This window comes from Mycoplana dimorpha (genome assembly GCF_003046475.1).
Classification (GTDB): Bacteria; Pseudomonadota; Alphaproteobacteria; order Rhizobiales; family Rhizobiaceae; genus Mycoplana; species Mycoplana dimorpha.
This window is the reverse complement of the sequence record NZ_PZZZ01000009.1, coordinates 55,344-113,014: the sequence shown is the minus strand read 5'-3', so window position 1 is coordinate 113,014 and position 57,671 is coordinate 55,344. Positions and strand designations below refer to the sequence as shown.

Annotated in this window: 40 protein-coding genes and 2 pseudogenes (2 of these 42 cut by a window edge); 23 read left to right on the top strand and 19 right to left on the bottom strand. The window is 64.0% G+C overall.

Annotated elements, in window-relative coordinates; all coding sequences use genetic code 11:
- The 5 genes from C7449_RS19365 to C7449_RS19345 form a co-directional block, all read right to left on the bottom strand.
- Positions 1-1,164, bottom strand: partial view of an ABC transporter permease gene (locus C7449_RS19365; protein ID WP_108004557.1) — the 5' portion only. The gene continues 15 nt to the left of window position 1, outside the view; the window shows 1,164 of its 1,179 coding nt (coding positions 1-1,164); its start codon is at positions 1,162-1,164; its stop codon lies off the left edge, out of view.
- The gene (locus tag C7449_RS19360; RefSeq protein ID WP_108004556.1) at positions 1,161-2,240 is read right to left on the bottom strand and encodes an ABC transporter ATP-binding protein; all 1,080 of its coding nucleotides are present in this window, start codon (positions 2,238-2,240) and stop codon (positions 1,161-1,163) included. Before C7449_RS19360 ends, C7449_RS19365 begins: the two co-directional genes overlap by 4 nt.
- 93 nt (positions 2,241-2,333) lie before the next feature.
- Complete coding sequence (locus C7449_RS19355) at positions 2,334-3,362, bottom strand: ABC transporter substrate-binding protein (protein WP_374828312.1); 1,029 nt, start codon at positions 3,360-3,362, stop codon at positions 2,334-2,336.
- A 228-nt stretch (positions 3,363-3,590) separates the two neighbouring features.
- The gene (locus C7449_RS19350; protein ID WP_170115953.1) at positions 3,591-4,331 is read right to left on the bottom strand and encodes an SDR family NAD(P)-dependent oxidoreductase; all 741 of its coding nucleotides are present in this window, start codon (positions 4,329-4,331) and stop codon (positions 3,591-3,593) included.
- Between the two features lie 170 nt (positions 4,332-4,501).
- A complete protein-coding gene (locus tag C7449_RS19345) occupies positions 4,502-5,182 on the bottom strand; it encodes a GntR family transcriptional regulator (protein ID WP_108004554.1) in 681 nt (226 codons plus the stop codon).
- 154 nt (positions 5,183-5,336) lie between these two features.
- Here C7449_RS19345 and C7449_RS19340 point away from each other — a divergent pair, with 154 nt between their 5' ends.
- From C7449_RS19340 to C7449_RS19320, 5 genes are all read left to right on the top strand, one after another.
- Positions 5,337-6,386 (top strand): phosphotransferase, encoded by a 1,050-nt coding sequence (locus C7449_RS19340; RefSeq protein ID WP_170115952.1) that lies wholly within the window; start codon positions 5,337-5,339, stop codon positions 6,384-6,386.
- A 2-nt stretch (positions 6,387-6,388) separates the two neighbouring features.
- Entirely contained in the window at positions 6,389-7,705 is a 1,317-nt protein-coding gene (locus tag C7449_RS19335) for an aspartate aminotransferase family protein (RefSeq protein ID WP_108004552.1), read from the top strand.
- Positions 7,706-8,149: 444 nt separating this feature from the next.
- On the top strand, positions 8,150-10,681 hold the full coding sequence (locus C7449_RS19330; RefSeq protein ID WP_245414455.1) for a bifunctional diguanylate cyclase/phosphodiesterase: 2,532 nt from the start codon (positions 8,150-8,152) through the stop codon (positions 10,679-10,681).
- Positions 10,682-10,837: 156 nt separating this feature from the next.
- The gene (locus tag C7449_RS19325) at positions 10,838-11,944 is read left to right on the top strand and encodes a type III PLP-dependent enzyme (protein WP_245414454.1); all 1,107 of its coding nucleotides are present in this window, start codon (positions 10,838-10,840) and stop codon (positions 11,942-11,944) included.
- A gap of 43 nt (positions 11,945-11,987) precedes the next feature.
- A complete protein-coding gene (locus C7449_RS19320) occupies positions 11,988-13,112 on the top strand; it encodes a DMT family transporter (protein WP_108004549.1) in 1,125 nt (374 codons plus the stop codon).
- A gap of 123 nt (positions 13,113-13,235) precedes the next feature.
- Here the strand turns inward: C7449_RS19320 and C7449_RS19315 are convergent, their stop codons facing one another.
- The 4 genes and pseudogenes from C7449_RS19315 to C7449_RS19300 form a co-directional block, all read right to left on the bottom strand.
- Positions 13,236-14,075 (bottom strand): alpha/beta hydrolase, encoded by an 840-nt coding sequence (locus C7449_RS19315; RefSeq protein WP_108004548.1) that lies wholly within the window; start codon positions 14,073-14,075, stop codon positions 13,236-13,238.
- Positions 14,076-14,093: 18 nt separating this feature from the next.
- Complete coding sequence (locus C7449_RS19310; RefSeq protein WP_108004547.1) at positions 14,094-15,557, bottom strand: NAD-dependent succinate-semialdehyde dehydrogenase; 1,464 nt, start codon at positions 15,555-15,557, stop codon at positions 14,094-14,096.
- Positions 15,558-15,574: 17 nt separating this feature from the next.
- A complete protein-coding gene (locus C7449_RS19305) occupies positions 15,575-16,774 on the bottom strand; it encodes an iron-containing alcohol dehydrogenase (protein WP_108004546.1) in 1,200 nt (399 codons plus the stop codon).
- Between the two features lie 20 nt (positions 16,775-16,794).
- Positions 16,795-17,798, bottom strand: a pseudogene (locus C7449_RS19300) (Ldh family oxidoreductase).
- A gap of 94 nt (positions 17,799-17,892) precedes the next feature.
- On the opposite strand from C7449_RS19300, the gene C7449_RS19295 reads away from it, so the two are divergent.
- The 6 genes and pseudogenes from C7449_RS19295 to C7449_RS22205 all read left to right on the top strand — a co-directional run.
- Positions 17,893-18,585, top strand: coding sequence for a GntR family transcriptional regulator (locus C7449_RS19295; protein WP_108004544.1), 693 nt, complete (start codon positions 17,893-17,895; stop codon positions 18,583-18,585).
- On the top strand, positions 18,582-20,177 hold the full coding sequence (locus tag C7449_RS19290; protein ID WP_108004543.1) for a sugar ABC transporter ATP-binding protein: 1,596 nt from the start codon (positions 18,582-18,584) through the stop codon (positions 20,175-20,177). Before C7449_RS19295 ends, C7449_RS19290 begins: the two co-directional genes overlap by 4 nt.
- A complete protein-coding gene (locus C7449_RS19285) occupies positions 20,134-21,138 on the top strand; it encodes an ABC transporter permease (protein WP_374828308.1) in 1,005 nt (334 codons plus the stop codon). The genes C7449_RS19290 and C7449_RS19285 overlap by 44 nt, the downstream gene beginning before the upstream one ends.
- A 29-nt stretch (positions 21,139-21,167) precedes the next feature.
- Positions 21,168-22,136 (top strand): substrate-binding domain-containing protein, encoded by a 969-nt coding sequence (locus tag C7449_RS19280; RefSeq protein ID WP_108004541.1) that lies wholly within the window; start codon positions 21,168-21,170, stop codon positions 22,134-22,136.
- A gap of 63 nt (positions 22,137-22,199) precedes the next feature.
- Positions 22,200-22,787, top strand: a complete 588-nt coding sequence (locus tag C7449_RS19275; RefSeq protein WP_108004540.1) for a DJ-1/PfpI family protein — start codon at positions 22,200-22,202, stop codon at positions 22,785-22,787.
- 199 nt (positions 22,788-22,986) lie between these two features.
- A pseudogene (locus tag C7449_RS22205) lies at positions 22,987-23,104 on the top strand (ribose ABC transporter substrate-binding protein); the annotation flags it as partial.
- Between the two features lie 398 nt (positions 23,105-23,502).
- On the opposite strand, the gene C7449_RS19265 reads toward C7449_RS22205, so the two are convergent.
- Positions 23,503-24,624 carry an NADH:flavin oxidoreductase/NADH oxidase gene (locus C7449_RS19265; protein ID WP_108004538.1) on the bottom strand — a complete coding sequence of 374 codons (1,122 nt, stop codon included), beginning with the start codon at positions 24,622-24,624 and terminating at the stop codon, positions 23,503-23,505.
- Positions 24,625-25,035: 411 nt separating this feature from the next.
- Between C7449_RS19265 and C7449_RS19260 the strand changes: the two genes are divergently transcribed.
- Entirely contained in the window at positions 25,036-32,391 is a 7,356-nt protein-coding gene (locus C7449_RS19260; protein ID WP_170115951.1) for a DUF5801 repeats-in-toxin domain-containing protein, read from the top strand.
- A 152-nt stretch (positions 32,392-32,543) separates the two neighbouring features.
- Here the strand turns inward: C7449_RS19260 and C7449_RS19255 are convergent, their stop codons facing one another.
- Positions 32,544-33,302 carry a GGDEF domain-containing protein gene (locus C7449_RS19255; RefSeq protein WP_108004536.1) on the bottom strand — a complete coding sequence of 253 codons (759 nt, stop codon included), beginning with the start codon at positions 33,300-33,302 and terminating at the stop codon, positions 32,544-32,546.
- Between the two features lie 313 nt (positions 33,303-33,615).
- On the opposite strand from C7449_RS19255, the gene C7449_RS19250 reads away from it, so the two are divergent.
- From C7449_RS19250 to C7449_RS19235, 4 genes are read left to right on the top strand one after another with little or no spacing between them, the layout of a single operon-like run.
- Positions 33,616-34,974 (top strand): TolC family outer membrane protein, encoded by a 1,359-nt coding sequence (locus C7449_RS19250; RefSeq protein ID WP_108004606.1) that lies wholly within the window; start codon positions 33,616-33,618, stop codon positions 34,972-34,974.
- A gap of 15 nt (positions 34,975-34,989) precedes the next feature.
- On the top strand, positions 34,990-37,149 hold the full coding sequence (locus C7449_RS19245; protein ID WP_108004535.1) for a type I secretion system permease/ATPase: 2,160 nt from the start codon (positions 34,990-34,992) through the stop codon (positions 37,147-37,149).
- Between the two features lie 29 nt (positions 37,150-37,178).
- Complete coding sequence (locus tag C7449_RS19240) at positions 37,179-38,438, top strand: HlyD family type I secretion periplasmic adaptor subunit (RefSeq protein ID WP_210204762.1); 1,260 nt, start codon at positions 37,179-37,181, stop codon at positions 38,436-38,438.
- A gap of 1 nt (position 38,439) precedes the next feature.
- Positions 38,440-39,096: a ribbon-helix-helix domain-containing protein gene (locus tag C7449_RS19235; protein WP_108004532.1), complete on the top strand. Its 657-nt coding sequence runs from the start codon at positions 38,440-38,442 to the stop codon at positions 39,094-39,096.
- Positions 39,097-39,237: 141 nt separating this feature from the next.
- Here the strand turns inward: C7449_RS19235 and C7449_RS19230 are convergent, their stop codons facing one another.
- Positions 39,238-40,206, bottom strand: a complete 969-nt coding sequence (locus tag C7449_RS19230) for a transglutaminase-like cysteine peptidase (RefSeq protein ID WP_245414453.1) — start codon at positions 40,204-40,206, stop codon at positions 39,238-39,240.
- A gap of 150 nt (positions 40,207-40,356) precedes the next feature.
- Here C7449_RS19230 and C7449_RS19225 point away from each other — a divergent pair, with 150 nt between their 5' ends.
- Positions 40,357-41,640 (top strand): type 1 periplasmic-binding domain-containing protein, encoded by a 1,284-nt coding sequence (locus tag C7449_RS19225; protein ID WP_245414452.1) that lies wholly within the window; start codon positions 40,357-40,359, stop codon positions 41,638-41,640.
- Between the two features lie 184 nt (positions 41,641-41,824).
- Here C7449_RS19225 and phnF read toward each other — a convergent pair whose 3' ends face one another.
- Entirely contained in the window at positions 41,825-42,610 is a 786-nt protein-coding gene (gene phnF, locus C7449_RS19220; protein ID WP_108004531.1) for a phosphonate metabolism transcriptional regulator PhnF, read from the bottom strand.
- Complete coding sequence (locus C7449_RS19215; protein WP_108004530.1) at positions 42,607-43,788, bottom strand: alpha-D-ribose 1-methylphosphonate 5-triphosphate diphosphatase; 1,182 nt, start codon at positions 43,786-43,788, stop codon at positions 42,607-42,609. Before C7449_RS19215 ends, phnF begins: the two co-directional genes overlap by 4 nt.
- Positions 43,789-43,900: 112 nt before the next feature.
- Here C7449_RS19215 and C7449_RS19210 point away from each other — a divergent pair, with 112 nt between their 5' ends.
- The 3 genes from C7449_RS19210 to phnE all read left to right on the top strand — a co-directional run bounded on the left by C7449_RS19210 (position 43,901) and on the right by phnE (position 46,382).
- On the top strand, positions 43,901-44,758 hold the full coding sequence (locus C7449_RS19210; protein WP_108004529.1) for a PhnD/SsuA/transferrin family substrate-binding protein: 858 nt from the start codon (positions 43,901-43,903) through the stop codon (positions 44,756-44,758).
- An 87-nt stretch (positions 44,759-44,845) separates the two neighbouring features.
- Positions 44,846-45,595, top strand: a complete 750-nt coding sequence (locus C7449_RS19205) for a phosphonate ABC transporter ATP-binding protein (protein WP_245414451.1) — start codon at positions 44,846-44,848, stop codon at positions 45,593-45,595.
- A complete protein-coding gene (phnE, locus tag C7449_RS19200) occupies positions 45,588-46,382 on the top strand; it encodes a phosphonate ABC transporter, permease protein PhnE (protein WP_108004528.1) in 795 nt (264 codons plus the stop codon). The genes C7449_RS19205 and phnE overlap by 8 nt, the downstream gene beginning before the upstream one ends.
- 144 nt (positions 46,383-46,526) lie before the next feature.
- Here phnE and C7449_RS19195 read toward each other — a convergent pair whose 3' ends face one another.
- Together C7449_RS19195 and C7449_RS19190 are read right to left on the bottom strand one after the other, a co-directional pair.
- Entirely contained in the window at positions 46,527-47,873 is a 1,347-nt protein-coding gene (locus C7449_RS19195) for a GAF domain-containing protein (protein WP_108004527.1), read from the bottom strand.
- On the bottom strand, positions 47,873-48,340 hold the full coding sequence (locus C7449_RS19190) for a hypothetical protein (protein WP_108004526.1): 468 nt from the start codon (positions 48,338-48,340) through the stop codon (positions 47,873-47,875). Before C7449_RS19190 ends, C7449_RS19195 begins: the two co-directional genes overlap by 1 nt.
- 135 nt (positions 48,341-48,475) lie before the next feature.
- Between C7449_RS19190 and C7449_RS19185 the strand changes: the two genes are divergently transcribed.
- Positions 48,476-50,020: a flavin-containing monooxygenase gene (locus tag C7449_RS19185; RefSeq protein ID WP_108004525.1), complete on the top strand. Its 1,545-nt coding sequence runs from the start codon at positions 48,476-48,478 to the stop codon at positions 50,018-50,020.
- A 139-nt stretch (positions 50,021-50,159) separates the two neighbouring features.
- Here the strand turns inward: C7449_RS19185 and C7449_RS19180 are convergent, their stop codons facing one another.
- The 3 genes from C7449_RS19180 to C7449_RS19170 all read right to left on the bottom strand — a co-directional run bounded on the left by C7449_RS19180 (position 50,160) and on the right by C7449_RS19170 (position 55,519).
- Positions 50,160-51,824 carry an OFA family MFS transporter gene (locus C7449_RS19180; protein ID WP_108004524.1) on the bottom strand — a complete coding sequence of 555 codons (1,665 nt, stop codon included), beginning with the start codon at positions 51,822-51,824 and terminating at the stop codon, positions 50,160-50,162.
- Positions 51,825-52,089: 265 nt separating this feature from the next.
- On the bottom strand, positions 52,090-54,126 hold the full coding sequence (locus C7449_RS19175) for a sensor histidine kinase (protein WP_108004523.1): 2,037 nt from the start codon (positions 54,124-54,126) through the stop codon (positions 52,090-52,092).
- Complete coding sequence (locus tag C7449_RS19170) at positions 54,119-55,519, bottom strand: sigma-54-dependent transcriptional regulator (protein ID WP_108004522.1); 1,401 nt, start codon at positions 55,517-55,519, stop codon at positions 54,119-54,121. The genes C7449_RS19175 and C7449_RS19170 overlap by 8 nt, the downstream gene beginning before the upstream one ends.
- Positions 55,520-55,843: 324 nt before the next feature.
- Between C7449_RS19170 and phnX the strand changes: the two genes are divergently transcribed.
- On the top strand, positions 55,844-56,683 hold the full coding sequence (gene phnX, locus C7449_RS19165) for a phosphonoacetaldehyde hydrolase (RefSeq protein WP_108004521.1): 840 nt from the start codon (positions 55,844-55,846) through the stop codon (positions 56,681-56,683).
- 537 nt (positions 56,684-57,220) lie between these two features.
- Positions 57,221-57,671: the 5' portion of a septum site-determining protein MinC gene (gene minC / locus C7449_RS19160; protein ID WP_108004520.1), read on the top strand. Its footprint extends 296 nt past the window's final position; only the first 451 of its 747 coding nucleotides appear in the window; the start codon lies at positions 57,221-57,223; its stop codon lies beyond the right edge, outside the window.

Here is a 57,671-nt window from a genome sequence, read left to right as displayed (position 1 = left end):
ATCATCGCTGGAGAGCCGCGCATAGACGCTGTAGAGCAGGAGCGTCGCGACGAGCAGCACGACGCCAAGCGCCCCGGCCATGCCCCAGTTCGCCGAGCCGAGAGCGTAGAAGGCGATGATCGAGGAGATCATCTGGTCCCCCGGCCCGCCGATCAGCGCCGGCGTGATGTAGTAGCCGATCGCCGAGATGAAGACGAGCAAGCCGCCGGAGGCAACGCCGCGCAGGCTCAATGGCAGGAGCACGCGCAAAAACGCGCGCCATGGCGGCGCGCCGAGCGAGGCGGCGGCCGGCATCAGGTTCTTGGGGATGGTGATCAGCACCGAGTAGATCGGCAGCACCATGAAGGGCAGCAGCACATGGGTCATGGCGATGATGACGCCGGTGCGGTTGAAGATCAGCGCCAGCGGCGCATCGATGAGACCGATCCAACGCAGGAAATCGTTGATGAGGCCCTGTTCCTGCAGGAGGATGAACCAGGCGGCGGTGCGCACCAGCAGCGACGTCCACAGCGGCAGCAGCACGGCGGCGAGCATTAGGTCCCGTTTCCAGCCTTCGAGCGACGCGGCGATGATGGCATAGGGAAAGCCGATGCAGGCACAGGCGAAGGTGACGAGTGCTGCGATCCAGAAGGTGCGCACGAGAATCACGCGGTTGACCGACTGGTCAGCGGGCAGGTGCTCGATATTCCCGGCGGAGTTCCGGCCGAGATCGACGGCGGCGAGCAGATTGCGATCGGTCAGCGGCGACAGCGCGTCGGCGATTGCCAGCCAGTATTCCGGATTTGCCCATCGCTTGTCGATGGAAACGAGATCGGCCGGCGGATTACCCGTGTCTGCAAGTGCGCTCGTCGTCTTGCCCATCAGCGTGCGGAAGCCCGAGCGGGCGCTGTTGAGGCGGCGCACCATGTCGCCGAGCGCCTGGTCGTCGTTGACGGCCTTCAGGTCTTCCATCAGCGCCGTCTGCATGGGCGTGGTCGGCGGCGACTTGCGGTCCCAGTCGGCCAGCACCTCAGCGGTGCGCGGCAGAAGGCGCAGCACGGCCGGATCGGACACGGCCTGCGACATCATGCTGAACAGCGGCCAGACGAAGAAGGCGATCAGGAACACGAGAAGGGGCGCCAGCAGAAGCAGCGACCGGCCGGTGCGGGACGAGGCCTTCCTCATGGCGCGATGACCCGGCAATCGCCGGCCGAAAAGGCCGCATAGACCTTGGTGCCCGGCAGAAATTCGCGTGACCTGCGGCCGAGCTTTGCGATCAGCGGGTGGGCCGCGGTCTGCAGTTGCACGCGGAGGTGATCGCCCTGGTAGACGGAATCGGTCACTTCCGTCTCAAGCACGTTGCGGGCCTCCCCGCGGGTTTCGCTGAGATCGACCCGCTCGGGACGAATGGAGAGGTAAACCGCCTGACCGGAGGCGACGTTGCCCGAAACCGCGGAAACGATCTGAGCGCCGGAAGGAAGGCGTACCGTCGCCTCCCGCCCCTGTACAGTCTCGACGACGCCCTCCACCAGGTTGGTCTCGCCGATGAACTCGGCGACGAAGCGTGTCGTCGGCTCGTCGTAGACCTGCCGCGGCGTGCCGATCTGCTCGATCTTGCCCTTGTTGAAGACGGCGACGCGATCCGACATGGTCAGCGCTTCGGACTGGTCGTGGGTGACGAAGACGATGGTCAGGCCGAGGCGGCGATGCAGGTCCCGGATGTCGAGTTGCATCTGTTCGCGCAGTTGCTTGTCGAGCGCGCCGAGCGGCTCGTCCATCAGCACGACGCGCGGCTCGAAGACGAGCGCCCGGGCGAGGGCGACGCGCTGCTGCTGGCCGCCGGAGAGCTGCGAGGGGCGGCGGTCGGAAAGGGCCGAAAGCTGCACCATGTCGAGCGCCCGCTTGACGCGCTCGCCGGTCTCGGCCTTGCCCATGCCGCGCATCTGCAGCGGAAAGGCGATGTTGTCGCCCACGGACATGTGCGGGAAAAGCGCATAGCTCTGGAAGACGACGCCCATGTCACGCCGGTGGGTCGGCACGGCATTGATGGCGGTGCCGTCGAGCAGGATGCTGCCGGAGGTCGGCTGCTCGAAACCGGCCAGCATCATCAGCAGCGTCGTCTTGCCCGAGCCGGAGGGGCCAAGCAGGCTGACGAACTCGCCCTTCTTAATGCCGAGGTCGAGATTTTCGACCACGCAGAGCGCGCCGTAGAATTTGGTGATGCGGTCAAATCGAATGAACTCGGCCACAGAAGACTCCATCGCTAGAGGCGAAGAATGCGCCGTCCGGAGAACCGCCGCATTCGGCCAGGCAGGAAGGACGCCCGGATGGGCGCCCTTCGCCGCGAATGTCCCTTACTGGGCCAGCCAGGCGTTGAAGCGCTGCGTCAGCGATTCCGCATTGTCGATCCAGAAGTCGACGTCGAGCGCAATCGAGTCCGTCATGTTCGCCGGGTCGGTCGGCAGATCCTTGGCGAATTCTGCCGGCACCTCTGCTGCCGCTTCCTTGACCGGCAGGCCGTAGGCTACGTATTGCGGCAATTTCGCCTGGTTCTGCGGCTGGCTCGCGAAGGCGATGAAATCCTGCGCCACGTCCTTGTTTTCCGCGCCCTTCAGCACGACCCAGCTGTCGACGGCGTAGATGCTGCCCGGGAAGACGACCTTGAAGTTCTTGCCTTCCGAGCGGTTGATGCCGGTGATGCGGCCGTTATAGGCGGAGGTCATGGCAACTTCGCCGGAGGCGAGGAACTGCAGCGGCTGGGCGCCGGATTCCCACCAGACGATGTTCGGCTTCAGTTCGTCGAGCTTCTTGAACGCGCGTTCGACGCCCTCTTCCGTGCCGAGCACGTCATAAAGCTCGTCCTTGGACACGCCGTCGGCGAGCAGCGCGAATTCGAGGGTATATTTCGGGCCCTTGCGCAGCGCGCGCTTGCCGGGGAACTTTTCGACGTTCCAGAAGTCCGCCCAGGAGGTCGGGCCTTCCTTCAACTTGTCGCCGTCATAGGCGATGGCCGTGGACCAGACGATGGCGCCGACGCCACAGTCGTTGACGGCGGAATCGAGGAACTTGTCCTTGCCGCCCATCTTGTCCCAGTCGATCTTCTCGTAAAGGCCGTCGGCGCAGCCGAGCGCCAGTTCTTCGGCCTCGACCTGCACGGCATCCCAGTTCGGCGCGCCGGCCTTGACCTTCGACTGGATGACGCCGATGCCGCCGTCCCAGGCCTCGTCGAGCACCGGCTTGCCGATCTTCTCGGAGAATGGCTTGAAATAGATGGTGCGCTGGGCGTCCTGGTAGTTGCCGCCCCACGAGACGACCGTGAGGTCGCGCGCCAGCGCCGGCAGGGCGAGGCTTGCCGACAGGACGACGGCAGCGGCCGCCAGGATTCCGGTTTTCGTGATTGTCTTCATGGCATTCCCCTTTTTCGTTTATGAAGGAACCGGCAGCCCGGCTCGGATTACGATCTTCTGCGTGACTGCCGGCCACCCTCGCCTTTGGCGTATCAGTGGTGTGGCAGCCTCCCAGCCGCCGCGCCCTTTCCCCTGGGCGTGTCGGCCGATTGATGCATTCCGGACATTACTGGTCAACAAGGATACGCTGTGATTTGACGACTGTCAGACGTGCTGCCCTCCATTGATGTGGATTTCCGCGCCGTTGATGTAGGACGACGGCTCGGTGCAGAGGAAATAAATGGTTTCCGCAACTTCGCGCGGATCTCCCAGCCTGCCCATCGGCACTTCCGCCGCCACCAGCTCATCGGTGCCCGGCGAGAGGATCGACGTTGCGATCTCGCCCGGCGCGATGGCATTCGCCCGGACGCCGCGACGGCCGAATTCATGGGCCATTTCCCGGGTCAGCGAGCCGAGCGCCGCCTTGGATGCCGCATAGGCAACACCGGCAAAGGGGTGCACACGCGTTCCGGCGATCGAGGTGACGTTGACGATCGACCCCTTCGCCGCTTCGAGCTCTGGCATGAGCGCGCGGGCGATCAGCGCCGTCGAGACGACATTGACGTTGAGCACCTGCGTCCAGACATCCGCGTCCGTGCTCATCACCCCGAGGCGGCTCTTGCCCGGGCCCTTCGGCGAAATGCCGGCATTGTTGACGAGCGCGTGCAGCCGGCCGTGCGGCAGCCTCTCGCGCACGGTCGCAGCAAGGCGGTCGATCTGCTTCAGGTCGGCAAGGTCGGCCTGGATATGGCTTTCGCGGGCGGAGGGCCAGGCGCATTCTTCAGAAAACGGCTGGCGCGAAACGGTGAGGATGCGCCAGCCCTTCGACTGGAAGAGCTTCACTGTCGCATGGCCGATGCCTCGGCTCGCCCCCGTCAGCAACATGTAGCGGCGTTCTTCGGTCATCGAGCGTTTCCTATTGATGCTTGATACATCGTAATTAGCGACTGTCGAATTTCAAGTCTCATGGATGAAAACAACCCAGGGACCTCATCAGGGTTCGAGCATTGCTTTCGATCAGAGCCCCTGATGCCGGGGATCCGAAGGGCTTGGGCGGGCCGGCGCAGAACAGGTCTCTAGGCGAGCCGCCTCGGCCGCTCGTCGCCCCGCTCCAGACGGTCCAGGATCGGTTTGCCGCCGAGCAGGATGTCGTCGACGATAGCCATGGAGGCTGCGGCAGGATCGTGCCGCTTCAGCGCCTCGACGACGGGATAATGATGATCGATCATCGCCCGCCCGCCCGCAAGGTATGCCCCGGAAATATGCGGTCCCATCTGAAGCCAGAGCCGTCTCAGAATGCCGGTCAGCACCGGAAGCCCTGCGATCTTCGGCAGCGTGAAGTGGAAAGCCTGGTTCAGTTGCGTGCCCTTCAGCCGATCGCCGGCTTCGATCGCTTCCTCGTTTTCCCGGAGGATCTGCTCCAGCGCCTGGATCTCCGCGCCGGTCGCCACCTGAGCGGCGGTTTCGGCCGCCAACCCTTCGAGCCGGATGCGGATCGCCCGGATTTCCAGGTAGCGGCGCTCGCTGAGGCCCGCAATCCGGATGTCGCGCGGCGAACGGAAAGTGATGGCCTCGTCATTGGCAAGGCGGAGGATGGCGTCGCGGATCGGCGTGACGCTGGTGCCGAACTGCTCCGCCAGATCGCGGATCTTCAATCGGTCGCCCGGCTGGAACCGCCCCTGCATCAAGGCATCGCACAGCGCGCCATAAACGACGCTGTTCAGGTTCTCATGTTCCAGCGTCGTGAATTCAGGCATGGAACTGGTCCGTAAAATCGAGTAACAAGATACTTGATGCATCTTTCTTGACGCGTTTCAAGTGCCGCCGGCTGCAGATCGCCTTCGAGGGCGCTGTTATCCGGTCGTTGGGACGGTCCGAAGAAACGCGGGAGACCGCGCCAACGGAGCAAGCATGACGGAGCCGTCGCCCACAGCCGAGATCCCCGTTTCCATGTCGGCGACATGGAGCGCGACATCGCTCGACGAAGCGGAATCGGCGGTGGCCGACGTCTATGGCCTTGCGGGCGCCGTCAAACGGCTTTCCAGCGAACGCGACGAGACCTTCCTCTTCACCCGCACGGACGGGACGGACTTCATCCTCAAGATCGCCAATCCCGCCGAGGATCCGGCCGCATTGGATTTCCAGGACGGCGCGCTGCTGCATCTCCAGGCTGTAGCACCTTCCGTGCCCGTGCCGCGGCTTATGCGAACGCGACGCGGCGGGTGGAGCCACACGCTCGCCAGCGCCGACGGCCCACGCATCATGCGCCTGCTCACCTTCCTGCCCGGCGAATTGCAGTACCGTACCCCCGGTACCGCAGCGCAGAGCCGCAATGTCGGCCGTGCGCTGGCGGCGTTGGGGCTCGGCCTGGCGAACTACGAGTGCCGCCCGCCCGCCGGGAAGCTGATGTGGGACATCTCCCATATGCTCGATCTTGCCGCCGTCGTCGGCCATGTCGCGCCGGAGCGCCGGGCACAGGCGGAAGGCGTCCTCCAGGAATTCGAGCGGGCGCTGCCCGCCATCGCCGCGCTCGAGCGGCGGCAGATCATCCACAACGACTTCAACCCGCACAACATCCTGCTCGACCCGGCAGCCCCCACCACCGTCGTCGGCATCATCGACTTCGGCGACATGGTTCACGCAGCGCTGATCAACGACCTCGCCGTTGCCCTCTCCTATCACCTCGGGACCGACAACTGGGCGGCGCGCACCGGCGCCTTCCTCGAAGGCTTCCTTTCGGCGCGGGCACTGGAACCGGCCGAGATCGAACTTCTGCCGCTTCTCGCCCGCTGCCGGCTGGCGATGTCCATCATCATTGCCGAGTGGCGCTCGGCGGTCTTTCCGGAAAACCGGGACTACATCATGCGCAACCACGCCACAGCCTGGCGCGGCCTGCAAAATATATCCGATCTCACACCGGCCGGGCTGAGACGCCTCGTGCCCAACCTTTCCGAGGCCTGATCATGTCGATGGTGAATGCTTTTTCGCGCGAGGATTTCGAACGGCTCAGCGAGGCCGAACGGGCGCTGATCGCCCGCCGGGAAAAGGTGCTCGGCCCCGCCTACCGCCTGTTCTACGAGAAGCCGCTGCATCTCGTTCGCGGCGAAGGCGTCTTCCTCTACGACACTGCCGGCGAACGATACCTCGACGCCTACAACAATGTCGCCTCGCTCGGCCATTGCCATCCGCGCGTGGTGGAGGCGATCACCAGGCAGGCGGCCGTGCTGAACACCCACACGCGGTACCTCCACGAAGGCATCGTTGACTATGCCGAGGCGCTGACCGCCACCTTCCCCGACGCGCTCAGCCAGGCGATGTTCACCTGCACCGGCAGCGAGGCGAACGACCTTGCCGTGCGCATCGCCCGCTTCGTCACCGGCGGCACCGGCATCATCGCGACGGAGCTTGCCTATCACGGCCTGACGAGCGCGGTCGCCGAATTCTCGCCCTCGCTCGGGGAATCGGTGACGCTTGGCCCGCATGTGCGCACCGTGCCCGCGCCGGACAGCTATCGCCATTCGCCTGAAGAGATGATGGAGAAGTTCGGGCGCGACGTGCGGGCCGCGATCGCCGACCTGACGCGCCATGGCATCAAGCCGGCCATGCTGATCACCGATACGATCTTCTCCAGCGACGGCATCTTTGACGGGCCGAAAGGCTTTCTGAAGCCGGCGGTGGATGCAATCCACGAGGCCGGCGGCCTGTTCATTGCCGATGAAGTGCAGCCTGGTTTCGGCCGCACGGGCGAAGCGATGTGGGGTTTCGAGCGCCACGGAGTGGCGCCCGACATGGTGACGATCGGCAAGCCGATGGGCAACGGCTACCCGATGGCCGGCATCGTGCTGCGGCCGGAAGTCATTGCCGACTTCGGCCCGCGGGCGCGCTACTTCAACACCTTCGGCGGCAATCCGGTCGCTGCCGCGGCCGGCAAGGCGGTGCTCGATACGATCCAGGCCGAAGGACTGCAGGAGAACGCGCTCGAAGTCGGCCGCTACCTGATGGACAGGCTCAAAGGCCTCTCCGACCGCTACCCCGCCGTCGGCGACGTGCGCGGTTCGGGCCTCTTCATCGGCGTCGAGATCGTCGCCGACTTGGCGGCCAAGAGCCCCGATGCAGCCCTGACGACCCGGATCGTCAACGGTCTGCGCGAGCGCCGGGTGCTCATCAGCGCCTCCGGTCCCAGGGCAAATGTCCTCAAAATCCGCCCACCCCTCGTTTTCTCCCATGAGAATGCCGATATGCTGGTGGATGCGCTGGTCGACGTATTGAAGGCGCTCTGATCAAAACGCCGACTTAACTGATTAAGCGAAGCGGAACGATTTCCGCTTCGCCAATCCGATTTGCCTGAGGATTTACAAGGCTCTGTGCAATCAGGCCCCCGCATCCAAAACCACCATTCAGAACCGCCTCACAAAAGCTCCTCCGCCGGCGCACCCGAGGATACCGATTAGCATGTAGCTCAGCCTATCCGCGCCATGAGGCCGTTGGTTGTCGGATAAGCAAAAAGTTCTCCGACTTACCCGCGCATATAACTGCAGTATCGACGGCGCATGATGATTTTCACTCATTGGTAATTATAAAAGCACATGCGAATCTGCATAAATACTTAAGTAATTTCTTCCACCCACTCTGACCAACACAGGGTGGGGGATGATATGGTTGCCATAGGTTCGAAGGCCGCTTCCTTTTCTGGCGAAACGTTTACACGTCGTGTCGTGATGCCCATGGCAGGCATGGTCATCCTGGCCATCTTGCTTGTTCTTGGCTTCGCGATCGTCAGCGCAGACGGGCAGAACAGGCTCGAGGTGGAGTCGTCGACCGCTCTGGCCGAAACGGCTCTCGCCGTGAAGAAACGTGAAATCGCCCGAAATCTCGAGGACTATGCCGTCTGGGAAGACGTCTTCAAGAACCTGCACCAGAGCCTCGATTTCGCATGGGCATCGACCAACGGCAATGTGGGCGCCAATCTTTACGAGGGACTGGGCTATGACATGGCCTTCGTCGTAAGGCCGGATGGCCAGACGGTCTACTCGGTCCTCGAAGGTGTTCCACAGAGCGCGGACGCGTACTCGATCATTCCGGCCGGCCTCGCAAGTCTGGTCAAGGCGGGCTCGACGGGAGAGCCCGCAGTGGGCTTCCTTCGCTCCGATCAGGAAGTGCTGCTCGTTGCGGCTGCGGCAATCCTGCCACCAACAATCGATGCCTCGACGATAGCGCCCGGCGAGCGCTCGAGCCTGATCTTCGCTAAGGCTCTCGATAAGAGTTTCGTCCAGCGCATCAGCAGCGATTATCTGCTGGACCAGCTCACGGTCGTCGAAAATGAAGATCAGGCCGGCGGCGCCCTGCTGCCGCTGCTCGACCCCTCTGGAGAGGTCCTGTCCTACATTACGTGGACCCCGGCAACGCCCGGCTACGAGCTCCTGAAATGGCTCTTGCCTCCCTTGGCAAGCGCCATGGTGTTCCTCGGCATGTTTGCCTACCAGGTCATCCGCAAGGTCCGCCGGACCACGGAGGATCTGGAGGAGTCCGCTCGCACCGTGGAGATCTACGCCCAAACGCTGGAAGAGAGCGAGGCGCGGTTCCGCGACGTTGCCGAGGCTTCCTCCGACTGGATCTGGGAGTGTGACGGCGAGATGCGGCTGGTCTACCTCTCGACCCGCTTTTCGGAAGTGACCGGCATTGCTGCGGCCAATGTGCTCGGCAAAAAGCTCGAACAGTTCTTTATGAAGGACAACGACACGGAGGGCTGGGAGCGCCTTCACGAAAGCGCGCAGGATCATGTCGCCTTCCGCGATGTGCGTTGCAGCTACCACGATGCAGAGGGCCGCATTCGGATATGCCGGCTGGCAAGCCGGCCGATCGTGAGCAGCGAGGGAGAGTTCTCCGGTTTCAGGGGCACGGCGACCGACATCTCGGAGGAGGTGGAGGCCCATGCACGCGCCAATCATCTGGCCCTGCACGATGTGCTGACGGAGCTGCCGAACCGCCTCCTGTTCCGTGAGAGGCTGATCTATGCCATGAGCGACAATCGGCGCAAGCATGCTGATCTTGCCGTCCTCTGCCTTGATCTCGACCACTTCAAGGAGGTCAACGACACCCTCGGGCACGGCGCTGGCGACATTCTCCTGAGGCAGTTTGCGGCAAGGCTTCAGAGCTGCGTGCGTCCAGGCGACACTGTCGCCCGACTGGGAGGCGACGAGTTTGCGATCATACAGTCGAGCTCACACCAGCCGGCGGACGCAGGCGCCCTCGGCCGCCGGATCATCGACATCGTCAAGCAGCCCTTCCATGTTGAAGGACACGATCTCCATGTCGGTGTCAGCATCGGCGTTGCCTTCCCGGATCATGCCGACGACCCAGACAAGCTCCTGAAGAATGCGGACATTGCGCTTTACCGGGCCAAGCAGGCTGGACGTGGGGCGGTGCGCCATTTCGAGCCGCAGATGGATCTGGAGCTGCAGGAACGCAAGGCGCTGGAGTATGACCTTCGGCAGGCCCTGCTGAAGAACGAGCTGGAGCTTCATTACCAGCCGCTCATCGATCTTGAATCACAGAGCGTTACTGCAGTGGAGGCGCTTCTGCGGTGGCGCCACCCGAGCCGTGGGCTGGTCCCTCCGGGCGATTTCATTCCGCTCGCAGAAGAAACGGGCCTGATCATTGCGATTGGCGAGTGGGTGTTGCGGACGGCATGCCAGCAGGCCCTTGTCTGGCCAGGGCTGAGCGTCGCGGTGAACTTGTCGCCTGTCCAGTTTCGCCACCGTGAGTTGGCGGATACGGTCAGCCAGGTTCTTCAGGAAACGGGTCTGGAGCCCGGCCGTCTCGAGCTCGAGATCACCGAGAGCGTGCTGATCAACGACACCGAGGCCGCGCTTGAGATCCTCTCGGCGCTCAAGAGCATCGGCGTCCAGATCGCCATGGACGACTTTGGTACCGGCTATTCTTCGCTTGGCTACCTGAACTCCTTCCCCTTCGACAAGATCAAGATCGACAAGTCCTTCGTCACCACGCTCGAGGACAAGGCCAAGTCGCTGGCGATTGTCCGCTCCGTGATCGGCCTGAGCGAAAGCCTCAGCATGGCCACCACCGCGGAAGGCGTCGAAACGGCGGAACAGGCGATGCTTCTGCAAGGCGAAGGCTGCAAGCAGGTGCAGGGCTACTTCTTCGGACGCCCGGTGCCTGCGCTGGACATGACTGCGTTCCTCGGGAACTGGAAGGGGTTCACCCTTCCGACGTCTGCCGCCACCGACGCAGCATAACAAACGCGATATCAGGGAGAGGTTATAGTTATGAAAAGCGCTTTGGCCGCTGCGGGTCCTTTCACGCCCGCGCAACTCGTGGACCGCGTGAAGGACGCCCTTCCTTCCCTTGAAAGAGCCCGGCAGAAAGGTCGGGACCTGGAGAAGTTCCAGAGCGTGGACGCGGTCGTTCACGAACTCGAACCGACCGAACCGGTCTTCTGCATTCACCCGGCCGAACTCCGGGCAGCGGCCCGTCGCTTCAGAGGTTTTCCGGGGCGGGTGCTCTATGCCGTCAAGTGCAACCCTCATCCGGCCGTATTGGACACGCTGTTCGAGGAAGGCGTCACCGATTTCGACGTGGCCTCGGTGGACGAGATCAAGCTCATCCACGACCTGTTCGGCGGCAGGGCCGGACAGTACTTCAACAACCCCGCAAAGAGCCGGCCGGCGATCCGCACCGCCAGCAAGGATCATCAGATCCGCTTCTACACCGTGGATTGCGAGGGCGAGATCGACAAGATCCTGGACGAGGCCGAACGCGACAGCGACCTGATCATTGCCGTGCGGCTCGCAACCCAGTCCGGAGATGCGCGTTACACGCTGTCGACCAAGTTCGGGGCTGCGCCCGCCGATGCAGCCCGCATGCTGCAGACGATCAGCAAGGCCGGCGTCAAGGCCGGGATCTCCTTTCATGTCGGATCCCAGTGCCTGTCTCCTTCAGCCTTCGAGAAGGCGATCGACCTTGTTGGCGGCGTGGCTCGCAGAGCGCGGGTGCCGCTTCATGTTTTGAACGTCGGTGGCGGGTTCCCGGCGCCTTACCCCGGCGACAACCCCAAGACCATCGAGCACTATTTCTCCCGCATCGTGCTCGGGCGTCGCAAACTGGACCTGCCTACCGGATGCATCCTCCTTGGCGAGCCGGGGCGCAGCCTCGTGGCGACGGCTGGAACCGCCGTGCTGCAAGTCGTCGTCAGGAGAGGCGACGCCGTCTTCCTGAATGACGGAGTGTTCGGCACCTTGCAGGAACTCGGCCACCCCAAGGAGCGCCGTCCGACGCGGGTCATCCGAAAGGCCGGTTCGCCCTCCAGCCGATTGGCCCCGTTCCGGGTCTACGGGCCGACCTGCGACTCGAACGACGTGCTTGGAGCGCCCTTCCTGCTGCCGGAGGATGTTCGCGAGGGTGACTGGATCGAAGTCGGCATGATGGGGGCCTACAGCCTTTCCATGCGCACTCGCTTCAACGGCTTCCACACCGACCGGATCGTTGCCGTCACCGACTGAGTGCCGGGGCAGACATCAGAGGGCACCTGTCATGAGCAGCGCCATGGGATCGAAAAAACTTCTGGCGTCTCTGCTGGGAGCGATGGGCGTTGTCCTTTGGGCAACCGAAACGACCCTGATCACCTTCACCACCGCGCTGCCTCCGCTGCAAACGGTGGCGCTTGCCTTCATGTTCGCCGCGTGCCTGACACCCTTCGTGTGCTGGGCAACGCGGACGCATCCCCTGGCGGCATTCCGGCAGCCAGCGCTGGTCTGGGTGGTGACCGTCGCGGCGCTGGTCGGCTATCACGCCTGCATATACTACGCGACGCAGAAGGCGCCTCCGGCACCCGCTGCCCTTCTCCAGGGCACGACGCCCCTCATGATCGTGCTCGGATCGGCGTTGCTGCCGGGCGAGCGACTGCGCTGGTGGCATGTTGTCGGCGCCGTGATCGGGCTGTGCGGCGTCCTTCTTCTCGTCGAACAGGGCGGCGAGGCCGGCCAATCGGGAGGACACGCCGTGTTCTATCTCGGCCTGATCGGCGTGGCGGCAGCGCTCTGGGGGCTCTACTCCCTCGTATCGAGACGCTTTGCCGATGTCCCTTCGTCGGTGATGGGAACCTTCTACGGCGCCTCCGCCATCCTGGCGGGCCTCGCACACCTTTGGCTGGAAGAATGGACACAGCCATCCCTCCAGGAGTGGCTCGCTGTGGCCGCCCTGGGCATGCTTCCGATGGGACTGGCGATCTTCCTTTGGGATTACGGGGTCAAGAAGGGAGACATCCAGGCATTGGGAGCCTTCGCCTATGTCGAGCCGTTCATCGGCGCGCTGCTGGTCGCACTGCTTGCGGGAGCGGCGCTCGAGATGAACCTCCTATGGTCGGGTTGCCTGGTCGTCGCAGGCGCCGTGCTGGCGAGCCGGTCGCTTTGGAGGACACCGAAGAGACCGGCAGCGCCCGTCCTCCGGCCGACGATCCCGGAAGAGCTCGCTCATGCCCACAATTACCTCCTGTCGCGCATCCTTGACCTGCATCGTGCGGGAATGGTTTCGACCGGTTCACTCACCGAGCTGAACACGTTGCTGGGCGAGCTTGATCTGGTGATGAAACTTTGGGACGAATGGGAGGAGGTACGGCCGCAGCCCTCCGGCGAATATGCTTTGGCGCAGGCGCATTCGATTGCTGCTTGATGTGAAATGGCAGCGACGCCGCTCGCCGCCGCTGATCGCCCGCACCAGCGGCGCTTAGCCCAGCCTTTGCTCTCACCGTGCAGCCTCTTCGCCAGGGAGATGAAGACGCGCGACGGGCTTTACCTACGATTCCGCGACCATGTCAGCGAGACGCTTGCCCAGCGTGGAATCAGGATTGCCGAGGTCGAGCACGACACTCATGTGGTTGCGGCCAGGCACGTTCAGGATGCTCGCGGGTCGATTTCCGCTCCGCAGCATCGCCTGGAGGGTGGCGGCCTGATTGTGGAACGGCGCTGTTTCATCGGCCCCGAGCGCCATGACCCGCATCGGGCAATCGAGCTGGGTCGCCGTCACCGGCGACCAGGCCTCGGCCTCCGCCGGGGTCATCCTCGCCTCGTCGCGCAGGAAGCTGCCGGGTATTTCCGACAGGTCATAGATGCCGCTGAGCAGCAGAAGGCCCTTCAAGTCCGGCAGTGGCGGAGCCTCCCTTTCCAAAACACCCCTGGCGGCGAGGAAGGAGGCAAGATGGGCGCCGGCGGAATGCCCGCTGACGGTCAGTCGTGCGGGATCCGCCCCGAAATCCCGGGCATGCTGCTGGAGCCAGAGCACGGATCGCCGCACCTGACCGACCAGCACATCGAGCCGCTCACCTGGCATGTGGTCGTATTCCACGAGAGCAGCGACGCCGCCCACCGCCAGCACGGGAGCGGCGACGAAGCGGTAGTTCGCCTTTTCACCGGAGCGCCAGTATCCACCATGGACGAAGACATGCAGTGGTGCGCCGGCCTTCAGGCGTTCCGGCAGGATGACGTCCACCACTTCCCGGGGCCGCGAACCGTATCGCAGGTCGGACAACACATTGGCGCGGGCCGAAAACGCGCGGCTGCGCTCGGCGAACTCGGCGGCAATCGCGTCGAAATCGGGCACGAAATCGCGAATTCGGTAAAGGTCCGGTGACGTCATCCTTCCGTTCCCCCCGCGTCAGTATTCAACCGCGTAATACTTTGCCTCCATGAATTCCAAGATACCGTTTACGCCACCCTCGCGGCCGAGACCGCTCTGCTTGACGCCCCCGAACGGCGCGGCCGGATCAGACATGAGCCCGCGATTGATGCCGAGCATGCCGCTTTCGAGACGCTTGCCGACCTGGAGCGCGCGCTTCAGGTTGGCGGAATAGATATAGGCGGCCAAGCCATACTCCGTGTCGTTGGCAAGGCGAACCGCCTCGTCGTCGCTTTCGAACCTGTAGACCGGGGCGACCGGCCCGAAGATTTCCTCACGGGCGATCGCCGCATCGACCGGCACGTTCTCGAGTACGGTCGGCGGATAGAAGTAACCGTTTTCCGCAAGCGGCTTACCGCCGGTCGTAATGCGGGCACCGGCTGCCACCGCCTCGGAGACGAGCCGGTCGATCTTGCGCACGGCATTCGTCGTGATCATCGGGCCGCATTGGGTTTCAGGATCATAACCAGGGCCGATCTTCAGCGCCGCCATGCGGGCCGTCAGCCCTGCGACAAAGGCGTCGTGAATCCCGGACTGTACATAAAAGCGGTTGGCGGCGGTGCAGGCTTCCCCGGCATTGCGCATCTTGGCGACCATTGCACCGTCGAGCGCGGCCTCAAGATCCGCGTCGTCGAAGACGATGAAGGGTGCGTTGCCGCCCAGTTCCATCGAGCAACTGACAACAGACTTGGCAGCTTCTGCCAACAGGATGCGGCCAACGCCGGTGGAGCCGGTGAAGGATAGTTTGCGAACGCGCGGATCGGCAAGCATGGCATTCGTCACGCCGCTGGGATTGGTCGTGGTCAGCACGTTGACGACGCCGGGCGGAACGCCGGCCTCCTCCCCGAGGCGCGCCATGGCATAGGCGGTGAGCGGCGTCTCGGAAGCCGGTTTGAGGATGACGGTGCAGCCGGCGGCAAGGGCAGGCCCGATCTTGCGCGTCGCCATCGCGGCGGGGAAATTCCAGGGCGTGATCAGAACCGCGATGCCGATCGGCTCGTGATCGACGAGAATGTTGTGGGAGCCGGACGGCGTATGGCGATACTCGCCCGGTATGCGCACGGCTTCCTCCGCATACCAGCGGAAGAACTCGGCCGCATAGGCCACTTCACCGCGCGCGTCGGGCAACGCCTTGCCGTTTTCGAGCGCGATCAGCGTTGCCAGTTCCTCGGCATGCTGGGTCATCAACTGGAACCAGCGGCGCAGGATTTCCGCACGCTGGCGGGCGGGGGTGGCGCGCCAACCGGCGGCGGCTGCATCGGCGGCATCGATGGCGCGCCGCGCGTCGCTGATGGAAGCATCGGCCACCTCGGCGAGCAACTGTCCGGTCGAGGGATCGACAATCGGGATACCGTCCCCCTTGTGCCAGACGCCGCCGATATAGAGGCCGTCGGCATGGAGTGCGGGATCGGCATAGCCGGAAATCTTGCCTTGGAACGTCATAAAACTGTCCTTTCAGATCAAAGCAGGATGGCGCAGTCGCCATGGTGGGCGGCGGCGACGAGGTTGCGCATCTGCTGCGGGTTCAGCGGGCGGGGATTGTTCTGGATGAGGCGCGTGATGCCGGAGCTCTGCTCGGCCACCCAGTCGATGCGATCTTCGGGCAGGCCGAGATCGCGCAATGTCACCGGGATGCCGATGCGTGCGAAAAGCGCGGCGAGGGCGGGAACGACATCGGCCGGGCCGTTCAGTCCGGCGGCGGCGGCGATCTGGGCCAGCTCAGGTCCTATAGCCGGCTCGTTCCAGGTCATAACATACGGCATGAGGCAGGCGACGCCGAGGCCATGGGCGGTGTGGGTGAGGGCGCCGACGGGATATTGGATGGCGTGGGCGGCAGCCGTGCCAGCCACCCCGAAGGCGAGGCCGGCAAGCGTCGCGCCGAGCATGACCTTCTCGCGGGCGGCCCGATCCGCGCCGTCCGCGCACGCTGCCTCAAGCCCCTGCCAGAGAAGACCGATGGCGCTCAGCGCGAAATGATCGGAAAGCGCATTCTTGCCGACGAAGACGCGTTGCTGGGCGATCCCCGGCACAGGATCGCGTCGGATCGCGGTGAAGGCCTCGATGGCGTGGGTCAGCGCATCCGCGCCGGCAATCGCCGTCAGCCCGGCCGGGCAGGAGAGCGTGAGCTCGGGATCGCAGATCGACACGGTCGGAATGAGATAGGGGCTGGAAATGCCGACCTTCAGGCTGCGCTCGGTGTCCGACAGCACGGCGACGGGCGTCACCTCCGAACCCGTCCCGGCGGTGGTGGGGATTGCAATCAGCGGCAGAACCGGTCCCGGCACGGCATGCTCGCCATAGTAATCCTGCGGCCGCCCACCATGCGCAAGGAGAAGTGCTACACACTTCGCCATGTCCAGGCAGGAGCCGCCACCGATGCCGATCACGAGATCCGGTTGGAACCTCCTGGCATTTTCGGCGCTCGAAACCGCCGATCCGACCGGAACGTCCGGTTGGGTGGAGCTGTCCACCATCACAGCGAGGTCCGCTGCCTCCAGTTGCTCCAGCATAGCGCGAAAATCGGCGTCGACGGCAAGGCGCGCATCCGTGACGATCAGTGCGCGCCGGCCGAGCTTGGCCGCGACGGTTCCGAGCGCGTGGCGCTGACCGGCTCCGAAGAGCAGTTCGCGCGGCGCCCTTAAAATGCCGAATAGGCTCATTCCGTGTCTCCTCCAGTGGTTCAGGCTGCCTTAAAGGCCATAAGCTGTTCGAAAAGCGGTTGCGGCAGCGCGATTCCCTCCCGCAGCGCCGCAGTGCGACGGGCGTGGGCGCCATCGCCCGGAACGGCGACCGGACGGGCGGCGTCGAGCGGGCGGGACAGCCGCAGTCTGTCGAGATAGGGGATCAACGCGGGAATAGCGCCTGCTCCGGAAGCGGGGTCGATGAGAATGACAAGATCGCCCTTATGGGCCGGATAACAATCATCGAGCGTGCCCTGCACATCCGGTGAAACCGCGGAGCCGGCAAGGGCTGCGACAAGGAGCTCGATGGCCAGGCCGAGGCCATATCCCTTGGCATCGCCGAACGGTGCGATGGCGCCGCCCTGCGCTGCCACGGGGTCCTGCGTCGGGTGCCCCTCCGCGTCCACCGCCCAGCCGAGCGGGATTGGTACGCCGCCCAGAGCATGGTTCCTGATCTTGCCCATGGAGACGACGCTTGTCGCGAGATCCAGCACGAAGGGCCGGTCGCCGGCGGGTATGCCGATCGCGACCGGGTTCGTGCCGAGCATCGCTTCGGTGCCGCCGAACGGATGGACCAGCGCCTCGCTCGTCGACATGACGATCGCGATCAGGCCGTCGCGAGCGGCTTTCTCCGCATGATAGGCGAGCATGCCGATATGATTGGCGTTGCGGATGGCCGCGACAGTGATCCCCGTCTCGGGCAGGTTCTGCTTGAGATGGCGCATGGCGTTCATCATCACGACCGGTCCGAGCCCGCGCTCGCCATCCACCTCGAGAAACGCCTGCCGCGACCATGTGGCGACCCCCTGGGTGCGCCCATCGGCAAGCCCTTTCTCAAGGCGTGAAAGCAAGAGAGGCAGCCGCTGCATCCCGTGCGACGGCAATCCGCGCAACTCGGCCTCCACCAGGAGGTCAGCCTGAAGGGCGGCGGCCTCCTGCAGTGCCCCCGGCTTTGGAGCAGCGCGGTCGCAAGTTTGCAGAGTTGATCGGGCATGATCCTCATTCACAAATCCTATATCGGATCCTATACGATATTGTATTTGACATAGGATATCTTATTTGCAACAAAAGATTGCATGTCAATGACCAGTCGGAGAATGAATGTGGCAGAAGCAGCGGAGCGGGAAGCAAAAGCGTCAAGCCTTCGCCCGACGAGCGTGGTGGATGGCGTCTACGATGGCATCTACCATCGGCTGATGTCCCTCGATATCGCCCCCGGGGCCCGGATTCGCATCGATGTCCTGGCCCGGGAGCTCGGGGTTTCGCAGACGCCGATCCGCGAGGCGCTCAGCCGGCTCGAGCGCGAAGGCCTCGTTCGCAAGGAGCATCTCATAGGGTATAGCGCCGCCCCTCAGTGGACGCGCAAGCAGTTCGAGGATCTGTATGCCTTCCGCCTGCTCGTCGAACCTGAGGCTGCCAGGCTTGCCGTCATAAACATGACCCCGGAAGCGCTGGCGGAGTTGGAGACTTCAGCCGCCGACATGGGGCACGGCGATCCACCGGTCGACCGCAACACCCGCTATTCCCGCTTTGCCCGCGCCGACGCGCAGTTCCATGACGCCATTCTGAAGATCGCGGGAAACGAGATCATCCGCAGCACGCTGTCGAACCAGCATGTGCATCTGCATATCTTCCGCCTGATGTTCCATACACGCGTGACGCAGGAGGCCCTCGAGGAACACGAGAACCTGCTGGCGGCGTTCCGTTCCGGCGAGCCGCAGGCGGCGTATGACGCCATGCGCATCCACGTCGAACGCTCGCGCGATCGCCTTCTGTCGGCGTTCGAATGAACGCGGTCGTTTCCCCCCAGCCCGGCGCGCCGCCGGGAAGCGCCGCCGCCGTCGCGCTTGGTGCCGAAGGGCTCGGCAAGACGTATGGTCAGATCACTGTGCTGTCGGACGTCACGCTCGACATCCGGCCCGGCGAGGTCCATGCGATCATCGGCGAAAACGGCGCCGGCAAGTCGACGCTGATGAAGCTTCTGTCCGGCCATGTGGCGCCGAGCGCCGGCAGCCTCTCCATGGATGGCAAGCCGGTCGTGTTTCGCAACGCGGTGGAGGCGGAGAACGCCGGCATCGTGCTTGTCCATCAGGAAATCCTGCTGGCCGCCGACCTCACGGTCGCCGAAAACCTGTTCCTCGGCCGCGAGATCGGACGCGGACTTATGGTCGATGATCGATCGATGAACCGCCGCACCGCCGAGTTGCTGGCGAGGGTGGGGTCGACGGCACGTCCGCGGGATCGCGTCTGCGACCTGCCACTTGCACAGCGCCAGCTCGTTCAGATAGCCCGCGCACTGCTGGATGATCGGAAGGTCGTCATCCTCGACGAGCCGACGGCCGTCTTGGCGAACGATGAAGTGGCGGCACTGCTCGACATCGTGCGCAGCCTGCGCGAACGTGGCGTTGCCGTTCTCTATATCTCGCACCGGCTCGACGAGGTGCAGGCACTTGCCGACCGCATCACGGTGCTGCGCGACGGCCGCATGATCGGAACGTGGCCGGCCGCCGGCGTGAGCCAGCGCGAAATGGCCGAGCTGATGGTCGGACGCGAGCTGGACATGCTCTATCCGCACAAGCGGCCGGAAGCCACGGCGGCACCGATCCTGACCGTCACGAACCTCTCCGTCGATCATGGTAGCGAGAAGTTGTCCTTCGATGTCCGCCCCGGCGAGGTGCTCGGCATCGGCGGCATGATCGGCGCGGGACGCACTGAACTGATCGAGGGCTTGTTGGGGCTTCGCCCCTCGGAGGCGACAAGCGTCACCCTTAACGGTAGAGAGATTGCCATCCGCTCAGTGCGCACGCTCATGGATGCCGGGCTCGTCTACCTGACCGAGGACCGCAAGGGAAAAGGCCTTCTTCTTGAGGAGAAGCTCGGCCCCAACCTCACGCTCCAGGCGCTCGATGCCGTCAATCCCGGCTCCGTGCTCGACAAGCGGGCGGAGCTCGTGCGGCTGCAGACGGCGGTGGCGGACTACGATATCCGCGTCCGCTCGCTGCGGCTGGAAGCCGGCAAGCTCTCGGGCGGCAACCAGCAAAAGCTGCTGCTGGCGAAGGTCATGATGGCCGACCCGTCGGTGGTCATTATCGACGAACCGACGCGCGGCATCGACATCGGCAACAAGAGCCAGATCTACGATTTCATCGACGCGATGGTGCGCGCCGGCAAGGCCTGCATCGTCATCTCGTCGGAGATGCCCGAACTCGTCGGCCTCGCCGACCGGGTGCTGGTGATGCGGGCCGGCCGGATCGTCGCCGAGCTTCGCGGCAATGACATCAATGAGGAGAACGTCGTCTACGCGGCTACCACGGGTGGCAGCGGCGACGGCCGGGAGGATGAACATGACCACCGCCGCAACCATAACAATCCCGCCGGCTGACGACGCCGTCCGCATCCGCTGGGCCGACCTGGCGCCCTTTATCGCGCTCGCGCTGATCGTGCTGTTCGGCGCGCTGGTGAACTCCAATTTCGTCTCATCGGCCAACCTGATCAACGTGATCACGCGGAGTGCCTTCATCGCGATCATCGCCGTCGGCGCGACCTTCGTCATCTCATCGGGGGGCCTCGACCTGTCGGTCGGCTCGATGATGGCCTTCGTCACCGGCATCATGATCATGGTGATGAACCATCTGGCGCCAAACTTCGGCGCATGGGCCATTCCGATGGGCGCGTGCGTCGCGCTCGTCGTCGGCGCGCTCTGTGGCCTCTTCAACGGGCTGATCGTGACGCTTGGCCGCATAGAGCCGTTCATCGTCACACTTGGCACGATGGGGATCTTCCGCGCGTTCATCACCTTCATGACGGATGGCGGCTCGCTGCCGATCGACCGCAGCCTGCGCGAGGCATACCGGCCGGTTTATTTCGGCAGCCTGTTCGGCATTCCCTATCCGGTGCTGATCACTTTGCTAGTCGTCCTGTTCGCCGCCTTCCTGCTCTACAAGACGAAATTCGGCCGGCGCCTGACATCGGCCGGGTCGAATGTCGAGGTCGCGCGCTTTTCGGGCGTCAACGTCGCGGCCGTCCGCACCATGGCCTACGTCATCCAGGGCGTCTGCGTCGCCGTCGCCGCCATCTGCTACGTTCCGCGGCTTGGTGCGGCGACCCCGACGACCGGACAGCTTTGGGAATTGCAGGTCATCACCGCCGTGGTGATCGGCGGCACCCTCCTGCGCGGCGGACGCGGGCGCATCGGCGGCACGGTCGCCGGCGCACTCATCCTCGAGGTCATCGCCAACGTCATGGTCCTGTCGGACATGGTCTCCGAATACCTCGTCGCCGCGGTGCAGGGCGCCATCATCATCATCGCCATGCTGGCGCATCGCTTTACCGCCAACCGCTGAAAACAGCACTGACTTCAAAGGAGGAGAAAATGAAGTCTATCACACAGAAAGCCGGTCTGTTGTTATCGACCGCCACACTTGTCCTTGCACTGCCGTTCGGCAGCGCACTGGCCGAAGACAAGAAGGTGACGATCGCCGTCTCGATCCCGGCCGCGACGCACGGATGGACGGGAGGGGTCGTCTATCATGCCGAGCAGGCCGAGAAGGAAATCGAGGCCGCATTCCCCAACATCGACGTCGTGTTGTCCACGGCCTCCTCGGCACCGGCTCAGGTCTCTGCGCTCGAGGACCTCTCGGCAAGCCGCAAGCTCGATGCGCTTGTCATTCTGCCCTTCACGTCCGAGGAACTGAGCGGTCCGGTCGAACAGATCAAGCAAAACGGTACATTCATCTCCGTCGTCGACCGGGGTCTGACCGATCCCAACGTCCAGGATCTGTATGTGGCAGGCGACAATATCGCGGTCGGCGCCAATACGGCGCACTGGCTCGTCGACAAGCTTGGTGGCGAAGGTCAGATCGTCGTCCTGCGCGGCATTCCCACGGTGATCGACGACGAGCGCATCAAGGGCTTCTCCGACGTCATAGCCGGGTCCAACATCAAGATCCTCGACATCCAGTACGCCAACTGGAACCAGGACGAAGCCTTCAAGCTGATGCAGGACTATCTGGCGAAGTATCCGAAGATCGACGCCGTCTGGGCCAATGACGACGACATGCTGCTGGGCGTGCTGGAGGCCGTCGACAATGCCGGCCGCAAGGACATCAAGTATGCCCTCGGCGGCAATGGCATGAAGCAGGTCATCGAGATGGTGAAGGAGAAGAACGAGCGGACGCCGATCTCCACGCCCTATCCACCGTCGATGATCAAGTCGGCGATCTACATGACGGCAGCCCAGTTCAACGGCCAGGCGCCGGTCCGTGGCTCGTTCCTGCTCGGCGCGCCGCTGATCACGCCTGACAACGCCGATCAGTTCTACTTCCCCGATTCCCCATTCTGATCCGCCATGGTGTCCGGTTCCGGCCGGACACCACCAGACATCCATGACCAGAGGAGACAAGACATGAGCGGCAAGAAGATCCTCATGCTGACCGGCGAATTCACCGAGGAATACGAAATCTACGTCTTCCAGCAGGGGATGGAGGCCGTCGGCCATACGGTGCATGTCGTTTGCCCGGACAAGAAGGCCGGCGACCGCATCAAGACCTCGCTGCACGATTTCGAAGGCGACCAGACCTATACCGAAAAGCTCGGCCACTATGCAGACATCAACAAGACGTTTTCCGAGGTCCGCGTCGAGGAGTATGACGCGGTCTATGCCGCCGGCGGTCGTGGGCCCGAGTATATCCGTACAGACAAGCGTGTGCAGGACATGGTCAGGCATTTCCACGAGACCGGAAAGCCGATTTTCACGATCTGCCACGGCGTGCAGATTCTGATGGCGGTGCCGGGCGTGCTGAAGGGAAAGAAGGTCGCCGGGCTCGGTGCCTGCGAACCGGAGGTGACGGCGGTCGGCGGCATATACATCGATGTCAAGCCGACCGAGGCCTATGTCGACGGCAACATGGTTTCGGCCAAGGGATGGACGGGCCTCGCCGCTTTCATGCGCGAATGCCTGAACGTCCTTGGCACCAAGATTACGCATGGTTAAGTCTGGTCGCGGGCCTTGCGCGGCGGCCCGGCGCTAGTCGACGATATCACTTCGCTCGTCGGTCGAGTTTGGCCGGCGGGCGGAGCCAAGCCGCGATGCAAGGGCACGGGTCGGATCAAGGCTGATCCGGCGTCGAGGCCGCACAGAATCCGACCGCCCCCGGTTCGGTGATCAACTGCGCCGAGCAGGCCGGCGCCGCTTGAAATGCTCATCGGCCGGCACAGGCCCCGCGCAGGTTGCAGTCGCGATCTGGACGGCGATCGCTGCTCCTGAGGGGCAGGGTGGTGAAGCAATCGATCAAGTTGCCGCTCCTTGTGCGCCGTCGGGTCGCCCCACTTGCAGACGACTTCGATGATGTTCCATTTCTTGCCGGTGGCATCGAGCGTCTCGCATTTGGCGACATTCTGAGCAGAGGACGCGATCTACGGCATCGGCAACAGCGAACGGGCCGCCTACCTCTCCGGGATCGGCACCGGCTGCATCTGATGCCTTTGCGGTTTACGGTGCACCCCCGACACGCTCCAGGGGAGCACCTAAACGGTGCTGTCTCATAAGCTTGAAGCGCTCGCCCATGATCGTCGTGGCGTCAATTGCCGCCAGGATCGGGGCGATATCGTGGTACCTCGGCGTAACCCAGCGTCTGCGCGATGCTCAGGCAGTGCGCGGTGCTACCACATGCCGGGTAGTCCGGCTTCCGGGCTGCATGCACAGTTGCTCAGTTCTCCCCACTTCCGTTCAGATCGAACAACGACCGATATTGCCGCGGCTGTGATCGCAAATATTGATTGGGCGCCCTGACGTTTGCGCCGAGATGGGCGGCGGCGTGCCACGGCCAGCGCGGGTCGTAGAGGATCGTGCGGGCGATACCGACAAGGTCGGCGTCGCCGGTGGCGACGATCGCTTCGGCCTGTTCGAAGCCGGAGATCAGGCCCACCGCGACCACGGGCAGCGTTGTGGCCTGCTTTACGGCACGGGCGAGCGGCACCTGATAGCTGGGGCCGACGGGGATCTGCTGGCGCGGATCGAGGCCGCCGCTTGAGACATGGATCGCGTCGCAGCCGCGCGCCTCGAGCGCCTCGGCCAGCCGGACGGATTGTTCGATATCCCAGCCGCCGTCCACCCAGTCGGTCCCGGAGATTCGCATCGTCACCGGGCGGCCAGCCGGAAAAGTGTTCCGCACCGCATCGAACACTTCCAACGGAAAGCGCATCCGGTTTTCCAGGGTGCCGCCATACTCGTCGTCCCGATGGTTCGAGAGCGGCGAGAGGAACTCGTGCAGGAGATAACCATGGGCCGCATGGACCTGGACCGCATCGATCCCGAGCCGCGCCGCGCGGGCCGCCGCGTCTGCAAACGCGTTGCGCACGCGCGCCAACCCGTCCCGGTCGAGGCTTTCCGGGGCATGCTCATGGGCCGCGAAAGGAAGCGCCGACGGGGCGACCGTCTGCCAGCCGTTCGGATCGTCGGGCGGCAGTTGTGCTCCCCCCTTCCACGGCAGGTCTGTCGATGCCTTGCGGCCGGCGTGGGCGATTTGGATCGCGACCGGCATGTCGGACCACCGGCGTATGCCCTCCAGGACATGCCCCAATGCCGCCTCGCTCGCATCGTCCCACAAGCCAACGTCGGCGTAGCTGATCCGGCCCTCCGGCAGGACTGCGGTCGCTTCGATGGTCAGCAGCGCCGCTCCCGAGAGGGCCAGGTGGCCCAGATGGATCAGATGCCAATCCGTCATGCGGCCATCGACTGCGGAATACTGGCACATGGGGGCAATGACGATGCGGTTGCGAAGTCGCAAACCGCCAACTGTCAGTGGTTGGAATAGTTGCGGAGCGGGCATTGGCGCCTCCATCCTGGTTGTTCACCGCGCCTCGAGGCCTGCGAACCCGCAAAACCTCTCCCTCGAAGGTGGGATGTCTTCAGTCGCACGGAGCCATTCGTGTCCGCTCCAAGCCTACGCCGCGCGAGCCCGACGTACAACATAACCTGAGCCAGGCGCCTCGAGTTCCGAGCTCCGGCGCGGAAAGGCTGCTCAGCCGGGCAGTAGCGGCAAGGATGCATCCATTCCCGCGAACAGTCAGGTTAACGTTACCCTAATAATTTTGGGACCTGGCATAACCGGTTATGCATCGGTGGTTAACAGTCTATTGCAATCGCAGGTGGCCGCCGCTCTAAGAGAGGGAGTTTTTGATTAGGGTGGGCTGATATGTCTATGGATGATCCGCGTCTCGTGTCCGAAGGTGCAAGTCAGATGTCCGGCGGTGTTGATCTCGAGTCCGGCGCCGGCAAGGGCGCCGATCGCAATCAGGCGTCGCAACGACCTGTCATGCTGGCCCAGGCCGGGGACCTCGATCCGAATGCCGGCAATGCGCCGGGTTCGTCCGATGCGACGATGAGCATCGTTCCCGATGCCTCCAACGTCGCCCACCTTCCGGCGGACATCGCGATCGACGACATCCGGGTCGAAGGCAAGAATCTCGTCCTCGTCCAGGCGGACGGCAGCGAAGTGGTGATCGTCGGCGGCGCATCGAACGTCCCGACCTTCCTTCTCGGCGAGGTCGCCCTTCCGCAGCAGGCCGTCATCGCCGCTCTGGAACAGAACAACATCAATGTCGCGGCCGGTCCCGACGGGTCCTATTCCGCCTCCTCGACGGCATTGAGTTCTGGCGCCCGGTTTGACGAAATCCAAGGCTCGCAGGGTCCGGAACAGATCGAACTGATAGGGCTCCTCGGCGACACCACTCAGCCCGATGCCGTTCCGGCCAACACCGTCCTGCTCTTCGACGACATTCCGCTCGTGGCGGAAAATGCCGTCCTCGTCGTGGCGGAGGGGGCGAATGCCGACGGAAGCTTTGAAAATCAGATCATCGACGGCAGGTTCGGCTTCGACGGCGGCGCCGATGTCGGCGTCATCACCTCAGTCGGGCTCAACGGTGTCACCGATCCCGAGAATGGGAGCGCCTTTGGCCTGACGTCGGACGGCAAGCCGGTCGTCATCACCGTCAACGGCCTGACGATCACCGGCACGGCTGACGGAAAAGTCGTTTTCACCCTCACCGTCACCAATGCGGCGACCGGTGCATTCACCTTCGCGCAGCGTGGCCCGCTCGATCATCCGGACAAGGGTGAAACCGGAAGCCTCGATCCGCTGCGACTGAAGTTCAGCTATACGGTTACCGACAACAACGGCAGCTCGGCAACCGGCACGCTGTCGATCGACATCAACGACGACGGTCCGACGATCGGTGCGCCGGGCGCTGCGGCCACCGTCGAGGAAAGCGGGCTCGTCACCGAATCCATGACGACCTCGGTCACCGACGTTGCGCTCGGGGTCAACTGGGGTGCCGACTCGGGCTCACAGCGGAGCCTGACCTTCGCCGTCCAGGACGCCCCGGCGGGGCTTACGTCGGGCGGTGTCGCCGTACATTACGACATTTCTCCGGACGGCCGCGCGCTCATCGCCTATGCCGGTGAAGGCGATGCGCGCTCGCCCGTCTTCATCGTCACGCTGGATGCCACTTCTGCCCAGGGCAGCTACAGCTTCCGGCTGGTCGGCCCGCTCGATCACGCCGACGACGCCAACGCGACGCAACTCGACTTCCGCTTCGTCGCGACCGATGCCGATGGCGATTCCGCCGAGGGCAGCTTCGCTGTGATCGTCAACGACGACATGCCGACGGTGACGCTGTCGGCGCCGGGATCGGTGACGGTCGACGAAAGCCTGCTGGCGCAGAACGACGACATTCCGCTGACCAACCCGCTGAAGCTGCTTTCGGTCGCGGCGCTGTTTGCCGGCGTCCAGAACCCGGGCCACGATGCGCATGGTGCCCCGCTCGGCCCGCTGGCCTATGCGCAGAGCGCGACGGCGGTGGTCACGGTCGAAGCGAAGTTCGGCGCCGACGGCAAGGCCGCTTCCGGGGCGCAGGTCCTGGCGCTCGCCGTGGCCGAAGTCGACTCCGGCCTGCGGACCACCGAAGGCCAGAAGATCGTGCTGTCGCTCGAGAACGGGCTGGTGGTCGGGCGCATCGAGGGCACCGGCAAGGCCGCGTTTGCGCTGGCGATCGGCCAGGACGGCAAAATCAGCGTGGTGCAGTACGTCTCGCTCGCACATGACAATCCCTTGAGCCACGACGAGGGCGTTTCGATCAGCAAGGGCGCGGTCCTGGTGACCGTGACAATCAAGGACGCCGATGGCGACACGGCCAGCCATAGCATCGACATCTCCGACAAGATCGTCTTCGAGGACGACGGCCCGAGCCTCGGCCTGTTTGGCCGCAACGCGCTCTTTACGGTGCGCGCCGACGAGAGCGCCGGCCTGCAGGCCGACGACAAGGCCAACCTGTCGGCGATCTTTTCCAGCGTGGCGGAAGCCGGCGTCGACGCGCATGGCACCGGCGGCCCGCTCGCCTATGCCCAGTCCGCGCATGCGGCGCTGTTCGACACGACCGTCTACGGCACCGACAGGGCGGCTGCGACGGGTGCGAAGGTGTACTCGCTGGCGCTCACGGGGGCTGAGTCGGGCCTGACGACGACCGAAGGTCAGGCGATCGTCTTGTCGCTGGAGGGCGGCATCGTCGTCGGCCGCGTCGCCGAGACCGGCAAGGCCGCGTTTGCGGTGGCGATCGATGCGGTTACGGGCAAGGTGTCGACGGTGCTGTACCTGTCGCTCGCCCATGGCAATCCGAACGCGTCGAACGAGGACGTCTCGCTGGCCGCCAACACGATCCGTGCGGTGCTGACCGTCAAGGACGGCGACGGCGACACGGCGACCGGTTCGGCCGACATCTCCGGCTTCATCCGCTTCCACGACGATGCGCCGAAGACGACCGGCGCGGTGTTCGCCGGCACGCTGCAGGACGAGGCGCAGACGCTGTTTGCCGGCAATGTCGAAGGCAGCGCCGGGGCGCGCGAGGTCAGCGGCAATGCAGGCGCGCTGTTCAACGTCGGCGCCGACGGCCTGCGCGAAGTCACGATCGGCAGCCTGCCGTCGTTGTCGGCCATCTACAACGACCAGGGCGTCGGCAAGGTGGAGTCGGTCACCTGGACGTCTTCGGCCGCCGGCGGCGTGACGACGTGGACGGCGACGGGCAACGTCAGCGGCACCGCAGTGGCAACGCTGACCATCCGCGCCGACGGCTCCTACCTGTTCAAGCTCGGGGCGCCGCTGGCCCATCCGACCGCCGGGGCCTCGGAAGAGGACCTGACGCTGACCTTCAAATACAAGGTCACCGACGGCGACGGCGACAGCGCCAGCGGGTCGCTGACCGTCAAGGTCAACGACGACACGCCGACGGCAGGCTATTCGGGCAACATCTCGCTGACCGAGAACCGGCTTGCGGACGGCACCTTCGAGGTCCGCTCGGTCGAGGGCAAGATGAACTTCGGCGCCGGCGCCGACGGCGCCCGCATCACCGCGCTCAACTACGATTTGAAGTCGACCAGCGGCTTCTTCGCCTATGACGCCGACGCCGGCAACAGTCCGGTGGTGAAGGTGGCGCTGACCTCCAACGGCCAGCCGATCACCGTGGCGGCGCTCGAGAATTCGCCGACTACGCTCGTCGGCAAGCTGGCGGACGGCACGATCATCTTCGAGATCAAGGTCACCGATCCGCTGGCGGGCAAGTACACCTTCACCCAGTTCGGTCCGCTCGACCATCCCGACCGCGGCGAGAGCGGCGACGCTGACGCGATCCGCATGCGCGTCAGCTTCACCGTAACCGACGCCGACGGCGACACCGCCAGCGGCCATGTCCAGATCGACGTCATGGACGACGCCCCGGAAATCCTCGGCGCAGCGGTGCCGGCGAACCTGCTCGCCAATGGCAGCTTCGCGGATGGTAACTGGGAACATGCGGAAAGCTGGGGTAACTGGACGACCTTCGGCACCGGTTGGGCAATCGAAGGCACGGTACCCGGGCAGGACGGTGTCCGTCTTGAGCGCGTCGCCGACAATTACCTTGGCATGCATGCGTCCGACGGCGGATACATGGTCGACCTCGGCGCCACGCCGGGCAACATCAAGCTTTCCCAGAATGTGGCCGGGCTCGAAAACGGCAAGCATTACACGCTGGGCTTCGAGATCGGCACACCTTCCGTAGGTTCGGCGGCGCTGAACGTCTATTGGAACGGCGTGCTCGTGCAGACTTATGTCCCGGGCTCGACGATGACCAAGATCAGCCTCGACGTGATCGCCAAGACCGGTATGAACACGCTGACCTTCGAGGAAGTCGGCAACGCCTCGGACAACACCGGCACCTTCCTTGCCAATGTCAGCCTGACGGCGGGCTCGGCGATGCCTGTGTTGCAGGGCACGATGGGCGAGGACGACGGGTCGGCGACGTTCAGCTTCGTTTCCGGCGTGCATTTCGACTACGGCGCGGATGGTCCTGGGGCGGTAACGTTCGACACGGCGGCCGCGACGATCGCGACGCCGACCGGAACCACTCTGGCTATCCCGCCGATCAGCTACAACGCTGTGACGGGTGAATTGACCGTGTCTCCCGGCTGGGGCTTCGACGGTCTCGGCAAAGGTGAAATCGCAACTCTTACAATCCCCTTTACTGTCAAGGACGGTGACGGCGACACCAAGTCCGGCGTCTATCAGATCAAAATCGTCGGCGACAACGATGGCCCGCGCGTTTCGATCGGCACGCCGTTCGGCGGCACGATGACCGAATATGCCGAAGGCGATCCGCGAGCCGGCAGTGATGCCGACCGCACCTACTTCGACGACAACTACAACGGCGGGACGTTCCATCTCTACGACGACCAGGCGGACACGCACACCGTGGCCGTCAGGCCGGCGGAGACGGGATACCTCGGATGGCTTGAAGCCATTGTCACGGAGGAGACGCTCAATGACGGAGCGGGCGTGGTCACGTGGAAGTATCATGTCTCCGACAAGGCGCTGAACCCGCTTGCGGCGGGCGAGGTGAAGGTCGAGACCTTCTTCATCACCATCACCGACCAGCACGGCGCTTCGGTGGAACAGAAGATCGAGGTCAAGCTCATCGGCACGAACGACCGGCCGGTGATCACGCTCGAGGCGGGCGACAAGGACTTCGCCCCCCTGGTTGAGACCGATGCGGGTCTTTCGGCCAACGGCACGCTGAGCGTCACCGACCCCGACTTCACGGATGTCGTCACCGCCAAGGTCACGGGTGTGAGCGCGTCCGGCTCGGGCATCGAGTCACGCTTCACGCCGGAGCAGTTGCTGTCGTTCTTCAACGTGCAGCAGGCGGTGATCGACGCCGCCCACACGAGCGGCAAGGTCCAATGGAGCTTCAACTCCGGCAGCGAAGCCTTCAACTTCCTGCCGCACGGCTTCCAGTCGGTGCTCAACTACACGATCACCGTCAGCGACGGACGCGGCGGCACCGACCAGCACGTCGTCCAGATCAAGCTGACCGGCACGAATGACAAGCCGGTGATCACGCTCGAGGCGGGCGACAAGGACTTCGCCCCCCTGGTTGAGACCGATGCGGGGCTTTCGGCCAACGGCACGCTGAGCGTCACCGACCCCGACTTCACGGATGTCGTCACCGCCAAGGTCACGGGTGTGAGCGCGTCCGGCTCGGGCATCGAGTCACGCTTCACGCCGGAGCAGCTGCTGTCGTTCTTCAACGTGCAGCAGGCGGTGATCGACGCCGCCCACACGAGCGGCAAGGTCCAATGGAGCTTCAACTCCGGCAGCGAAGCCTTCAACTTCCTGCCGCACGGCTTCCAGTCGGTGCTCAACTACACGATCACCGTCAGCGACGGACGCGGCGGCACCGACCAGCACGTCGTCCAGATCAAGCTGACCGGCACGAACGACCGGCCGGTGATCGATCTTGACGTTAACGCCCCCGGCAACGGGGCTGACCTGCCGCTCGTCTATGAACAGAATGCATACTGGTTCGCATCGAACGGGTCGCTGTCCGACGTCGACAGCCCGACGATGAAATCATTGACGGCAAGCCTAGGCGAGACCTGGAAGCCCGGAGAGGACAGTCTTTCGCTGAACGCATCGGCCAAGGCAGCAAGTGACGCCGCCGGCCTGACGGTGACGTTCGAGAATGGTCGACTGTCCATCACCGGCTTGGCGTCGCAGGCGGTCTACCAGACCATCCTGAGGGGGCTGGTCTACGAGAACGTCAGCGACAACCCGACGGTCGGAAACCGCACGATCACGGTGGTCGCCACGGACCAGCACGGCGCGGACAGCCTCGCCCAGACGGCGACGCTGAATGTCCTGCCGGTTAACGACCCGCCAACGCTCACGGGTGACTTCAAGGCGCAAGTCAACAAGGGGCAGTCCTACACGCTGACTGCAGAGGACATTGGTTTTTCGGATCCGGATGACACGGAGGTGACGTTCATCGTCACGAGCCAGTCGCATGGCGGGATCCGGGTCGATGGCGTCCCATCCATTTCGTTCACCTCCCAGCAGCTCGCGGAGGGGCGCGTCACCTTCCTGCATGATGGAAGCACGGACAGGGCCGCCTCGTTCAACGTGTATGTCGAAGACGGTAACGAGGACGGCTCGACCTACGGCACGCCCAGCGGACCGACGCCGCGCACCTTCACGTTCGATGTGATCCTGCCGCTTGTGGCAGTCGGCGAGACGATCCGGACAAATGCGGACAACGGCGCGAAGCTGCTCATCCCGGTGGAGGCGTTGCTGTGGAACGACGGCAGCTCGGAAGGCATGTCCCTGTCGGTCAAGTCGGTTGTGGAGAACAACAAGGTCGATCTGCAGGGCGACCGCGTATGGTTCCACGTCGACAACGGCGGCGTTAATGGCTTCAACTACACCGTGAGCGACGGCGTCTCAACATCGAGCGCTACGGCATCGGTGTTGAAGAATCAGTCGCTGAACGGAACAGACGACAATGACATCCTGCTTGCCTGGGACAAGGGTTCCGGCCAATCCGCCGCCTACACGCTCTCTGGCGGTAAGGGTCATGACGTCCTGATCGGGGCCAACAACGAGCGCAACAATGGTGAGGTATCCAACACACTTCACGGCGGCGACGGCAATGACCTTCTGATTGGCGGCACGAGAGCGGTCAACTTCCTCTATGGTGGCGATGGCGATGATACCTTGTACGGTCAGGATCGCGACGACACGCTGGATGGCGGCGCCGGCAACGACACTCTCTACGGCGGCGCCGGCAACGACATCCTCTACGGAGGCGATGGCAATGACATCCTCTACGGCGGCGCTGGAAACGACACTCTCTACGGCGGCGCTGGCAACGACAGGCTGCTCGGGGGTGCCGGGCTCAACACTCTGACGGGCGGGAGCGGCAAGGACACCTTCGTCATCGACGCCGAAGCGCTCAGGGAAGTGAACCTGGTCGATGTCATCACCGACTTCAACAGGGGCGAGGAGGATGTTCTCGACATTTCCGACCTGCTCGACAAGGCGCTCGGTTCAACGACGACCGCCTGGAGCGTGGCGCAGGGTAGCGTCTCGGCCGTGGTCCAGAATGGCTCGACCTTCATCAGCGTCAACGACGGTGCCGGCTCCCACACCATTGCCGAACTGAAGGGCTACACGCAGTCGGCGGTGAAGATCCTCTATCACGACCAGGAGCAGGACGTGACCACGCACACGGCCTGATCGTAAGAGCCCGGATAGCGAATGGAAAAGGCGCCTCAGCGCCTTTTCTCATACCGGCCGGAGCATGGTTTCTGAGGGCCGGGTTTCAGCACGAAGACCTGCGAATACGATGTCCTAAGCCGATCGGCGAACCTGAAGCTCCGCGACGCGCTTCAGGTCGCGATGTACTGCATCGGCACCGGTTCGTTCGTATAGCCGGCTGTCGTGAGGTTGGCCGCCGTTTGTCGTATGCGGTTGAATTCCACCGGCTCGTCGAAGAGCACGCCGCCCAGCGCTATTTCGATGCGGATCGGCAGAGCGTCGTCGGCCACGATGGTTGCCTTCTCGATCCCATGGCGGATGCGTGCGCCGATGTCGGCCGTGTTTTCTTCGGCAGCCCCCGGCAGGAAGATGCCGATCTCGTTGAGGCCGAGGCGGCCGACCACGTCGCCCCGACGGATCAGGGACTTCACGATGCTGGCTGACGACTGCATGACCGTATCGGCCCATTGCGGGCCGTAACGTCGTCCGATGTCATCGAGGTTCGTGACGGACACGACCAGCATTGCGCCGCCTTGGTCGGCTTCCGCGAGCGTTCGACGCCGTTCGCCGATCGCTTCGACGGCGGCGGCAAAGTTGGTCCCGTTCAGGGTTCCCGTGACACTATCGTGGCGCAGCTGACGCTGCATCTGCAGGCGCAGGGTGCGCACCGCATTTTGCCTGAGGGAAAACAGGTATAGCAGCGGAAATGCCACAGCCACAGAAATTGTGATGGTAGTAACCAATGCCACCAGAAATGGCCGTTCCGGCATTAAGAGGTTTATAATACAGAGGAAAGCGATGGAGCCGGCAGCGCAGGCCAATGCACCGAGTGCTGCGGTTTTCAGGGCTGGAATCATATGGGCAGAGAGAAGCTGGCTTGGGATTTTCATCGCGGCGGACCGGTTTGCGGAAACCGTATCTGGTAGGTGTCCGGTGACAATTTCGCGTAAATATCACTGATTGGATTTTACCTAATCAGTCGATAGCGAGGGGCCGAAGTTAACTCTCTTTCGTTGAATTTTATGGGCGCGGTTGTACGGGTGGTGGAATTCCGGCTACCTGTTTTAAGGGATGTCCCTCGGATATGACAGCGCCAGATTTTGGGGTTGGGGGTTTAAGACTTTGTCTACGATAAAAGGAAGGCTCGCGGTTTTCGCTGCGACAGTGGCCTTGAGCGCCGTCATGGTTGCAGACGCGATGTCGATGACGTTGCAGCAGGCGATCGAAAAGACGATCAAGACGAATCCGCAGATCTTGCAGGCGACACAGAATCGCGAGGCCGTGGAGTTCGAACTCCGCCAGGCGCGCGGCTTGTATCTGCCTTCGGTCGATCTGGAGGCGGGGTCCGGCCAACGCCGGCTGTCCAACAATAGCTCGGGATCGCTGCGCAATGACCACGATCACCTTTCCCCAAACCAGGTCGGCCTGACGGTAACCCAGACGCTGTTCGACGGCGGTAATCGCCGCGCGCAGGTGGACCAGCAGGCGTCGCGGGTCGACAGCGCGTCCTTCCGTGTGCTCGAGCGATCCGAATCCCTGGCGCTGCAGGCCGTGCAGGACTATCTGGAGTACCTGCTGCAGGCCCAGATCGTCGCGACCACGAAGCAGAACGTGGCGTTCCACAACACCATGATCGGCAATATCGACCAGAGCATCAAGGGCGGCGCCCTGACGGACGCGGACCGCCTCCAGGGCGTGGAGCGTTTGCAGGCGGCGAAGGCTCGGCTGCGCGAGGCTTTGGAAGAACTCGAAGCGACGAAGATCCGTTTTGCGGAGACTGTCGGCGAGCCGATCAGCAATCCGCAGATGCCGCCGTCGCTGGCGAAGTTCCTGCCGCGCACCGCCGAGGACGCCGTCCTGGTAGCGCTGGCGAACAGCCCCCGTATCTCGTCGGCAAATGCCGACATCAACGCCGCCGACGCCGGTGTGCGCGCCGCCCGCTCCAATTACCTGCCGACGATCGACTTGCTTGGCACCGCTCGCGTCGGGGACGACATTGATGGCGACAGCGGCAACACCAACGATTTCGAGGTCGGCGTCGTGGCGCGCTGGAACCTCTATCGCGGCGGCATCGACGTCGCCCGCGAGCAGGAGCAGATCCGTCGCGCCAGCGAGCAGCGTTACGTGCGTTCGCAGGCTCAGCGCGAAGTGCGCGAAGCCATCCGCTCGGCCTGGAATGAACGCGTCAGCCGCCACGACCTCGCCGGTATCCTGGCGGCGCAATCGCAGACCAACGAACGACTGGTTTCGTCCTACAGCGAGCAGTTCTCCGTAGGGCAGCGTTCGCTGCTCGACGTTCTCGATGCGCAGAACACTCGCCTCAACACCAGGATACTGGCCGACACGGCGCGCTTCGCCGCGCTTTTTGCCGAATACAAGATCCTGGCGGCCTCGGGCAGCCTGCTGCAGGCGATGAAGCTCAAGCCGGTCGAGCAGGCCGCAGCCTATGCCCGCCAGGAATTTGCCGTCCCCGCCAGCGTCGAGGATCCGGGCTATATCCGACGCGAGTCGCACCAGAGCGTCGGCATGCCGCTGGATCTTTTGGAACCGATCCGGAAATAAGCCGCTGGTGCCCACATGCTGAACGTCGCGCCCGAACTTGGAAGCAGCACCCCGCTCCAGTCTTTCAAGACGGCTTTCAAAACGGTTGCGGCGTTCTATGGCAGGCCGAGTTCCGACACGGTGCTTTATTCCGGTCTGCCGGACGAAATCACCGAGTCCCTGGACTTCAACGACGTCCAGCAGATGGCCGAGCGGGTCGGGTTGCAGGTCATCCAGCACAGCGAACGCGATTGTCGCACAGGCAACTTCGATTGTCCGGCAATCGTCGTCTTCAGAGAAGGCGGTGTGCTGCCGCTGCTCGAAGTTCTGCCCGACGGCTCCTACGTCACGGAATTGGCCCCGATTGCGGGAGTGCCGCTCACGTTGAGCCCTGCGGAGCTTGCGCGCCGGGGTGCGGTTGCCGCTTTCGCGTTTACATTGTTCTATGAGAATGCTTCCGAAGAGGCGCTCGTCGGCACGGCTGCCGAAATCGAGAAGCGCCACTGGCTCGCCTCGACGCTCGCATCCTACTGGCGAACCTATCTTCGCGTCATCGTCGCGGCGCTGTTCATCAATCTGATCGCGCTGGCCTCGCCACTCTTCACGATGAACGTCTATGATCGGGTGCTGCCGAACAAGGCAATTCCGACTCTCTGGGTTCTGGCTTGCGGCATTTCGCTGGCCTACGTCTTCGACTTCCTGCTGAAGACGGCCCGCTCATCGCTGATCGACTACGCCGGCCGCAAGGCGGACCTGCGCCTGTCACAACTGATCTTCGATAAGGTCCTGAACTCCACCCTGGCATCGCGGCCGATGTCGACAGGCGAATACGCCAGCCGGATCACGCAATACGAATTCGTTCGCGAGTTCTTCACGTCGAACACGATCGGCGTCCTCATCGACAGCCTGTTCGTGTTCGTGTTCCTCGGCGTGATCTACCTGATCGCCGGGTGGCTTGCGATCATCCCGACGGTTGCGTTCATCCTCTCCGTCTGTGTCGGGTTCTATGCGCAGGCCAAGATCGGCAAGCGCATCGCGGCCGCGGCCAACGAGGCTTCGCGCCGCCAGTCGCTGCTCGTGGAGACGATCTCGACGATCGAGACCCTGAAGAGCCTGCGCGCCGAGGCGACGATGCTGCGGCGATGGCAGGAACTGTCGAAGTATTCGAGCCGGACGAGCGAGGAGATCAAGCACATCTCCTCCAACGCGATCAACATGACGACCTTCCTTCAGCAGATGACGAGCGTGCTGATCGTCGTCGCCGGCACCTACGAGTTCGCCGAGGGCCGGATCGCGATGGGCGCGATCATCGCTGCCGTCATGCTGGCAGGGCGCGCCGGTGCGCCGTTCGGGCAGATTGCAATGACCCTGGCGCGGTTCCGCCAGGCGACAATGTCGCTGCGCATCCTGAACAAGGTCATGGAGCAGCCAGATGATCGTCCCAATACCGTCGGGTTCGTCAATCGGCAGATCCGGCAAGGCAGCTTCAGCTTTCAGAACGTGTCCTTTTGTTACCCGGGCTCCGATCACCCCGTGATCAACGAGCTTTCCTTCTCCGCAGCGCCTGGAGAGAAGATCGGCATCATCGGCCGCATCGGCTCCGGCAAGACGACGGTCGGGCGCTTGCTGGACGGTCTTTATGCACCGACCGTCGGGCGGATCCTGATCGATGGCGTGGATCTTCGGCAGTATCACGTCGCCGAGGTGAGGGGTGCGGTGGCGGTGGCTGGCCAGTCCTCCGATCTCTTCTCCGGCACGGTGAAGGAGAACCTCCTGCTTGGCCGCGCGGATGCCACCGACGAGGAACTGCTCGAGGTGGCCCGCATCTCCGGCGTCGACGAGTTCGTGGCCAACAACCCGCGCGGTTTCGACATGGCAGTCGGCGAGCGCGGTGCCAATCTCTCGACCGGCCAGAAGCAGGCCCTGACGATCGCCCGGTTGCTATTGACGCGCCCGAAGGTCGTCTTCCTCGACGAGCCTTCCGGCGCCATGGACCTGGTCAGTGAACGCCATCTGATTTCGAAGCTCAGGAGCGCGTTCGGACCGGAGACGACGCTGTTGATCGCCACGCATCGCCACAGCATGCTCGAACTGGTCGATCGGCTGATTGTCATCGACAAGGGGCGCATCATCGCCGATGGCCCCAAGCGTGCTGTCATCGAGGCGATGCAGCGGCGTTCGGGAGGTCAATCGTGAGCGTGCTGCGCCAGGACAATCCGCCGCTGATGGCACGTGCCGTTCTCGCGATCTCCTTGCTGTTGATCGTGGTCTTCCTGGCCTGGGCCGCGATCGCCAAGGTGGACGAAATCGCCCGCGGCGAGGGCAAGGTCATCCCTGTTTCCAAGACCCAGGTGATCCAGTCTTCCGAGCCCGGCGTCGTGCAGGAAATCGCCGTCTCGCTCGGACAGGTCGTGCGCAAGGGCCAATTGTTGGTGCAGCTGAACAACATCACGACCGAATCGACGCTCGGGGAGTCCGTTGCCAAGGCGCGGGCCCTCGGAGCCAAGGTCGCGCGGTTGCAGCTGGAAGAGGCCGGGCTCTATGACGCGGCCTTCGCCTGCCCGCCGGAAATCCTGGCCGTCGCTGAAAACGTCTGCGCCAACGAGAAGATGCTGTTCGAGGCCAACCGCGCCACCTATCAGAACAAGGTCGGGGTGCTGAAGGAGCGGATCAAGCAGCGCCAGAACGAATTGAACGAAGCGCTCGCCAACATGGAGCGTCTGAGGCTGAACATTGCCGGTTCGCAGCGGCAGCTTGACCTGATGGCGCCGCTCGCGAAGAAAAAGCTGGTCGCCGAGATGGACATCATCAAGGTCGAGAACGAACTGAACGACCAGACGGGTCAGCTCAGGGTTTACGATGAAAGCGTGGAGCGGCTGAAGGCGGCGGTCGATGAGGCAAAGCTGCAGCTCGGTGACCTGGGGCTGGAACTGCGTCAGCAGGCACTGACGGAAAAGGCCCAGACGCTTGCCGAGCTCTCCGTCGTCGACGAGACAATTCGCGGCGCCTCCGACCGCGTCAAACGCACCGATATTCGCTCGCCTGTCGACGGCATCGTCAACACGCTCGATGTCAACACCATCGGCGCCTATGTCGAGCCGGGCCGCGTCATCGCCGGGATCGTCCCGACGGCTGACACGCTCCTGGTAGAGGCGAAGATCTCGCCGCGCGACGTCGCCTTCGTGCGCAAGGGCCAGCCGGCGGTGGTCAAGATCACCGCCTACGATTTCTCCGTCTTCGGCGGCCTGGAAGGCCAGGTGGAGAACATCTCCGCCGACAGCCTGGTGGAGAAGGAGAAGGGCGAGACCTTTTATCTCGTGCAGGTGAAGACAAAGCAGTCGGAACTGACGCGCGACGGAAAGTCATACCCGATCATCCCGGGCATGGTCGCCCAGGTGGAGATCATGACCGGAAGCAAGACCGTGCTCAGCTACCTGATGAAGCCGATCAACAAGGCGCGCTCGGAAGCGCTGACGGAGCGCTGACATGGCCGCCGAGGCCGCGAAAGGGACCGAACTGAGCCTCGAGGCCGTGGAGTGGCCGCTGCAGGTCGTCGCCGAAGCCGAGGTCGAGCCGCATTTCCGGGCAATCGCCGGCCCGAACGGCGAACGCCGCGGCGTGCGACTGGAAAGGCTTTACTGGGAGGGGCTGAGCCGCATCGCCGCGGCGGGGCGGACAAGCGTCACCGATTTGGTCAATCAGGCGGCCGCGGCTCAATCCGGCTCCTCCAACCTCGCCTCGCTGCTGCGCGTGCTCAGCCTGAAATGGGCATTGCGGCGCGTCGACGCGATGGAGGAGGTCGCCTCTACCGCCAATCTCAACGCACTGGTGCAGGCATCGCCTTCGCCGGCACTGGTGCTGACGCTGGACAAGAGGATCCAGTTCTTCAACGATCCGTTCCTGTCGCTCTTGCGCAACCGGCTCCTTCTCAACGACCCCGCGCAGCTTGCCAGAGCCCTGAGATTTTCGATCGACACCCCCATCGAAGATGCGATGGCAACGCTCAGCCGCGGCAAGGGGAAGATGCTCTGCACCGGATTTGGCCTGAGCCTGGGTCAGCACAGCATCAAGGGGCAGATCAACCTGGCGCTGGCGCCTGCCCATGAAAAGCCGATGCTGATCGGCTATATCGCGCGCCTGTAGCACGGGGTGGCCTCCCGGGCCACCGCGTTTCCCCCATTGCCGTCGACCTCCAAGCAGGAGCCGCTCGTTTCAGCTGACAGAGTGGGCGCGGAATAGGCACATCGGCTTGGACCTCGCGGCGTTCCCGGCTGCGCCGTGGCGTCACCGCGATGCCACGCCTTCGCCGGGGGCGACGCGATCGAGCGAAATGGCGGCGAGCTTCTCGTGCCCCGTACGGGTTCCATGCAGATAGCCCTTGCCATCGGCAATCGAGTACAGCGGCAGGTAGTCCGGCAACTGGCTGTCGGCCTTCACTTCGTTTTGCATGTTGTCGAGGATGAAGTGGCGGCTTCCGGCCTTTACGCTGAGCACGGCGTGGTAGAAATGGCGCTTCTGGTCGAACAGGACAACGATGGCCATGTCCTTGGCCTCGACGCCGGCAGCGCGCAAGGCGGCCATTTTCAGGATTGCGTAGTCTTCGCAGTCGCCTTCCTGCCGCGCCAGCGTCTCGCTCGGCGTAGCCCAGCGGTCACTGACGTTATAGGTCTCGATGTCGGGCCGGTACCGGATAGCGGCGTTTACGGCCGAATTCACCCGATTGAGCTTGTCGCGCAGACTTGCGCCGTCGCTGTCGCGGACAGCCTTGGCGATGCCGAGGACAGCCTCTGGGCAGTCACCGTCGCAGGCAAGCGACGCGTCCGCCCGCATTTCCTCGAGCGCCGGAGCGAGCTTTTTCACGGCTGACAGCCGCTTGAAGGGAATGGCGACGCTCCCGAAAGAGGCGCTTCCGAGGGCAGACGGGCTGGAGGCGCCGCGATCGGCCGGAACCGGAGAGGACGTTTCCGCGGCGGCAGGGCGTCCGGCTGGCTCCGCCTGCGCCAACGCCGCGGCAATGCGGATGCTGCTGTTTGTAAGCATAAATTGTAGGCTATCGACGGCGGCCGCGGCCAGCCGAGCCACACCGTCGCGGCTGGCGAGCGGGGACAGCGTGCGGCCGGCGACGGCTGCGACGGCGTCGAGCTCGCTCCCCGCCAGTGTCATGGCGGCGGATGACGGCGCGGCCGCACCGGCCCCGAGCAACGGAGCAAGCATCAGCGCTGCGATTTTTTTCTTGATCTTCCCGCCGGCCATTTCTTCTTCTCCCTGTTGGAGAAACACTACGAAACGCCGATGAATCTGCGGTGTGGAAGCGTGGGTAAGCGCCGGTCAAAAACTTGGCTACAAGAAGCTGAAAACTTTATTGAATAGCGCAAGGAACAGCTTACTACGGGTTTGCTTTTGATGCGCCATCGTGCAGTTATACGGCCCGCAGCTGTGGGGACGATAACGGGAATGCGAGGGGAAGTTGTGAGAGAGGATCACAGTGAGAACGGGCTGTCGCTTGGATGGCGCCAGTCGCTTTCGTCCGGTTCCCGCCGCGCTCAATCAGGCCTGCTCGGCCTGGCGCTGGGGCTGTGCCTTGCAGTCGCGGGCTGCCAGTCCGACGGCGACGATCTCGCGAACGGCCTTGGCAAGACAGACGTCAGGGCGCCTTCCTCCGCGCTGGACGAGACCTTGGGGACGAGGGGGGCCGAGATTACGCTAATGATCCCGAAGGGCGCGAAGGGTCTTTATGACGGCATTGCGCGCGACATTCGTGACGGGGCTGCCCTTGCGGTGGACGATCTTGGTGACGAGAAAATATCCGTCAAGGTTATTGACGTTTCCGCCGGCTCTGCTGTCGTGCCGGCCGCCGTCGACGCGGCGAAGGCGCGCGGTTCGGTCCTTCTCGTCAGTTATGCCACGCCGGCCGTGACGGCGGCCATTGCCGCCATGCCTGTGGACAAGAGGCCGCCGCTGTTCAACCTCGGCGAACATGTGACCGGTGCCGATGCTTACAACCTCGGTGATGACGAGATCGGCAGCGCCATGGAAGCGGTGCGAACGGCCGTCGCAAACAAGCACACGAAAGTAATGGTTTTCGTGCCGGGCGATCTCGGCTCGGCGGAGGAAACGCGGCTTGCGTCTGCCATCCGCGGCGCAGGCGCAAGCATCGTCGGTACTGCCCGCTATCAGCTGAACGACGCGTCGGCCGCAGCAGCGGTGCAAAGCGCGGCCGCCCAGCTGAAGGAGGCCGATACGGTTCTGATTCTCGGACGCACCGTGATCGCGACGACGGTGGTGGGCGCGGTCAAGGCAACCGGCCGGACGGACATCGCCTTTATCGGCACCAGCGCCTGGCCGCCACAGGCCTACCGCGTGAGTGCTGCCAACGGTACGCTGATTGCGAGGTCGGACACGGATAGTGGAAAGCTGATCGCGACCCGCTATCAGCAGCGCTACGCACGCGCACTGACCGCGGCCGCATCCTCGGGCTACGATGCAATCGCTGTGGCAGCCGGGCTTGTGCGGACAAAGGGGGAGGGTGGCGTCAGCGCTGCCAATCTTACGAGCGCAAGCGGCTTTCGCGGGGTCACCGGCCTGTTTCGCTTGAGGAAGGACGGTTCCGTCGAACGCCGATACAGCCTCGGCGTCATCGAAGGCGGTGACCTCAAGCCGCTTCAGGCGAGCCCTGCTGCTTTCTGAAGCTGCCTTGGGTTCGTTCGCAATCGGCGGAACGGGGTGGGCTGACGCTTCGGTCGATCCGGCATGCTCCCTGGGGTATATGCCTCGATTGCCAGCGACATCAGCAATATCGCATCCCCTCCCGCTGATCGGGTCTGGCGCCCGCCAACTTGCGAGAAGATAGCTTAGGGGCAGGCAGGCGGGGTCAGAAAACGAATTCCACGGATGTAAGCGGCCAGCAGCCGAGCGTCCACTCGATCGGTTGGGACCGTTCGTCGTGATTGAGGGCGTTGACCCGGAAAACCGGGGTTCCAGGGGTCAGCTTCAGCATATCGGCCTCGTCCGGGGCGGCAAAGCCGCCACTGACCCGGGTTTCGTGCCGATGATACTTGATGATGCCATGGGCTCTGAAGACATCGGTGACCGATTGCTGCCGTCGATAGACGGACTCGAAGTCGGGGAAGCGACTGGCGGGAAACAGCTTGGTATTGACGTAGAGCGGGTGGCCATCGGCGCTGCGGATCCGGCACAGGCGGATGATTTCCGCGTCCGCTGCCAGGGACAACCTTCTTGCGGCATCCGACGTGACGGTCTCGCGGCACAGGACCAGCGTCTGCGTCACGACCTCCTTGCCGCCGCCATTGAAGTTTTCCAGGAACGGGCGGTCGTCGCGAACAGTAAAGACGGAGGGCAGGCTGCGCACGAAAATGCCGACACCCTTGCGGGCGGTGAGGTGACCTTCGCGCTGCAATTCCTGCAAGGCCCGCCGTAGCGTGATGCGGGTCACGCCGAGTTTCTCGGCCATGTGGTTCTCGCCGGGCAACTGGCTGCCCGCCGTCAGGAAGTCGCTTTCGATCAGCCCCAGAATGTGGGCGTAAATCTGCCGCCAGATCGGCATGTCCCTGCGCGGCCGGACAACGACGTCCTCGAAGCCGGCCAGAAGACTGGCGCCCTTGTCAGGGCCCGGTGACGGGCCGGTGGTCGTCTTCATGCCCAAGCGCCCTCCGGCGTCCGTGCCGTCTTCGAGGCGGAAACTACGGGGACGCCGGCGGAATAGACCAGGTCGCCGCCCACCATCGTCGCAACCACGTGCGGGTGCGCCGGGTCGCGTGCATCGACCAGGATCATGTCCGCGCGCATGCCCGGCTGCAAGATGCCGCGATCCTCCAGACCGGCTGCCTTTGCGGCATTGGCTGACACCAGCGACCAGGTTTCGGCCAGATCGCCGAAGTCCGGCCGGGCCAGTTTGAAGGCAGCGTGGATGGGCGAGGGGTAGTGATAGTCACTGGCAAGCACGCTGCAGAAGCCGGCCCGCACGGCTTCCGTTGCGTCGAGTGCGCCGTTATGGCTGCCGCCGCGCACGACGTTGGGAGCGCCAAGGACAATGTGTTCACCCGCCGCGCGGGCCGCCTCGGCGGTCTCGCGATTGAGCGGGAATTCGGAGGTCACGACGCCGAGTTGTCGGAATTTCAGCCGTTCCTGCGGCGACGCCTCGTCGTGGGCGAGCAGGATGTTTCCGGATGCCCTGGCCGCGCTCGCGAGTTGTTCGATGGCAGCCGGCACCTCGGCGCGCCGCGCCCAGACGCTGTCGAGCAAGGCCGCATAGGCCTCCTGGCTCAGGCCCGAGCGCGATGCCATTTGGCCGATCTTGCGGGCGATCGTGCCCTTGTTGACCGTGCCGGTCGTATGGTCGTTGAGCGCGATGATCGGCTTCGGCTCGAGCGACAGCCACTGCATGACCATCGGCAACTGGTCGAGCGCAAAGGTTTCCCAGCGCAGATGCAGGCGGGTGTCGCATCGCAGCGAAGGGCGCATCCGGATCACTTCCGCGATCAGGTCCGCCGCCGCTTCCGCCGAGCGCAGCCCCGGCTCCCACGAGATGGTGACGCCGTGGAAGGCGGTGGTGATGCCGTTCGCCACCAGCTGCCGGTCGGTGTCGCGAAGCGCCAGCGCCGTGTCGAAGCGCACGCCGGGCCGCGGCATGATCTGGCGCTCGAAGCCGTCGCCGTGGATGTCGACGATGCCGGGGAGCACGAGCAGGCCCTCCGCGTCGATGACCTGCGCGGCGGGGTCCGGGGTCGAGGCGATCTGCCCGTCAACGACTTGAATGGTGGCGGCGGACAAACGGTTTCCGGCGAGCGCGCGGCCGCCCCTGATGGTCCAGTGCATCTGCGATCCTTATGGGTAGGTCATCTTACGGCAAGGTGTCATGCAGCCGTCATCTGCTGTCTATACAGGTATCGCGTCGATCGCGTCCTGTCTATACAGCAGAGGAAAAATCATGATCCGCAAACTTGCAGCCGCCCTTGCGCTTACGCTTGCAACCGCAATGCCGGCCCTTGCCGATCCCGTCAAATTCGCCGTCACCGACATCGAGGGTCTCGAAGCGTTGCAGCAGGAATTCGGTGCCTTCGAGCTTGCGCTGGAGGAAGCCACCGGTCTCGAGATCGAGCTCTATCCCGTCGCCTCCCGCACCACCGCCGTCGAGGCGTTGAATTCGGCCCAGGTCGATTTGGTCCTCACCGGCCCGGCCGAATATGTCGTCATGAAGGAACTCAGCCAGCCGAAGATCGTCGTTGCCTGGCAGCGCCCGGATTACTTCGCGCAGGTCGCGGTCCTGGCCGATGGTCCGATCCGCTCGATCGAGGACCTGAAGGGCAAGAAGGTCGCCTTCGGCTCCGTCGGCTCCACCTCCCAGCATCTCGGCCCGGCCCAGGCGCTCGCAGACTTCGGCCTGAAGTACGGCACCGATTACGAACCGGTGATCATCTCCCGCAACGTTGCCGCCGAAGCCCTGACCCGCGGCGACATTGCCGCCATTGGCCTCAACTTCGGCCACCTCGCTTCGGTCCGCGAAGCATTTCCGGACAAGGCCTTCGCCGTTATCGCCCGCGGCCGCGACCTGCCGAACGACATCCTGGTCGCACGCAAGGATATCCCGGACGACGTCTTCAACGCCGTACGCGACGCCTTCGCAGCCAAGGGCAACGAACTGATGCAGGCCGTTCTGACCGGCGAGGACAACAAGAAGTTCACCGGCGGCTTCTTCCTGACCGACGTCACCGACAGCGACTACGACTACGTCCGCTCGATGTACCGCACCATCGGCGTCGAAACCTTCACCGACTTCGTCAACTGAGCAGATCGCTCCACCTCCGAGCTTGAAGGCAGTCGGACCAGCCGGCTGCCTTCGTCGCAACAAGCTCCAGCGGCCAGGACAGACATCATGAGCGAGATCATTTGCGCCCGCGGCGTTACCAAGAAATATGCGGACGGGAAGACGGTCTTTTCCGGCATCGGGCTGACCGTGTCGGCGACCGAGCGGGTTGCGCTGATCGGCTCCAACGGTGCTGGAAAATCCACTCTGCTGAAATGCCTGATCGGGCTCCTGCCGCTGAACGGCGGCGAGGTGAGCACGCTCGGCGAAAGCATCGGCATCAGACCCTCGTCGCGTCAGTTGCGGCGATTGCGGCAGCGCATCGGCGTGGTGTTCCAGCATCATGGCCTGGTTTCCCGGCAGTCGGTGCTGACCAACGTCGTGCACGGCAAGCTCGGCCTTGCCGGTGCTTGGCATGCCTGGCATCAATCGATTTCCCGCCAGCAATGGCGCGATGACGCGCACGAGGCCCTGAGCCAGGTCGGCCTCTGCCACAAGGCTGCGGCACGGGCGGACGAGTTGTCCGGCGGTCAGGCGCAGCGGGTCGCAATCGCCAGGGCACTGGTCCGCAAGCCGCAACTCCTGATCGCCGACGAGCCGGCGGCAAGCCTTGATCCCGCCTCCGGCCGCGATGTCATGGCCCTCTTTTCACAGCTGTCGCAAGACAGTGGCACCACCCTGATCTACACGACGCACGACATGGACCATGCGCTCGAGTTTTCGGACCGCATCATCGCCCTGAAATCCGGCTCCGTCCTCTTCGACCAGCCGACCGCGAACCTGACGCGCGCAACGCTCCAGGAGGCCTTCCATGGCTGAGAGCACGCTGCCGGCGCGCTTGCCGCGCATATCGCCGATGACCTTCACGCTGCTGGTAGCGGCCGGCGCGCTGCTGGTCGTGTCGCTGCAGCAGGTGGCGCCGTCGCCGGCGCAACTGGCCCATGGCGGGCCCCGTATGGCGGAACTGGTCGGGCGCATGTTGCCGCCCAATCTCGAGGGCGCCTTCCTGCAGCGTGTGTTCTGGCGGATGATCGAGACGTTCCAGATCGCGCTGGTCGGCACGGTGATCGGGGTGGTGATCAGCCTGCCGATTGCCTGGCTCTCGTCCAAGGCCATCTCGCCGGCGGGAGCCTTCCGGCATGTCTTCAAGATGCTCGTATCGCTCTTCCGCACCGTGCCCGATCTGGTCTGGGCGCTGATCTTCGTTGCCTCCGTCGGGCTGGGCGCGGTGGCTGGAACGATGACGATCATGGTCGACACGATCGGCTTTTGCGGCCGCTTCTTCGCCGAAGCCATGGAGGACGCCGACGAAAAGCCGCAGGAGGCGCTGTTTGCGATCGGCGCAAGCCGGCTCTCGGTGCTGTGCGGGGCCGTGCTGCCGGATGCAATGCCGTCACTGATCAACACGACGTTGTTCGCGCTGGAGAAGGCGGTGCGCTCCTCGGTGGTGCTGGGACTGGTTGGCGCCGGCGGCATCGGTCAGGAGTTGAAGGTTGCCTTCGATCTCTTCCAGTACAAGAACGCCTCCACCATCATTCTGGTGATCTTCATCATCGTGCTGGTCATGGAGTTCGTCACCGACCGTCTGCGCACCCGGGTACAATAGGGCGCGAACGGGCACTGTGGCGCTTTCTGCCGGGCTCTTGGGGCGTCGGCGGCGCGATTGTTGTCGCGCCGGTTTCCTACGATGTGCTCGCAGCGATCGATGTCGATATTGCCCACCGCGCCCCCAAGTCGGGGGGCTTGCTTGTCAGTCAGTCCCTCCGGCGGCCTTGTCCAGGAGCACGGGTCCGGCGAGTTCGAGGCGCACGCGGCCACGGCCCACGTGAAGCAGCTGCACCGGCGCGGCCTTTTCCTCAAGCCGCCGCCGCAGCAGGAGCAGCCGGGTCTCCAGGTTGTCCTTCACGTCCGGCAGGCGCAGTTCGTCCGCGAGCCGGATCTCGCGGTTGGAGAATTCGCTGCGTCCCTCGCGCAGATAAGTCCGGAGCAGGTAGATCAGCAGTCGGCCGGGAACGCCTTTGATCAGGTAATCGTTGTCGATGAAGATGCTGTCGTCATAGGCATAATGAACGACACGGATGGGCCCTCCCGGCTTGGTGGCACCGGTTGCGACGAGCGATGAGACGGGCTGCGCCTCGCCGCTCTCGTCCCCTGCGAGTGCAAGGGCTGCCGCCGCCTGCATGGCGATGATGGAGAGCGCCGCCTCGTCTTCGCGGGTGAAGGCCAGTCTTCTGCAACTTTCGAGAAAAAGAACGCCGCGCAGAGTTCCCTGCGCGATCATCGGCAGCGCGAGCTGGCTCATCGCATCCGGCATGCCCGGCAGCGAGATCGTGCGCGTGCGGTTTTCCTCCGCGGAGGAAGTTTGAACGGCCGAGCCGAAGCGCTGGACGCGGCTCATGTCGCTGATCCGGATCGGCCGCCGCTCCTGGGCCGCCATCCCGATCACGCCTTCGCCGATGACGACTTCGGAACCGATGCCGCTGCGCTCATAGCCGCGGGTGCCGATGGTCACGAGCCGGTCACTGTCGGGTTCCGTCAGCAGCAGCATGGCGTTACCGTACTGAAGGGTTTGTAGCCCCTCCAGCACGGAATCCACGACGGAATCGACATCGCTCGCCTGGCAAATCCCCCGGCTGACCGCGGCCATTGCTGCGAGTTGCGGCCCCGTCGTCGCAGGGGAGTATGCCTGAACAGTAGAGGGAGACGGAACGGCATTGAGCGCGCTGACCCGGTAGATGTCGACGCCGCGCAGCCGCATCACCTCGCCCATGCCGAGCTGCGCACTCGATGCGCGCAGCTGTACGGCCATCTCGTCAAAGAGCTCGCCGCTGTCGAGGGTCTGCTCGAAGCTCACGTCCAGCCGATATTGTTCGCCGTTCCGAGGATCGACGACGAGCACGGCGGCAGCAGGATTGGCGCGCACATTGGCGGCCGTCTTGGAGAAGAACTGATTGGAGAGCGCGATGCGCTCGTCGTCGACCAGCACCACATGCGACAGATAGGAGATGTTCGGGCTGCCGTCGGCCGCCGCAGTCGCGATGATCGAGGGAATGACGCCCTCGAAGCAGGCCGACAGATCGCGAAGCCGGATTGCCATCATTGCCGCTCGACCAGTTGGCCGGCCTTTGCGCCGGGGGTCTGCACGAAGATTTCGTCGACCGGGAGCCTGACTGCCACCAGATCCCGGTTCACGAACCAGGGCGTGACGATGCGGCCATCGAGGCCGAGTCCTTCAAGCGTCGCGGTGATTCTTTCGACATAGCGCGCGGCTGAGGACAGGTGTTCGGCTGTGGCCGGAAGAACTGCGGCGCGCCCCTTGACCTGGAAGGAGACATAGTCGGACGGCCGCGCGAAAGTCGCGGCGAGCCGGCCATTGGCCCGGACATTGGCCACGGTCGCCGGCCATTGCCACTCGGAAACCATCAGATCAATGCTGCCTTCGTCTTTTTGGACAAGCGCGCCGATAGCCCGCCCGATCGCCGGCTGCGATGCGTCATCGCTTGTGCCAAGAACGATCATCACGGGGCTGGTCATGAATACTGCGATATCGTGGTTGATCTGCATGGAATGTTCCCTCCAGCGCAGCATAGCCACTTAGCGATCTTTTAGGAATCGCCCACCGTCGGTTAGGAACCATTTAGGAAGCGCGGCAAGCAGATCGGCATAATGGGTGGGCTCCCCTAAACCGAGGAGCCGCAGATGACCGAATTCACCTCCCACACCATGCCGCCGAAAGCCGTTGCGATCATCGGCGCCGGACCCGCCGGCCTCGTCACGGCGCGCTGGCTTGTCGAACACGGGTTCGAGCCCGTCCTGTTCGAGGCGGCCGACCGCCCCGGCGGCCAATGGAATGCAGCTTCGCCGATGAGCGGCACATGGCGCGGCATGCGCACCAACACCAGCCGCGTCATGACGCGTTTTTCGGATCTCGATCATGCCGAGGGAACACCGGTCTATCCGAGCCGGGACGACATGCATGCCTATCTCATGCGCTATGCCGAAAAATTCGAACTGATGTCGCGGGTCCGCCTCAGCACGCGGGTCGAACAGCTTCAAAAAGCGCCGGAAGGTGGCTGGATCGTCCGCTCACGTCGCAGCGGTGAAGTCCAGACCGAGCGGTTCGCCCGCGTGGTCGTCGCCTCCGGCCGCTATGTCATGCCGGAGGTCCCCGAAATTGCCGGGCTCGACGGCTTCACCGGAACCCTCGGCGCCGCCCACGCCAGCCAGTATGACGGCGGCCAGGCCTATCGCGGCAAGGACGTGCTGATTGCCGGCTGCTCGATCAGCGCGCTCGAGATCGCATCCGATCTTGCCCTTTCGGGCGCACGCAGCGTCACCGTCTGCTACCGCCGCCAACGCTATGTGCTGCCCAAGCTCATGTCCGGCGTGCCGACGGACCATGTGATGTTCACGCGGGCGGCTGCATTGGCAGGCGAGATCCTGCCGCCGGAGGATCTCGCGGCCGGGCTGAAGGCAACGGTCCTGCGCGCGGCCGGATCACCCGACCAGTTCGGCGCGATGACGCCGGACGACAACATCTTTGCGGCCGGGATCACCCAGTCCCAGAACTTCCTTCCGCTCGTTGCGGAAGGCCGCATAGCGGTCCGCCCCTGGATCGAATCCGTCGCGGGGCGCTCCGTCCGCTTCGCCGACGGAGCCAAGGGGGACTTCGACGCGATCCTGTTCGGCACCGGATACCGGCTGTCGCTGCCCTTCCTGGCACCGGATGTAGCGGCGGAACTCGGCCTCGATCGCACCCATATCGATCTCAGCGATCACACCTTCCATCCGGATTTGGCAGGGCTCGCCTTCGCAGGTTTCTACGATCTGGTCGGTCCGTTCCTGCCCGTGCTGGAGCTTCAGGCCCGGTGGATCGCCTATAGCTGGGCGGGTATCGTTCCAGAACCGGACCGCGAGACCCTGGCCGCCGGCCTGGCCCGCAGCCGTGCAGGACGTGGCGGACCGCAGAGCCTGCCGATGCAGCATCTGGCGTTGCTCTTTGCGCGCAATACCGGGGTGGAACCCGATCTCGGTCGCTGGCCGGATCTGGAGCGGGCGCTGCTCTTCGGGCCGCTCTCAGCCGTCTCCTTCCGCCTGCAGGGGCCGGACAGCCTTGGCGATGCACCCGCGCTGACCGCGGCTGCGGCTGCTGCATTCGGCGCGATCCGTTCGCCTGAGATGACCGATGAGGAGCGCGGGTTGAAAAATCTGGTCACGACGGCCGCCCGGCCGCGCGCGGCCTGATCTGGCGAACATGGCGGGGGCGAGTTGCCGAAGAAGCGGCACTGCCCCTTGTATGTATTTTCAACTGACAATTCCGAGACGCTGCACTTGCAGCGGATGTCCGGCGCGAAGAGGTCGCGCCGGAACTTGGTAAATCAGATCAGCCAAACAGGGCCGCGGTCTTTTGCATCGTTATCCAGACGCCCCAAAGGATCGGGATACCTACGACCGCCCAGGCTGCGGCCGCCTTGGCATCGAGGCCGCCCTTGCCAATGCCGAAGGAGCCGGTCGGTCCCTGATGCGCCGTTGCGGCGGTCTTTGCCTGGAGCTTGGCGACTTCCTCGTCGGACATGTACCACTTGGAGTCGAGCGGCTTGACCATCGCATTGGCGATCACGCCGATCACCAGCATGCCCGCCAGGATATACATGGTGAAGTCATACACCTGTTCGCGCGGAATCCCGGCGGCGATCTGGAACTCGCGGATGTAGTTCACGACCACGGGGCCGAGGATGCCGGCGGTCGCCCAGGCGGTGAGCAGCCGTCCGTGGATCGCGCCGACGAACTGCGTCCCGAAGATGTCGGCGAGATAGGCGGGGATGGTGGCGAAACCGCCGCCATACATCGACAGGATGATGCAGAAGATCGCCACGAACAGGAGCTGGCTGCCCATGCCGGCGGCAGTCGGAGCGAGTGCATACAGCACGATGCCGAGCAGGAAGAACGTGTAGTAGGTGTTCTTCCGGCCGATCTTGTCCGACAGCGACGCCCAGAAGAACCGGCCGCCGATGTTGAACAGCGAAAGAAGACCGGCAAAGCCGGCGGCAATCGCCGCGATGGCGGCGCGCTGCGAGCCATCGAGTTCCGTGAAGCCGAGCTCCGGCAAGCCGATCAGGCGACCACCGAAGATTTCCTGCAGCATCGGCGAGGCCATGCCGATCACGCCGATCCCGGCGGACACGTTCATGCACAGGACGATCCAGACCAGCCAGAACTGCTTCGTCTTGTGGGCGTCGCGCAGGTGGACGTGGCGCGTCGTGATCATCGCCTGCTTGGACGTCGCGGGCGGCGTCCAGCCTTCCGGCCGCCAGCCAGCCGGCGGGATGCGGTAACCGAATGCGCCCCCCATCATGAAGACGAGATAGATCGCAGCCATGACCAGGAACGTCTGCCAGACGCCGACGGAAGTTTCGCTCTGGAAGTGGTTCATCAACAAGTCGGCGAGCGGCGCTCCGATCATCGCACCGCCACCAAAACCCATGATCGCCATGCCGGTCGCCATGCCGCGCCGGTCCGGGAACCACTTGATCAGCGTGGAGACCGGCGAGATGTATCCAAGCCCGAGACCGACGCCGCCGATGACGCCGGCACCGACCCACATCAGCCAGAGCTGGTGGGTCATGATGCCGATGGCTGCAAGGACCATGCCGCCGCACCAGCAAAGAGCGGAAACGAAGCCGGCCTTGCGCGGCCCGACCTTCTCGAGCCAGCCGCCCCAGATGGCTGCCGAACAGCCGAGCAGGACGAAGAACAAGGTGTAAATCCAGCCGAGATCGGAAACGCGCCAGTCACAGCTCGTGGTGAAGAGCGCGCTCATCAGGCTCATATCGGCGCAGGTCACCGGCTGGTCGATGCCGATTGCGCGCGACAGCGGTAGCCAGAACACGCTGAACCCGTAAGCCATGCCGATGCAGAGATGGATGCCCAGCGCTGCCGGTGGAACCAGCCAGCGGTTGAAGCCCGGCTTGGCAACAATCCTCTCCTTGTCGAGAAGGCCGCCGTACGGGCCGGCCCCTCCGGTGAATGTTTCTGTAGTTGTAGACATTAATCTCCTCCGGCCCGCGACAGGCATCCGCTGGCGGGACCCTTCTGATGAGTGGTGATTGTTTGCCTGGCGTCCCATCCTCCGTGGGCGCCGGCCGTACTACGGCGTGACCATTCGACTTGTTCGCTCCTCCGCCTGGTTCACACACCCCATCCAAGCAACTGGCGTGCCAAGCGCATAAAGCGTGCAGAACCAAACGGTTACCAAATGGAAAAAATCTTCTTCGGACATTTTGTCCGCACTTGGCGGACAAAATGTCCGGGGCTCAATCGGCTTCCGGCAACCAGATGGTGAAGGTGGTTCCCTTTCCAGTAGCGCTTTCAACGGACATGGCGCCGCCCTGCCGGCTGATCAGTGTCTGGCTGATCGACAACCCGAGACCGGTCCCATCCCTCCGCTTCGTCGTGAAGAATGGATCGAAGACTTTTTGCAGCAGCTCTTCGCTCATGCCGATGCCGTTATCTGCAACCACGAGCGCGATGCCTTGTCGGCCTTCACGATCCTCATCGCGTGTCCGGAGCGTCAGGGTGCCGCCCTCCGGCATGGCATGGATGGCGTTCACGACCAGATTGACAAGCACCTGCTGTAGCTCCGTCCGGTTCATCAGGAGCAACCGGCTGGTGCCCGCTTCGCGAACCACCGTGATGCGTGTCTTGTTCAACAGGTGCTGGACCAGCGGCAGGCTGTCGGAGATGACGTCTTCGGGGGCGTGGCGCTCCATGTAGCCGGCATATTCTTCCGGCCGGGCAAATTGCAGCAGCTTGGTCACGATCTGGCTGATGCGGTGGATCTGTTCGTCGAGCAGCCGGAACTCCGTCCGCACCTCGTCGGCCCGCTCGCCCATCACCGAGCGGACAATTTCAAGGTTGCCCTGCATCACCGCAATGGGATTGTTGATTTCATGGGCGACGCCGGCGGTTATCTCCCCGATTGCCGCCAGCTTTTCCGACATGATGAGCTGCTTGGTCGTGGCCTCCAGACGGTTATTGGCCAGCTGAAGCTCGCGCGTGCGTTCCTCGACACGGGTATTGAGCTCCTCGTTCCACGCACGCAGCTGGCCGTCCCGTTCCTGCAACTGGTCGAGCAGGTGATCGAGATGCACCGCCACGCGTCCGATTTCGTCATTTGCTGGTCGGACCTTGGTGCGCGCGCCAAGGTCGCCATCCTCGACGCGGGCAATGGTGCGGGCCATGCGCTCGAGAGGCAGAAAGATCGAGCCGGCCCAGCGCAGGAACAGGGGCACTGTCGCGGCCGCGACGACCAGGAAGGCGAACAGGATCGTCAGGAGGCTTTCGCGCTTGGCCTGAGTGAACGGCGCTTCCAGGAAGCCGACATACAGCATGCCGACCCGCTTGCCGTAGCTGTCGACGACGGGTTCATAAGCCGAAATGTACCAGTCGTTGACGACGAATGCGCTGTCGAGCCAGGTCTTGCCTTTGTCCAGCACTGCCGAGCGGACAATAGCCGAGACACGGGTGCCGAGCGCACGGCGGCCCTCGAACAGGCGGACATTCGTGCTGATGCGGACGTCCTCGACGAAAAGCGTCGCCGTTCCCTGACTTCCCTCGGGAAGGCTGGCTTTGCGGTAGACAAGGTCGTTGATCGTGTCGATGAACTCGAGATTCTGATTGAGAAGGATGCCTCCAATCAGCGCGCCGACCGTGCCGTCGGGGAGCGTCGCCGCATAGGCTGAATGCACCACCATGCCGCGCGCCTCGGTGCTCTTGTCGGTGGGAACGGCATTCGGCGTGGGGACAAGCTCGATGCGGGCCCGATCTGCAAGCTCAGGCGCAATTGCGGAGAGGTCGCGTTCCTCGAATATGTCGATGGCGGTCTTGCCGGCGCCTGCCAGGGCCTCGCGAACGATCGGCCAGTCGAGCCGCACGGTCTGTGTTTGCAACGGACGCGCGGAGGCGAGGACGTTGCCGCGCTGGTCGACCAGGTAGAGGAAATCGAACGAAAGGTCTCGCCGCTTCTGGTCGAGAAGGGAATTCAGCGCAGCAAAGGGCTGTTCGCCTTGTCCGATGACGTCCCTGAAGCGCGCCGACCCAGCAAGCGCACCGATCTGTTCGCCCGTGTTTTCCAGAATGCGTGCCAGATACTGGTGCGCGATGGTGAGGTCGCCGTTCACCTTGGAGATCAGCGTTGCGTCGAACTTGCTGTTCCAGCGGAGGACGGTAACGCCAAGCAACAATGGCAGAAGCACAAGCGTCGGCAAAAGGGCGATCGCCAGCAGGCGAAACCGGACCGAACGTCCCGCCTGCCGCTCTGGATGTGGCGCATGCACTGGCTTTTCAGGCATTCCACACCGCGCATTTGCGGTCGATCGTCTTGCGCGACACGCCCAGACGCCGCGCTGCTTCCTCGCGGTTGCCGCCGACCTCCCGCAAGACGGCGAGGATGTGGCGGCGCTCCATCTCGGCGAGGCTTTCCGCTTCCGGCCTGTCCTGCGCGGGGGTCAATCCATCATATGCAAGCTGCTCATAGGGGAACCGCCCGAGGATCAGCGTGCGTTCGATGAGGTTGCGCAGTTCGCGCACGTTTCCGGGCCAGGGATAACGGGCCATCGCTTCGCGCGCGGCATCATCGAGCGGAACTTTTGGGACCCCCAACTGCTGCGACAGCTTCGTCATGAACAGCGCCGCGAGATCCTGCGCGTCGTTGCCGCGCTCCTTCAGCGGCGGGAGATGAATCTGGAGCACGTTGATGCGGAAGTAGAGATCGGCCCTGAAGCGGTTCGCCTGGACCTCCTGGGCAAGATCGGCGTTCGTCGCAAATATGAACCGTAAATCCACCGGTACCTCGCGTTCGGCTCCGACCGGGCGGACACGTCGATCCTCCAACACCCGCAGCAGCTTGCTTTGCAGCGAAAGCGGCAGTTCGCCGATCTCGTCGAGAAACAGGGTGCCGCCGTGCGCATGCATGAAGAGGCCCTCACGGGCGCTTCCGGCGTTGGTGAAAGCGCCCTTCAGGTGGCCGAACAGTTCACTTTCGATCATGTCAGGTGGAATGGCAGCGCAATTGACCGGCACGAAAGGCTTGTCCGCGCGGTCGGAAAGGGAGTGCAGCGTGCGCGCCGCGACCTCCTTGCCGGTCCCGGATTCGCCCGTCAAAAGAACGGTTGTAGGCAGCGGCGCGACCCGGGCAATGGTTTCGCGGACCCGCTGGATCGGCTCGGACTCACCGATGAGCCGGTCCCGCAGCAGCATATGATCGGAGGCGGCCCGCAACTCGTAGCGCAGCACGTTGTTCTCGCGCTGCAGGCGCAGGCGGTCGAGGCACCGTGCAACAGCATTGATGATCTGGTTGGAGCGGAACGGCTTCAGCACGAAGTCGGCCGCGCCGGCGCGAAGCGCCTGGATCGCGGTCTCGAGGTCGGCAAAGGCCGTCATCAGGATCGCTTCGGCGAAGAAACCGATCGCCCGCTGCTCGGCAAGCCAGTCGACGCCATTTCGCCCCGGCATGATGTTGTCGAGGATGACGACGTCGAAATGCTGCTGATCGAGCTTGCGGGTCGCCTCTTCGGTGTCGGCCGCTTCCTCGATCCGCTTGCAGCGGGGCCCGAGGGTGCGAACCAGGAAGTTGCGCATACCGGGCTCGTCATCGACGACCAGCACCGATGCATGCGCAAGCCACGGTCCAAATTCCGGATCCCGGCTCGAACGGTCGATACTGCGGATTGTCGATGCTGACATTCTTTCCCCCAATGCTCCCAGGCGGCCGAACCTAGCCGAACCGGCCGAAGATGCAAAAGGGAGGTTGTTGATTGTTGCAAGGCTCACCAGCGGACCGGCGGGTTGGTGATGGCCGTCCCGGTCATTGACGGTGTCACGGCAGATTGGCCGGGGCTTCCCTGCGCCTGGGCTATTGTCGCCAAACTGTCATCGAACTGGGCTAGCTGAGGGCCACTGTAATGTGAGACCGATCTGCCATGAACACAATCGCCCTCGGGGGACTTGGTCCTTGCCACTGCCAATTGCGGCTCTTGCTCGCAGCCCAGACGGGTTGAGCAGCCTGCCATGACGAACAACACCGACAATCTCGGCCACAATTTCCGTGGCCCCGTTTCGACCGTCATTTTCGACTGGGCAGGCACGGTTCTCGACTTCGGGTGCATTGCACCGGTAGCGGCGTTCTGCGCGGCCTTCGCCGAGGAGGGCGTGCCCATCTCGGAGGCCGAGGCGCGCGAGCCGATGGGTGCCGCCAAGCGCGAACACCTCGAGATGATCCTCGCCCAGCCCGCCGTCGCCGAGCGCTGGCAGGCGCACAAGGGCAGCGTGTGCACGCAAGCCGACGTCGACCGGCTCTACGCGGCGTTCCTGCGCATCGATGAGGTGCAGTGCGAACGCTACAGTGCGCTTATTCCGGGGGCGCTCGAGACCATCGCCGCTCTTCGCAGCCGCGACATCGCCATCGGCAGCACCACGGGCTATCCCCGCAGCGTGATGGACGGCCTGATGCCGCTCGCCAAGGCGCAGGGCTATGAGCCTGACCATTGTGTCACGGTGAGCGATGTCAAACGCGGCCGGCCGTATCCGGATATGGTTCTGGACAATGCCATAGCACTTGGGGCGTCGGATGTCCGCGCTTGCGTCGTGGTGGACGACAGCCCCACGGGTCTGGTTTCGGCCCGGGCTGCCGGCATGTGGGCGATCGGGATCATCGCCAGCGGCAATGAGATCGGCCTTTCGCTTGCCGAGTGGCAGGCGTTGGACGAGAAGGCCCAGGACGGGCACCGGCAGCGGGCACGGCGCGCACTGCTGGAGGCCGGCGCCCACTACACGATCGACACCATTGCCGATCTTCTGCCGGTGATCGAAGCCATCAACGGCCGCTTGCAGGCCGGAGAGAAGCCGTAAGACGCTGATGGAAGATGACGAGGACTGCCGCGTAGGTTAGCGCTCGAACCAGCACCAGCCCCTCTTCCTGAGAGCCCGACAGAGGCACGCCCGAGCACCCTGCCACTGCAGCGGGGCATCGGTCGGCACTTGATGCATTCGAGCGATGCGGCGTCGACCTTCGTCAGTGTCAGCTCCGTGAACGGCTTTGACCGGATCGGCTGGCAGATGCATGCGGCCGCGATGGAGCCAACGGTCACATGGCAAAAACCTGACGGCGGGCAGCAGCATCGACCTCCATCGGCGTTGAGGCAGTTACTAATCGTTAATTCTTTTTCGCTGCATGCGCCGCTTCGCATCGGTAATCCGAGGCGCCCGGCCGTTGACGCCGGAGCGCTCCAACCGCCTGCCTTGCAGCGCCTTCCGCGACCCTACGATCTCGCATTCAGCGTCCGCCCGCGCACCTAGTCTCTAACCTCCAGCCCCGGGCAAAGTCGCGCCGTTAACGGTTTGTTAACCACGAAGCACCTAATCCTTGACAACCAAATCTTAACGCAGATGACCAAAGTGCTAACAGACACCCGATCCATCCGTATCAAGGGCCGTTCCTTCCTGGCGCTGGTGCTGTCGCCCGAGCAGCCGATCGACGACTGGCTCCTGCGGCTCGACGATCTTGCGAAGCGTTCGGCCGGCTTCTTCCTGGAGCGGCCGGTCGTCCTCGACGTCGCCGACCTGGAGATCGACCGAAAGCAGCTGCGGCACCTGATTGACGAGCTTGCGAACCGCAACGTCCGGATCATGGGCATCGAGGGTGGGCGCCCGTCGTTGTTCGAGCCCGGCATGCCACCGGCAATGAAGGGTGGCCGCCCGGCTTCGGACGTCGAGATGCCGTCGCCCGACGCCTCCGGCGCACCCGCCGGCGGCGGCGACAGCACTGCTGCATCGGCAAAGGCCGAGGTGCCGACGGTCAGGGCCGTCCCCTCGATCGTCATCCGCGAGCCGGTGCGCT

Bases quoted from the DNA above. Each gene is read 5' to 3' on its own strand.
- phnF (WP_108004531.1), bottom strand. From the start codon at position 42,610: ATGAAGACGACCACCGGCCCGTCACCGGGCCCTGACAAGGGCGCCAGT.
- phnE (WP_108004528.1), top strand. From the start codon at position 45,588: ATGGCTGAGAGCACGCTGCCGGCGCGCTTGCCGCGCATATCGCCGATG.
- C7449_RS19240 (WP_210204762.1), top strand. From the start codon at position 37,179: ATGGCACGTGCCGTTCTCGCGATCTCCTTGCTGTTGATCGTGGTCTTC.
- C7449_RS19360 (WP_108004556.1), bottom strand. From the start codon at position 2,240: ATGGAGTCTTCTGTGGCCGAGTTCATTCGATTTGACCGCATCACCAAA.
- C7449_RS19260 (WP_170115951.1), top strand. From the start codon at position 25,036: ATGTCCGGCGGTGTTGATCTCGAGTCCGGCGCCGGCAAGGGCGCCGAT.
- C7449_RS19170 (WP_108004522.1), bottom strand. From the start codon at position 55,519: ATGTCAGCATCGACAATCCGCAGTATCGACCGTTCGAGCCGGGATCCG.
- phnX (WP_108004521.1), top strand. From the start codon at position 55,844: ATGACGAACAACACCGACAATCTCGGCCACAATTTCCGTGGCCCCGTT.
- C7449_RS19345 (WP_108004554.1), bottom strand. From the start codon at position 5,182: ATGCCTGAATTCACGACGCTGGAACATGAGAACCTGAACAGCGTCGTT.
- C7449_RS19215 (WP_108004530.1), bottom strand. From the start codon at position 43,788: ATGCACTGGACCATCAGGGGCGGCCGCGCGCTCGCCGGAAACCGTTTG.
- C7449_RS19210 (WP_108004529.1), top strand. From the start codon at position 43,901: ATGATCCGCAAACTTGCAGCCGCCCTTGCGCTTACGCTTGCAACCGCA.
- C7449_RS19330 (WP_245414455.1), top strand. From the start codon at position 8,150: ATGGCAGGCATGGTCATCCTGGCCATCTTGCTTGTTCTTGGCTTCGCG.
- C7449_RS19245 (WP_108004535.1), top strand. From the start codon at position 34,990: ATGCTGAACGTCGCGCCCGAACTTGGAAGCAGCACCCCGCTCCAGTCT.
- C7449_RS19225 (WP_245414452.1), top strand. From the start codon at position 40,357: ATGCGCCATCGTGCAGTTATACGGCCCGCAGCTGTGGGGACGATAACG.
- C7449_RS19195 (WP_108004527.1), bottom strand. From the start codon at position 47,873: ATGGCAATCCGGCTTCGCGATCTGTCGGCCTGCTTCGAGGGCGTCATT.
- C7449_RS19295 (WP_108004544.1), top strand. From the start codon at position 17,893: ATGAATGTGGCAGAAGCAGCGGAGCGGGAAGCAAAAGCGTCAAGCCTT.
- C7449_RS19205 (WP_245414451.1), top strand. From the start codon at position 44,846: ATGAGCGAGATCATTTGCGCCCGCGGCGTTACCAAGAAATATGCGGAC.
- C7449_RS19230 (WP_245414453.1), bottom strand. From the start codon at position 40,206: ATGGCCGGCGGGAAGATCAAGAAAAAAATCGCAGCGCTGATGCTTGCT.
- C7449_RS19255 (WP_108004536.1), bottom strand. From the start codon at position 33,302: ATGAAAATCCCAAGCCAGCTTCTCTCTGCCCATATGATTCCAGCCCTG.
- C7449_RS19320 (WP_108004549.1), top strand. From the start codon at position 11,988: ATGGGATCGAAAAAACTTCTGGCGTCTCTGCTGGGAGCGATGGGCGTT.
- C7449_RS19175 (WP_108004523.1), bottom strand. From the start codon at position 54,126: ATGCCTGAAAAGCCAGTGCATGCGCCACATCCAGAGCGGCAGGCGGGA.
- C7449_RS19350 (WP_170115953.1), bottom strand. From the start codon at position 4,331: ATGACCGAAGAACGCCGCTACATGTTGCTGACGGGGGCGAGCCGAGGC.
- C7449_RS19180 (WP_108004524.1), bottom strand. From the start codon at position 51,824: ATGTCTACAACTACAGAAACATTCACCGGAGGGGCCGGCCCGTACGGC.
- C7449_RS19185 (WP_108004525.1), top strand. From the start codon at position 48,476: ATGACCGAATTCACCTCCCACACCATGCCGCCGAAAGCCGTTGCGATC.
- C7449_RS19335 (WP_108004552.1), top strand. From the start codon at position 6,389: ATGTCGATGGTGAATGCTTTTTCGCGCGAGGATTTCGAACGGCTCAGC.
- C7449_RS19250 (WP_108004606.1), top strand. From the start codon at position 33,616: ATGACGTTGCAGCAGGCGATCGAAAAGACGATCAAGACGAATCCGCAG.
- C7449_RS19280 (WP_108004541.1), top strand. From the start codon at position 21,168: ATGAAGTCTATCACACAGAAAGCCGGTCTGTTGTTATCGACCGCCACA.
- C7449_RS19305 (WP_108004546.1), bottom strand. From the start codon at position 16,774: ATGAGCCTATTCGGCATTTTAAGGGCGCCGCGCGAACTGCTCTTCGGA.
- C7449_RS19340 (WP_170115952.1), top strand. From the start codon at position 5,337: ATGACGGAGCCGTCGCCCACAGCCGAGATCCCCGTTTCCATGTCGGCG.
- C7449_RS19310 (WP_108004547.1), bottom strand. From the start codon at position 15,557: ATGACGTTCCAAGGCAAGATTTCCGGCTATGCCGATCCCGCACTCCAT.
- C7449_RS19315 (WP_108004548.1), bottom strand. From the start codon at position 14,075: ATGACGTCACCGGACCTTTACCGAATTCGCGATTTCGTGCCCGATTTC.
- C7449_RS19290 (WP_108004543.1), top strand. From the start codon at position 18,582: ATGAACGCGGTCGTTTCCCCCCAGCCCGGCGCGCCGCCGGGAAGCGCC.
- C7449_RS19265 (WP_108004538.1), bottom strand. From the start codon at position 24,624: ATGCCCGCTCCGCAACTATTCCAACCACTGACAGTTGGCGGTTTGCGA.
- C7449_RS19235 (WP_108004532.1), top strand. From the start codon at position 38,440: ATGGCCGCCGAGGCCGCGAAAGGGACCGAACTGAGCCTCGAGGCCGTG.
- C7449_RS19285 (WP_374828308.1), top strand. From the start codon at position 20,134: ATGAACATGACCACCGCCGCAACCATAACAATCCCGCCGGCTGACGAC.
- C7449_RS19275 (WP_108004540.1), top strand. From the start codon at position 22,200: ATGAGCGGCAAGAAGATCCTCATGCTGACCGGCGAATTCACCGAGGAA.
- C7449_RS19190 (WP_108004526.1), bottom strand. From the start codon at position 48,340: ATGCAGATCAACCACGATATCGCAGTATTCATGACCAGCCCCGTGATG.